Annotated in this window: 51 protein-coding genes and 2 tRNA genes (1 of these 53 cut by a window edge); 34 read left to right on the plus strand and 19 right to left on the minus strand. The window is 62.3% G+C overall.

Translation table 11 applies throughout. From position 1 onward, the window contains the following. Positions 1-486: BapA/Bap/LapF family prefix-like domain-containing protein (locus tag A9D60_RS25315; protein ID WP_175392855.1), on the minus strand; the 486-nt coding region annotated here is incomplete at its 3' end. Between the two features lie 735 nt (positions 487-1,221). Between A9D60_RS25315 and A9D60_RS00010 the strand changes: the two genes are divergently transcribed. Genes A9D60_RS00010 through A9D60_RS00020 form a run of 3 tightly spaced genes read left to right on the plus strand, consistent with a single transcriptional unit; the run spans position 1,222 to position 6,013 of the window. Further along, positions 1,222-3,156, plus strand: coding sequence for a PrkA family serine protein kinase (locus A9D60_RS00010; protein ID WP_065265698.1), 1,935 nt, complete (start codon positions 1,222-1,224; stop codon positions 3,154-3,156). Between the two features lie 18 nt (positions 3,157-3,174). Beyond that, the gene (locus tag A9D60_RS00015) at positions 3,175-4,512 is read left to right on the plus strand and encodes a YeaH/YhbH family protein (RefSeq protein WP_065265699.1); all 1,338 of its coding nucleotides are present in this window, start codon (positions 3,175-3,177) and stop codon (positions 4,510-4,512) included. Further along, the gene (locus A9D60_RS00020) at positions 4,499-6,013 is read left to right on the plus strand and encodes a SpoVR family protein (RefSeq protein ID WP_065265700.1); all 1,515 of its coding nucleotides are present in this window, start codon (positions 4,499-4,501) and stop codon (positions 6,011-6,013) included. Before A9D60_RS00015 ends, A9D60_RS00020 begins: the two co-directional genes overlap by 14 nt. A gap of 84 nt (positions 6,014-6,097) precedes the next feature. Here A9D60_RS00020 and A9D60_RS00025 read toward each other — a convergent pair whose 3' ends face one another. Next, a complete protein-coding gene (locus tag A9D60_RS00025) occupies positions 6,098-7,210 on the minus strand; it encodes an S-(hydroxymethyl)glutathione dehydrogenase/class III alcohol dehydrogenase (RefSeq protein WP_065266044.1) in 1,113 nt (370 codons plus the stop codon). Positions 7,211-7,567: 357 nt separating this feature from the next. Between A9D60_RS00025 and A9D60_RS00030 the strand changes: the two genes are divergently transcribed. Together A9D60_RS00030 and cueR are read left to right on the plus strand one after the other, a co-directional pair. Next, complete coding sequence (locus A9D60_RS00030; protein ID WP_065265701.1) at positions 7,568-10,075, plus strand: heavy metal translocating P-type ATPase; 2,508 nt, start codon at positions 7,568-7,570, stop codon at positions 10,073-10,075. Continuing rightward, positions 10,072-10,461 (plus strand): Cu(I)-responsive transcriptional regulator, encoded by a 390-nt coding sequence (gene cueR, locus A9D60_RS00035; protein ID WP_065265702.1) that lies wholly within the window; start codon positions 10,072-10,074, stop codon positions 10,459-10,461. Before A9D60_RS00030 ends, cueR begins: the two co-directional genes overlap by 4 nt. A 99-nt stretch (positions 10,462-10,560) precedes the next feature. Here the strand turns inward: cueR and A9D60_RS00040 are convergent, their stop codons facing one another. From A9D60_RS00040 to pcaC, 4 genes are read right to left on the minus strand one after another with little or no spacing between them, the layout of a single operon-like run. Further along, positions 10,561-11,391 (minus strand): 3-keto-5-aminohexanoate cleavage protein, encoded by an 831-nt coding sequence (locus A9D60_RS00040; protein ID WP_065265703.1) that lies wholly within the window; start codon positions 11,389-11,391, stop codon positions 10,561-10,563. Between the two features lie 11 nt (positions 11,392-11,402). Then, a complete protein-coding gene (gene pcaG / locus A9D60_RS00045; RefSeq protein WP_065265704.1) occupies positions 11,403-12,023 on the minus strand; it encodes a protocatechuate 3,4-dioxygenase subunit alpha in 621 nt (206 codons plus the stop codon). After that, positions 12,023-12,760, minus strand: coding sequence for a protocatechuate 3,4-dioxygenase subunit beta (gene pcaH / locus A9D60_RS00050; protein ID WP_065265705.1), 738 nt, complete (start codon positions 12,758-12,760; stop codon positions 12,023-12,025). Before pcaH ends, pcaG begins: the two co-directional genes overlap by 1 nt. Continuing rightward, positions 12,757-13,152, minus strand: coding sequence for a 4-carboxymuconolactone decarboxylase (gene pcaC, locus A9D60_RS00055; RefSeq protein ID WP_065265706.1), 396 nt, complete (start codon positions 13,150-13,152; stop codon positions 12,757-12,759). Before pcaC ends, pcaH begins: the two co-directional genes overlap by 4 nt. A gap of 87 nt (positions 13,153-13,239) precedes the next feature. On the opposite strand from pcaC, the gene pcaQ reads away from it, so the two are divergent. From pcaQ to A9D60_RS00070, 3 genes are all read left to right on the plus strand, one after another. Continuing rightward, positions 13,240-14,166 carry a pca operon transcription factor PcaQ gene (gene pcaQ / locus A9D60_RS00060; RefSeq protein ID WP_065265707.1) on the plus strand — a complete coding sequence of 309 codons (927 nt, stop codon included), beginning with the start codon at positions 13,240-13,242 and terminating at the stop codon, positions 14,164-14,166. A 299-nt stretch (positions 14,167-14,465) separates the two neighbouring features. Continuing rightward, positions 14,466-16,124 carry a transcriptional regulator gene (locus A9D60_RS00065; RefSeq protein ID WP_065265708.1) on the plus strand — a complete coding sequence of 553 codons (1,659 nt, stop codon included), beginning with the start codon at positions 14,466-14,468 and terminating at the stop codon, positions 16,122-16,124. Between the two features lie 252 nt (positions 16,125-16,376). After that, positions 16,377-19,031 carry a methyl-accepting chemotaxis protein gene (locus tag A9D60_RS00070; protein ID WP_065265709.1) on the plus strand — a complete coding sequence of 885 codons (2,655 nt, stop codon included), beginning with the start codon at positions 16,377-16,379 and terminating at the stop codon, positions 19,029-19,031. A 132-nt stretch (positions 19,032-19,163) separates the two neighbouring features. On the opposite strand, the gene A9D60_RS00075 is transcribed toward A9D60_RS00070, so the two are convergent. Further along, a tRNA-Ala gene (locus A9D60_RS00075) sits at positions 19,164-19,239 on the minus strand. A 185-nt stretch (positions 19,240-19,424) separates the two neighbouring features. After that, positions 19,425-19,751, minus strand: coding sequence for a TIGR02300 family protein (locus tag A9D60_RS00080; RefSeq protein ID WP_065265710.1), 327 nt, complete (start codon positions 19,749-19,751; stop codon positions 19,425-19,427). 100 nt (positions 19,752-19,851) lie between these two features. Here A9D60_RS00080 and A9D60_RS00085 point away from each other — a divergent pair, with 100 nt between their 5' ends. The 12 genes from A9D60_RS00085 to A9D60_RS00140 all read left to right on the plus strand — a co-directional run bounded on the left by A9D60_RS00085 (position 19,852) and on the right by A9D60_RS00140 (position 33,792). Then, positions 19,852-20,538, plus strand: coding sequence for a M48 family metallopeptidase (locus A9D60_RS00085; RefSeq protein ID WP_065265711.1), 687 nt, complete (start codon positions 19,852-19,854; stop codon positions 20,536-20,538). Between the two features lie 122 nt (positions 20,539-20,660). Beyond that, on the plus strand, positions 20,661-22,481 hold the full coding sequence (locus tag A9D60_RS00090; protein WP_254656596.1) for an adenylate/guanylate cyclase domain-containing protein: 1,821 nt from the start codon (positions 20,661-20,663) through the stop codon (positions 22,479-22,481). 54 nt (positions 22,482-22,535) lie between these two features. After that, complete coding sequence (locus tag A9D60_RS00095) at positions 22,536-23,192, plus strand: GntR family transcriptional regulator (RefSeq protein WP_065265713.1); 657 nt, start codon at positions 22,536-22,538, stop codon at positions 23,190-23,192. 54 nt (positions 23,193-23,246) lie between these two features. Continuing rightward, positions 23,247-25,481, plus strand: coding sequence for an adenylate/guanylate cyclase domain-containing protein (locus tag A9D60_RS00100; protein ID WP_065265714.1), 2,235 nt, complete (start codon positions 23,247-23,249; stop codon positions 25,479-25,481). A gap of 386 nt (positions 25,482-25,867) precedes the next feature. Further along, positions 25,868-27,427 (plus strand): ABC transporter substrate-binding protein, encoded by a 1,560-nt coding sequence (locus A9D60_RS00105; protein WP_065265715.1) that lies wholly within the window; start codon positions 25,868-25,870, stop codon positions 27,425-27,427. A 145-nt stretch (positions 27,428-27,572) separates the two neighbouring features. Then, entirely contained in the window at positions 27,573-28,553 is a 981-nt protein-coding gene (locus tag A9D60_RS00110) for an ABC transporter permease (RefSeq protein ID WP_065265716.1), read from the plus strand. After that, entirely contained in the window at positions 28,550-29,500 is a 951-nt protein-coding gene (locus A9D60_RS00115; RefSeq protein ID WP_065265717.1) for an ABC transporter permease, read from the plus strand. Before A9D60_RS00110 ends, A9D60_RS00115 begins: the two co-directional genes overlap by 4 nt. 4 nt (positions 29,501-29,504) lie before the next feature. After that, on the plus strand, positions 29,505-30,500 hold the full coding sequence (locus tag A9D60_RS00120; RefSeq protein WP_065265718.1) for an ABC transporter ATP-binding protein: 996 nt from the start codon (positions 29,505-29,507) through the stop codon (positions 30,498-30,500). Continuing rightward, a complete protein-coding gene (locus tag A9D60_RS00125) occupies positions 30,497-31,540 on the plus strand; it encodes an ABC transporter ATP-binding protein (protein ID WP_065265719.1) in 1,044 nt (347 codons plus the stop codon). Before A9D60_RS00120 ends, A9D60_RS00125 begins: the two co-directional genes overlap by 4 nt. Before the next feature lie 14 nt (positions 31,541-31,554). Then, on the plus strand, positions 31,555-32,475 hold the full coding sequence (locus tag A9D60_RS00130; RefSeq protein WP_065265720.1) for a LysR family transcriptional regulator: 921 nt from the start codon (positions 31,555-31,557) through the stop codon (positions 32,473-32,475). Between the two features lie 95 nt (positions 32,476-32,570). Further along, a complete protein-coding gene (locus A9D60_RS26420) occupies positions 32,571-33,257 on the plus strand; it encodes a PAS domain-containing protein (RefSeq protein WP_065265721.1) in 687 nt (228 codons plus the stop codon). Beyond that, on the plus strand, positions 33,250-33,792 hold the full coding sequence (locus A9D60_RS00140; RefSeq protein WP_065265722.1) for a sensor histidine kinase: 543 nt from the start codon (positions 33,250-33,252) through the stop codon (positions 33,790-33,792). Before A9D60_RS26420 ends, A9D60_RS00140 begins: the two co-directional genes overlap by 8 nt. Positions 33,793-33,888: 96 nt before the next feature. On the opposite strand, the gene A9D60_RS00145 is transcribed toward A9D60_RS00140, so the two are convergent. The 7 genes from A9D60_RS00145 to A9D60_RS00175 all read right to left on the minus strand — a co-directional run bounded on the left by A9D60_RS00145 (position 33,889) and on the right by A9D60_RS00175 (position 39,790). After that, positions 33,889-33,965, minus strand: a tRNA-Pro gene (locus tag A9D60_RS00145). Between the two features lie 173 nt (positions 33,966-34,138). Beyond that, positions 34,139-35,242 carry a 3-isopropylmalate dehydrogenase gene (leuB, locus tag A9D60_RS00150; protein WP_065265723.1) on the minus strand — a complete coding sequence of 368 codons (1,104 nt, stop codon included), beginning with the start codon at positions 35,240-35,242 and terminating at the stop codon, positions 34,139-34,141. A gap of 125 nt (positions 35,243-35,367) precedes the next feature. Beyond that, entirely contained in the window at positions 35,368-36,411 is a 1,044-nt protein-coding gene (locus A9D60_RS00155) for an endonuclease/exonuclease/phosphatase family protein (protein WP_065265724.1), read from the minus strand. Continuing rightward, on the minus strand, positions 36,408-37,244 hold the full coding sequence (locus A9D60_RS00160; protein ID WP_065266045.1) for a hypothetical protein: 837 nt from the start codon (positions 37,242-37,244) through the stop codon (positions 36,408-36,410). Before A9D60_RS00160 ends, A9D60_RS00155 begins: the two co-directional genes overlap by 4 nt. Positions 37,245-37,616: 372 nt before the next feature. Next, the gene (gene leuD, locus A9D60_RS00165; protein WP_065265725.1) at positions 37,617-38,222 is read right to left on the minus strand and encodes a 3-isopropylmalate dehydratase small subunit; all 606 of its coding nucleotides are present in this window, start codon (positions 38,220-38,222) and stop codon (positions 37,617-37,619) included. Positions 38,223-38,234: 12 nt separating this feature from the next. Then, a complete protein-coding gene (gene leuC / locus A9D60_RS00170; RefSeq protein WP_065265726.1) occupies positions 38,235-39,638 on the minus strand; it encodes a 3-isopropylmalate dehydratase large subunit in 1,404 nt (467 codons plus the stop codon). Between the two features lie 53 nt (positions 39,639-39,691). Further along, the gene (locus tag A9D60_RS00175; RefSeq protein ID WP_226429013.1) at positions 39,692-39,790 is read right to left on the minus strand and encodes an isopropylmalate isomerase; all 99 of its coding nucleotides are present in this window, start codon (positions 39,788-39,790) and stop codon (positions 39,692-39,694) included. Between the two features lie 224 nt (positions 39,791-40,014). On the opposite strand from A9D60_RS00175, the gene A9D60_RS00180 reads away from it, so the two are divergent. The 4 genes from A9D60_RS00180 to A9D60_RS26425 all read left to right on the plus strand — a co-directional run bounded on the left by A9D60_RS00180 (position 40,015) and on the right by A9D60_RS26425 (position 42,844). Further along, positions 40,015-41,391 (plus strand): mechanosensitive ion channel family protein, encoded by a 1,377-nt coding sequence (locus A9D60_RS00180; protein ID WP_065266046.1) that lies wholly within the window; start codon positions 40,015-40,017, stop codon positions 41,389-41,391. A 167-nt stretch (positions 41,392-41,558) separates the two neighbouring features. After that, positions 41,559-41,930 carry a ribosome silencing factor gene (gene rsfS, locus A9D60_RS00185; RefSeq protein ID WP_065265727.1) on the plus strand — a complete coding sequence of 124 codons (372 nt, stop codon included), beginning with the start codon at positions 41,559-41,561 and terminating at the stop codon, positions 41,928-41,930. A gap of 62 nt (positions 41,931-41,992) precedes the next feature. After that, the gene (gene rlmH, locus A9D60_RS00190; protein ID WP_065265728.1) at positions 41,993-42,463 is read left to right on the plus strand and encodes a 23S rRNA (pseudouridine(1915)-N(3))-methyltransferase RlmH; all 471 of its coding nucleotides are present in this window, start codon (positions 41,993-41,995) and stop codon (positions 42,461-42,463) included. A 213-nt stretch (positions 42,464-42,676) separates the two neighbouring features. Then, complete coding sequence (locus A9D60_RS26425; RefSeq protein WP_175392856.1) at positions 42,677-42,844, plus strand: hypothetical protein; 168 nt, start codon at positions 42,677-42,679, stop codon at positions 42,842-42,844. Positions 42,845-42,852: 8 nt separating this feature from the next. On the opposite strand, the gene A9D60_RS00195 is transcribed toward A9D60_RS26425, so the two are convergent. Together A9D60_RS00195 and A9D60_RS00200 are read right to left on the minus strand one after the other, a co-directional pair. Beyond that, positions 42,853-43,209: a hypothetical protein gene (locus tag A9D60_RS00195; protein WP_065265729.1), complete on the minus strand. Its 357-nt coding sequence runs from the start codon at positions 43,207-43,209 to the stop codon at positions 42,853-42,855. Positions 43,210-43,244: 35 nt separating this feature from the next. After that, positions 43,245-43,967: a DUF599 domain-containing protein gene (locus A9D60_RS00200; RefSeq protein ID WP_065265730.1), complete on the minus strand. Its 723-nt coding sequence runs from the start codon at positions 43,965-43,967 to the stop codon at positions 43,245-43,247. A gap of 80 nt (positions 43,968-44,047) precedes the next feature. Here A9D60_RS00200 and A9D60_RS00205 point away from each other — a divergent pair, with 80 nt between their 5' ends. From A9D60_RS00205 to A9D60_RS00235, 7 genes are all read left to right on the plus strand, one after another. Beyond that, positions 44,048-45,496, plus strand: a complete 1,449-nt coding sequence (locus tag A9D60_RS00205) for an FAD-linked oxidase C-terminal domain-containing protein (RefSeq protein WP_065265731.1) — start codon at positions 44,048-44,050, stop codon at positions 45,494-45,496. A 53-nt stretch (positions 45,497-45,549) separates the two neighbouring features. Beyond that, positions 45,550-46,647 carry an FAD-binding protein gene (locus A9D60_RS00210; protein ID WP_065266047.1) on the plus strand — a complete coding sequence of 366 codons (1,098 nt, stop codon included), beginning with the start codon at positions 45,550-45,552 and terminating at the stop codon, positions 46,645-46,647. A 3-nt stretch (positions 46,648-46,650) separates the two neighbouring features. Continuing rightward, a complete protein-coding gene (gene glcF / locus A9D60_RS00215; protein WP_065265732.1) occupies positions 46,651-47,973 on the plus strand; it encodes a glycolate oxidase subunit GlcF in 1,323 nt (440 codons plus the stop codon). Positions 47,974-48,126: 153 nt separating this feature from the next. Continuing rightward, the gene (locus tag A9D60_RS00220) at positions 48,127-48,885 is read left to right on the plus strand and encodes a trypsin-like serine peptidase (protein ID WP_065265733.1); all 759 of its coding nucleotides are present in this window, start codon (positions 48,127-48,129) and stop codon (positions 48,883-48,885) included. Next, positions 48,882-49,697, plus strand: a complete 816-nt coding sequence (locus A9D60_RS00225) for a trypsin-like serine peptidase (protein WP_065265734.1) — start codon at positions 48,882-48,884, stop codon at positions 49,695-49,697. Before A9D60_RS00220 ends, A9D60_RS00225 begins: the two co-directional genes overlap by 4 nt. Before the next feature lie 134 nt (positions 49,698-49,831). Beyond that, a complete protein-coding gene (locus tag A9D60_RS00230) occupies positions 49,832-50,296 on the plus strand; it encodes an Hsp20 family protein (protein ID WP_065265735.1) in 465 nt (154 codons plus the stop codon). A gap of 204 nt (positions 50,297-50,500) precedes the next feature. Further along, entirely contained in the window at positions 50,501-50,899 is a 399-nt protein-coding gene (locus A9D60_RS00235) for a globin domain-containing protein (RefSeq protein WP_065265736.1), read from the plus strand. A 29-nt stretch (positions 50,900-50,928) separates the two neighbouring features. Here the strand turns inward: A9D60_RS00235 and A9D60_RS00240 are convergent, their stop codons facing one another. Further along, on the minus strand, positions 50,929-52,401 hold the full coding sequence (locus A9D60_RS00240; protein WP_065265737.1) for an NAD-dependent succinate-semialdehyde dehydrogenase: 1,473 nt from the start codon (positions 52,399-52,401) through the stop codon (positions 50,929-50,931). Positions 52,402-52,582: 181 nt separating this feature from the next. Here A9D60_RS00240 and A9D60_RS00245 point away from each other — a divergent pair, with 181 nt between their 5' ends. Beyond that, entirely contained in the window at positions 52,583-53,368 is a 786-nt protein-coding gene (locus tag A9D60_RS00245) for an alpha/beta hydrolase (RefSeq protein ID WP_065265738.1), read from the plus strand. 190 nt (positions 53,369-53,558) lie between these two features. Beyond that, complete coding sequence (locus A9D60_RS00250) at positions 53,559-54,767, plus strand: aminopeptidase P family protein (protein ID WP_065265739.1); 1,209 nt, start codon at positions 53,559-53,561, stop codon at positions 54,765-54,767. Positions 54,768-54,847: 80 nt separating this feature from the next. Here A9D60_RS00250 and A9D60_RS00255 read toward each other — a convergent pair whose 3' ends face one another. Further along, a complete protein-coding gene (locus tag A9D60_RS00255; RefSeq protein WP_065265740.1) occupies positions 54,848-56,080 on the minus strand; it encodes a 50S ribosomal protein L11 methyltransferase in 1,233 nt (410 codons plus the stop codon). A gap of 304 nt (positions 56,081-56,384) precedes the next feature. Between A9D60_RS00255 and pssA the strand changes: the two genes are divergently transcribed. After that, positions 56,385-57,034: the 5' portion of a CDP-diacylglycerol--serine O-phosphatidyltransferase gene (pssA, locus tag A9D60_RS00260; RefSeq protein WP_065265741.1), read on the plus strand. It continues 97 nt past the right edge of the window; the window shows 650 of its 747 coding nt (coding positions 1-650); its start codon is at positions 56,385-56,387; its stop codon lies off the right edge, out of view.

The following is a 57,034-nucleotide window of genomic DNA, read 5'->3' on the forward strand; positions in this document are numbered from 1 at the left end:
GCCTCCAACAATGGCTGCGGCGCCAGCCACACCTGCTGCAGCGCCGGCCGCGCCCAGGCCGCCGAACAATGGAGCCGCCAGCGGCGCAACCACTGGTTCAATCCGGTCGACGTCCAGAAAGACCATGTCGTCATAGGCGCTCCACTTGCCGGCCAGATCGAGCGGCTCGTAGGTGGCAAACAGCATGCCGCCGGATTTGTCCTCCAGCACGACTTCTATGAACTCGCCTTCCTGGCTAAGGAACAGGTTTTTGCTGCCGGCGGCGCCGAAGGAGTAATAGTTCTCCAGCACCAGCTCCTGGCCGTTTGCCAGCATGATATGAAGGTTGTTTCCCTGCCGGGAGTAACTCTCAACATCAGCAGGCCTAAGGTTCAGCGAGATATCCTTGGAATGAGACGCATCAAGGCTTGCCGGCGTTCCCTCGGAAAAATTTCCATGCTGTGTAGTGCCCGCCATGTCGCGGGTGATATATGCGACCGTGCTCATAAACTTACTGCCCATCTATAAGCGCCGCGGCCCGGAGTCCGGCCGCCGGCGTGTGGTTTCGTTGCCTGTGTTTTTGCCCAGCTGCCGTCTTTTGCGGCTATTTTGAGGCCACAATGTGACAATTTTTTCAGGTCTGTCCAGTATTTGTGCTGCGCAGTTGAGGAGATTTGATCGCTGACCGTGTCCTGACTGCCGCAGATTTTCTAAGGTTTTTCACGCTTGTGTGGTGCCGCCTCGGTCGCTTTCACTTGCGGAAGCGGTGCTGTGGCAAGACGTGTACGCCTTGTCAGAATAGTCCGGGGGGGGGGAGCGGAGCGGGCTGGGGGCACCTTCTTTCTGAAGCGGGTTTCAGAAGGAGATACCGGTGTGAAAATCTTCGAATTGCCGCGCTGCAAAAAGGCTGTGTGCCAACAGTGATCGCTGGGATGTGAAGATAATTTCCCGCAAAACTTTCTGGCAATTAATTAAAAGTACACCACTTTCAGATAGTAAGAAGTTCGTAATTGGTGTAAGCTCGAGAGTAAGTAACACGACGCCGATAGCCCTGGTTTCCGGGCGCAGGCCGCCGCCAAGAGCGGCCAGCCGGACGTAACACCGCCAGAAGCGGCGCCGAGCAGAAATCAGAACTCAACACTGACGCGGACATCCATGCCCACGTGCTGGGCACTCTCTGTCCGTGCGCGATCTTAAACGCCAGGAGGAACGGCGCGAGTTAACCAGGAGGCTTGACCCAAGATGAAAGACATTGCCGAACTTTTTGCAGAGCAGTACGGCGAAACGCGCGAGCAGGAAATGCCGCTGCAGGAGTACTTGAACGCCTGCCGTGACGATCCAAGCCTGTACGCAAACGTCGCCGAGAGGATGCTGAAGGCAATTGGCGAAGAGGAGTTGGTGGACACGTCCAAGGACGCGCGGCTCGGGCCGATCTTTCAGAACCGGACAATCAAGCGTTACAGCGCCTTTCACGATTTCTTTGGGATGGAAGACACGATCGAACGGATCGTCGGCTACTTCCGTCACGCCGCGCAAGGCCTGGAGGAGCGAAAGCAGATCCTCTACCTGCTCGGTCCTGTCGGCGGCGGCAAATCCTCGCTGGCGGAACGCCTCAAGCGTCTGGTCGAGGATCAGCCGATCTATGTGCTGAAGGCCGGCGACCAGATTTCGCCGATTTTCGAAAGCCCGTTGGGCCTGTTCGACCCGGTCCGGATGGGCAAGGTGCTGGAGGAGGAATACGGCATCGCGCAGCATCGCCTGCCGGGTCTGATGTCGCCTTGGGCAGTGCAGCGGCTGGATGAATTTGATGGCGATATCAACAAATTCTCTGTTGTCCGACTGTATCCGTCGCGCCTGCGCCGGATCTGTGTGGCCAAGGTGGAGCCGGGCGATGAGAACAACCAGGATATCTCGACTCTTGTGGGCAAAGTGGACATCCGCCAGCTGGAGCATTTCAGCCAGGACAATCCGGACGCCTATAGCTTCTCCGGCGGGTTGAACCGGTCGACCCAGGGCATCCTGGAATTTGTCGAGATGTTCAAGGCGCCGATCAAGATGCTGCACCCGCTGCTGACGGCGACCCAGGAAGGCAACTATATGGGGACCGAAAGCTTCGGCGCGATCCCGTTCAACGGCCTGATCCTGGCGCATTCCAACGAAAGCGAATGGCAGTCCTTTAAGAACAACAAGAACAACGAGGCCTTCATCGACCGGGTGTCGATCGTCAAGGTACCGTATTGCCTGCGGGTTTCCGATGAAACCTCGATCTACGAAAAACTGATCGAAAACAGCGAGCTGCGCAGCGCTCCCTGCGCGCCGGAGACGCTGAAGATCCTCAGCCGCTTCTCGGTGCTGACGCGTCTGAAGCCGCATGAAAATTCCAACCTCTATTCCAAGATGCGAGTCTATGACGGCGAAAGCCTCAAGGATACCGATCCCAAGGCGAAGACGGTGCAGGAATACCAGGACCGTGCCGGCGTTGATGAAGGTATGAACGGCATCTCTACCCGTTTTGCCTTTAAGGTGCTGTCCACGACCTTCAATTTCGACACTAACGAGGTAGCTGCGGACCCGGTGCATCTGATGTATGTGCTGGAGCAGATGATCAAGCGCGAGCAGTTCCCGCAGGAGACGGAACAGAAGTACCTGGAGTTCATCAAGACCGAACTCGCCCCGCGCTATGAGGAGTTCATTGGCAACGAGATCCAAAAGGCGTACCTCGAAAGCTATACTGAATACGGCCAGAACGTCTTTGACCGCTACATCTCTTATGCCGATGCCTGGATCGAGGAGCAGGACTACAAGGATCCCGATACCGGCCAGCTCTATAACCGCGAGGTATTGGATGCGGAGCTGAGCAAGATCGAGAAGCCGGTGGGCATCGCCAATCCCAAGGACTTCCGCAACGAGGTTGTCAAATTCGCCCTGCGCCACCGTGCCAACACCGGCTCGAACCCGGCCTGGAACTCCTACGAGAAGCTGCGCGATGTGATTGAGAAGCACATGTTCAGCCAGGTCGAGGAACTGCTGCCGGTGATCTCCTTCGGGTCCAAGAAGGACAGCAAGACCGAAAGCAAGCATCAGGAGTTCGTCGAGCGGATGCGCGGCCACGGCTACACCGACCGCCAGGTGCGGCGCCTCGTCGAATGGTACATGCGGGTCAACAAGGCGGGCTGAAGAGGAGCGCTGTGCAACATGCATCATTTCATCGACAGGCGCGCCAATCCAAAGGGCAAGAGCCTCGGGAACCGCCAGCGGTTCCTGCGGCGGGCCCGGGAGAACATTAAGGAGCGCGTCGACCAGTCGGTCCGGGGGAAGTCAATCCAAAGCGGAAGCGGTGTCCCGGACGAAGGCGAAAAGGTCACCATCCCGACCCGGGGGCTGAAGGAGCCGCGGTTCTTCCATTCGTCCAAGGGCGGCATGCGCCGCCATGTGCTGCCCGGCAACAAGGATTTTGTTGTCGGCGACACCATCAAGCGGCCGCAGGGCGGCGCCGGGCAGGGCGGCCGTCAGGCATCAGAGGACGGGGATGGCGAGGACGAGTTTTCCTTCACCCTGACCCAAGAGGAATATCTGGAAATCCTGTTTGAAGGGCTGGAGCTGCCGGACCTGGTGGAAAAGGCCACAGTGGAAACCGAAACCATCGGTACCCGCCGAGCCGGTCTGACCACTGCGGGCACCCCCAATAACCTGAACCTGGTGCGCACCATGCGCAACTCATTGGGCCGCCGCATCGCCCTGCAGCGCCCCACTACCAAATCCCAGCGCGAACTGGAGGAGCAGATTGCCGAGCTGGAGGCGCTGGATGAGCGCACTCCGCCGCAGGAGGAGTTCCTGGAAGCGCTGAGAAAGCGGCTGGAGGGTATCATCCGCAAGCGCAAGGTGGTCGGCTATATCGACCCGCTGGATTTGCGCTATGACACCTTTGTACCGGAAAAGATCCGCAATTCCCGCGCCGTGGTGTTCTGCCTGATGGACGTCTCGGGCTCGATGCAGGAGCGTGAGAAGGATCTGGCCAAACGCTTCTTCCTGCTGCTGCACCTGTTCCTGGAACGCTGCTATGAACACACAGAACTGGTTTTCGTGCGCCATACCCATCACGCGCAGGAAGTGGATGAGGAAACATTCTTCTACGCTCGCGAAACCGGAGGCACCATCGTGTCCACAGCGCTGGAGAAGATGAAGGAAATCATCGAGGAGCGTTACCCGCCGGACGAGTGGAACATCTATGGCGCGCAGGCGTCAGACGGCGAAAACTTCGGCAATGACTCTGTGCGCTGCAAGAACCTGCTGCTGAATGATCTGCTGCCGGTCAGCCAGTTCTATGCTTATGTGGAAATCGTCGATGAGGCGGCGGAGATGCTGCTGAACAACCCCGAAGCAGGCGAAGACCTGTGGCAAAACTACCGGGAGGTGAAGGCGCAGGCGAAGCATTTCGAAATGCAGCGGGTCTCGCAGCCAGGCCACATCTATCCGATTTTCCGGGAATTCTTCCTCCCCAAGGTGAAAGGGATACAGCATGCAGGCAGCTGAAAAGGCGCGCGAGCCGCTGTTTGACGGGCCGGAATGGACCTTTGAACTGATGGAAAAGGCGCGCGACGCGATTGAAGAGATCGCGCTCGAAGACCTTGGGCTGGATGTCTATCCTAATCAGATCGAGATCATCTCGGCCGAGCAGATGCTGGACGCTTATTCTTGTGTCGGCCTGCCGTTGATGTACCAGCACTGGTCTTTTGGCAAGCATTTCGCCCGCGACGAGGCGCTGTACCGGACTGGCCGCCAAGGGCTGGCCTATGAGATCGTCATCAATTCCAACCCCTGCATCAGCTATAACATGGAAGAAAATACCATGGCGATGCAGACGCTGGTGATGGCGCATGCAGCTTTCGGGCATAACCATTTCTTCAAGAACAACTACCTGTTCCAGCAATGGACCGATGCGGCCGGCATCCATGACTACCTGGCGTTCGCCAAGAACTACATCGCCGCCTGCGAGGAGCGCTATGGCCCGATGGCCGTGGAAGAGGTTCTGGACGCCGCCCATGCGATGCAGTCGCAAGGGGTGTTCCGCTATGGACGCCCGCCCAAGCCCACCAATGAGGAACTGGTGGCAATGCAGAAGGTGCGCGAAGGCTATGAAAGTGGCCAGAGCGTGCTGGATATCTGGACCGACTCGACCTTGGGCCGGGACAAGCTGGAGTTGGTGGAGGACGCCGACTACAGCGCGCGCCGCAAGATGATGAACCTGCCGCAGGAGAACATCCTGTACTTTTTGGAGAAGCACAGTCCCGTTCTGGAACCCTGGCAATGCGAGATCCTGCGCATCGTTAGGATGCTGGCGCAGTATCTGTATCCGCAGAAACAGACCAAGGTGATGAACGAAGGCTGCGCGACCTTCGTGCATTATTACATCATCAACAAATTGCACGAGCAGGGCCAGATCACCCAGGGCGCCTATATGGAAATGCTGCACAGCCATACCAATGTGGTCATGCAGCCGGAATATGACGATCCGCGCTACTCCGGCATCAATCCCTATGCGCTGGGCTTTGCGATGATGCAGGACATCCGCCGCATTTGTCAGGACCCGACCGATGAGGACCGCGAGTGGTTCCCGGATTTTGCCGGTAACCCGGACTGGCGCGGGGTGCTGAGGGATGCCTGGGCGAATTACCGGGACGAAAGCTTTATCCAGCAGTTCCTGTCGCCGAACCTGATCCGCAAGTTCAAGCTGTTCACTCTGACAAATGATGCGGAGCTGCCCAATCTGGTGGTCAGTCAGATTCACAACCGGGCCGGTTACAAAGCGATCCGCCGCGACTTGGCGAAACAGTATGACCTCGCCTATCTGGAGCCGGACATCCAGGTCACCGATGCCGATCTACGCGGCGACCGGGAGCTGAAGCTGACCCACACCGTGCGCGATGGAATCCATCTGGATGAGGACGACCAGGAGGAGGTGCTGAAGCACCTGCGCAGGCTCTGGGGCTATGACGTCCGGCTTGACGCGGTCGAAGCCACCACCGAAAGCTGACGGCAAAGCCGAACCTGTCCATCGTTCAAAAGAAAACGCAGGCCTTAAGGCCTGCGTCTCCCGTGTTTCACATGAATCCTGGTATCAGAATTCCACAACGGCGCGGATGGATTTGCCTTCGTGCATCAGTTCGAAACCTTCATTGATCTGATCCAGCGTCAGCTTGTGGGTGATCATCGGATCAATCTCGATCTTGCCGTCCATGTACCAGTCAACGATCTTCGGCACGTCGGTGCGGCCCGATGCGCCGCCGAACGCAGTGCCGCGCCAGCTGCGGCCGGTGACCAGCTGGAACGGGCGGGTGGAGATTTCGGCCCCTGCAGGCGCCACGCCGATGATGATCGACTCGCCCCAGCCCTTGTGTGCGCATTCCAGAGCGGTGCGCATCACGTTCACGTTGCCGGTTGCGTCGAAGGTATAATCCGCACCGCCGCCGGTGAGTTCAACCAGATGCGCCACCAGATCGCCCTCAACCTCGGCCGGGTTGACAAAATCGGTCATGCCGAAATGCTTCGCCATCTCCACTTTGCCTGGGTTCAGGTCGACGCCGACGATTTGGTCGGCACCGGCCAGCCGCAGGCCCTGGATCACGTTCAGGCCGATGCCGCCAAGGCCGAAGACCACCGCGCGGGAGCCGATTTCCACCTTGGCGGTGTTGATCACCGCGCCGATGCCGGTGGTCACGCCGCATCCGATGTAGCAGACCTTGTCAAAGGGCGCGTCCTCACGGATTTTCGCCAGCGCGATCTCTGGAACAACAGTGTGATTGGCGAAGGTCGAGCAGCCCATGTAGTGGTGGATCGGGGTGCCATCCAGCATCGAGAAGCGTGTGCTGCCATCCGGCAGCAGGCCTTGGCCTTGGGTCGAGCGGATCGCTTGGCACAGGTTGGTCTTGGGGTTGAGGCAGTATTCGCACTCGCGGCACTCGGGGGTGTAAAGCGGGATCACGTGGTCGCCCGGCTTCAAGCTGGTCACGCCTTCGCCGACCTCGATCACAACGCCTGCGCCCTCATGGCCCAGGATCGCCGGGAAGATGCCTTCCGGGTCGTCGCCGGAGCGGGTGAATTCGTCGGTGTGGCACAGGCCGGTTGCCTTGATTTCCACCAGAACCTCGCCCGCTTTGGGGCCTTCAAGGTTCACTTCCATGATTTCCAGCGGTTTGCCGGGGGCAACCGCAACGGCAGCGCGGGTCTTGATCATGTGACTGGTCCTTCGTTCTATTCTTCGGGGCCGGGCCGCCATTTGGCGCGTCCGGGGTGAATGCGGTGCCGACGGCTGCGCCGCGGGCCGGAATGACCCAGCGTTACATTTGCACACCGGCACGCGCAAGCATTGCCTCGGCACCCTAACAGGTGAGGTCCGCCGGACTTTACTTCGAATGCGACAGCTGACCAGCGGTCAGCGCCATTCCGGCGCAATGGAAAACCTGCGGTTTCCAGCAGCCTGCCTGCAGGGTTCCAGTTTTGGGAAGGAATTTCGGCCTTGCCCCTTGACCTTCCCCTCGCTGGAACCCTCATATCCACTGTCAAAGGAACAAATTCCGGCGGACTTCCGATGTCAGACACGACCCAAATATCCTTGCATATCACCGGCCTCAGTTGTGCGGGCTGCGCAGGCCGGGCGGAGCGCGCGCTGGCGGCAGTGGAGGGGGTTCAGTCGGCCTCCGTAAACTTCGCCAATGCCACCGGCCAAGTGGAGGCCGCCCAGGATTTGGCGCTGACGGATTTGGCCAGCGCCCTGACCGATGCCGGCTATCCGGCCGCGGAATCGCAGGCTGCATTGGTGATCAGCGGCATGAGCTGTGCTTCCTGCGTGGGCCGGGTGGAAAAGGCGCTGCTGGCGGTGCCGGGGGTGCTGTCGGCCAGCGTCAACCTGGCAAACGAGACCGCGCAGATCCGCTATCTGACCGGTGCCGCCCGCGCTGCGGATCTGGCCCGCACGGTGACGGAGGCCGGCTATCCGGCCCGTCTCAGCGGCGCGGTGGAGGATGAGGCGGAACAGGCCAGCCAGCGCAAGGCGGATGAAATTTCCGCACTGGGGCGTCAGGTGCTGATCGCCGCGCTGCTGACCCTGCCGGTGTTCCTGATCGAGATGGGCGGCCACATGGTTCCGGCACTGCACCACTGGGTGGCGGCGAATATCGGAATGCAGAACAGCTACTTGCTGCAGTTTGCTCTGACCACAGCGGTGCTGGCGGGGCCGGGGCGGCAGTTCTATGCCAAGGGCTTCCCGGCGCTGTTCCGGGGCGCACCCGACATGAACGCGCTGGTGGCCCTGGGCACTGCCGCGGCCTACGGATTCTCGGTGATTTCCMCCTTCGCMCCCCGGCTGCTGCCCGCAGGCACCGCCAATGTCTATTATGAGGCCGCGGCGGTCATCGTGGTGCTGATCCTCACGGGCCGCTTCCTGGAGGCCCGTGCCAAGGGCCGCACCGGCGCCGCGATCCGCAAACTGGCGGGATTGCAGCCCAAGACTGCCATGGTGGTCTCCGGCGGTGAGACGATCGAAACCCCGGTGGAGGAGATCGGCACCGGCGACCTGATCCGGGTCCGTCCGGGCGAGCGGATCGCGGTGGATGGCGAGATCACCTCAGGCAGCTCCTACGTCGACGAAAGCATGATTTCAGGTGAGCCGGTTCCAGTCGCCAAATCCCGCGGCGATGAGGTGACGGCTGGCACCATCAACGGCAACGCGGCGATGGAATTCCGCGCAACCCGCGTCGGGCGCGACACCGTGCTGGCGCAGATCATCCGCATGGTGGAGCAGGCGCAGAGCGCCAAGCTGCCAGTGCAGGGGCTGGTCGACCGGATCACCCTGTGGTTCGTGCCTGCCGTCATTACGGTGGCTGCTTTGACCGTGCTGGCCTGGTCGCTGTTCGGCCCGGCGCCGTCGCTGCCGCTGGCGCTGGTGGCCGGGGTCTCGGTGCTGATCATAGCCTGCCCCTGTGCCATGGGGCTGGCAACGCCGACCTCGATCATGGTGGGCATCGGCCGCGCCGCCCAGATGGGGGTGCTGTTCCGCAAGGGCGACGCGCTGCAGCGGCTGCAGGAGGTCAAGGTGGTGGCGCTCGACAAGACAGGCACTCTGACCGAGGGCCGCCCGGCGCTGACTGAACTGATCTGCGCCGAGGGCTTCACCCGCGAGGCTGTGCTGCGCCTGACCGGCGCCGCAGAGGCGCAGTCCGAGCACCCCATCGCCCGCGCCATCACCGCGGCGGCAGGCAAGGGGCTGCCCAAGGCTGAAGCCTTTGAGGCGATCCCGGGCTACGGCCTGCGGGCAAAGGTCGAGGGTCGCGTGGTGCTGGCCGGTGCCGCCCGCCTGATGGCGCGCGGAGGCATTGCCCTTGGCGCATTGGAGGTGGAAGGCGCGCGGCTGGCCGAGCGCGGCGATACCCCGCTCTATGCTGCGATTGACGGCCAGGCGGCAGCGGTGATTGCGGTGGCCGACCCGATCAAACCGGGCACCCCTGCCGCGATCAAGGCGTTTCACGATCAGGGGCTGAAGGTGGCCATGATCACCGGCGATGCGGCCGCGACGGCGCAGGCAATTGCCGCGCGGCTGGGCATTGATGCGGTAAAGGCTGAATGCCTGCCTGCGGACAAGGTGACAGCGCTGCAGGATTTGCAGGCGGAGCATGGCGCGCTGGCTTTCGTGGGCGATGGCATCAATGACGCCCCGGCGCTGGCCGCGGCGGATGCGGGCATAGCCATCGGCACCGGCACCGACGTGGCGATCGAGGCGGCAGATGTGGTGCTGGTCTCCGGCGATCTGCGCGGGGTGGTCAATGCGCTGACCGTCAGCCGCGCCACCATGCGTAACATCCGCCAGAACCTGGGTTGGGCCTTCGGCTACAATGTGCTCTTGGTGCCGGTGGCGGCGGGCGTGCTGTACCCGTTTGGCGGGCCGCTGCTGTCGCCTGCGCTGGCGGCAGGCGCCATGGCGCTGTCGAGCGTCTTTGTGCTTTCGAATGCGCTGCGCTTGCGCCGTCTGAAACCTGTCATAGATGAGGATCAGGCCGCACCGGCACTCAAGGCGGACACCAAGCAGGAGGCGCGCGCATGAATATCGGGGACGTATCCAGCCGTTCGGGACTACCGGCCAAGACGATCCGTTATTACGAGGATATCGGCCTGATCAAGCCGCACCGCAGCGCCAACGGCTACCGCTGCTTTGCCGAAACCGACCTGCACAAGCTGGCCTTTCTGGGCCGCGCCCGGGCGCTGGGCTTTACCATCGAGGACTGCCGTACCCTGATGGCGCTTTACGAGGACGAAAGCCGCGCCAGCGCTGATGTGAAACAGCTGGCGCAGGAACATCTGGCCAAGATCGAGGAGAAAATCGCGGATTTGCAGGCGATGCATGAAACGCTGGGCGAGTTGGTCAACTGCTGTGCCGGTGACAGCCGCCCGGACTGCCCGATCCTCAAGGACCTGTCCGGCGAAGGATGACCCGCGGGGAGCAAAGGCTCCCGCGCCCGCGGCTGCCCTGACGGGCCGCCTGGCGGGCTTGGGCATGGCTTCGGGCCTTGTGGCCCGAAGCGGGCGGCCTCAAACAGGGCGCAGCTCCAGGATCTCGCGGGCCTGTTGCCAGCTGGCTACCGGGCGCTCGTATTTTTCACACAGCTCTGCCGCCCGTTTAACCAGCGCCGCGTTGGAGGGTGCCAGCGTTTCGCGGTCCAGCCGCATGTTGTCCTCCAGCCCGGTGCGGGTATGGCCGCCCGCGGCGATCGACCATTCGTTGACCAGGATCTGCCCTGGCCCGACGCCAGCGCCGCACCACTGGGCCTCCGGCGCCAGCCGCTGCATGGTCTTGACGTAGTAGTCGAACACATCCTTGTCGACTGGCATGGCGTTCTTCACCCCCATCACGAACTGCACATAAAGCGTGCCGGGGATACGCCCCTCGCGGTTCATCTTCACCGCCTGGTGGATATGCGACAGGTCAAAGGCCTCGATTTCCGGCTTCACCTCATGCGTGCGCATCTCCGAGGCCAGCCAATCCACCAGGTCAGGGGAGTTCTCATAGACCCTAGTGGGGAAATTGTTGGACCCTACCGACAGCGACGCCATATCGGGGCGCAGAGGCAGCATGCCACCGCGCTCGCGGCCCGCGCCGGAGCGGCCGCCGGTCGACAGCTGGATGATCATGCCGGGGCAGTGTTTCTGCAAGCCTTCCATCAGCCGTGCGAACCTTTCCGGGTCGGAGGTCGGCGTCTGGTCGTCGTTCCTCACATGGCAATGGACAATCGAGGCGCCGGCCTCGAACGCTTCTTGGGAGCTTTCGATCTGTTCCGCAATGGTGACGGGCACCGCAGGGTTGTTTTCCTTTGTCGGGACCGAGCCGGTGATGGCAACGCAGATGATGCAGGGTTTGCCCATGGAATTCCCCTTCAGATGTCGAAAAACACGGTCTCATCTTCGCCCTGCAGGCGGATGTCGAACCGGTAGACGGCCAGACCGTCCCGCAGCTCTCGCTTGGCGATCAGGGTGGCGCGGCGGCGCTCCCACTCTATCACATTCAGCACCGGGTCGGCGGCGTTGGCCGCGGCTTCGTCGTCGAAGTAGATCCGTGTGTTCAGCCCCACGTTGATGCCGCGCGCCACGATCCACAGGTTGACGTGGGGAGCCATCATCTGGCCGCCCCGGCCCATCACCGGCCCGGGCTTCACGGTGTCAAATCCCCATTCTCCGGTCTCGAAATTGGTAATCACCCGGCCCCAGCCGCGGAATCCCTCCTCCACCTCGTCCGGATGCTCCGGGTGGGCATAGATGCCGTCCGCATTGGCCTGCCAGGCCTCCAGCAGCACGTCCTTGACTGGTGAGCCGGTGCCGTCGGTCACCACACCCTCCACCCGGATGCGCTCACCCTTTGCGTTGGGTCCGACAATGTCCCAGCCAAGCTCCTGACCGTAGATCTCAAACCCCGCCGCGCCGGGGGCCAAGCCGATATGGACGTATGGCCCGGCGGTCTGCGACGGGGTTTCCTTGAGGTACTCTAGCTGTTGGCGCATCAGTTCCCCTCCAACCGGTTCTCAAACAGGGTGGACCGCCGCCCGCGCAGCACGATGTCAAAGCGGTAAGCGATAGTGTCCAGCGGAATGGCGGCGTTCATGTCGATCCGAGCCACTAGCATCTCCACCGCCGCTGGGTCCGGGATGGTGTTCACGATCGGGCAGCGGGCAATCAGCGGGTCGCCCTCGAAATAGAGCTGGGTGATCAGCCGCTGGGCAAAGCCGCTGCCAAAGACCGAGACGTGGATATGTGCGGGCCGCCAATCGTTCACCCAGTTGCGCCAGGGGTAGGCGCCGGGCTTCACGGTGCGGAAATGGTAGCAGCCGTTCTCATCCGTCAGGGTCCGGCCGCAGCCGCCAAAGTTCGGGTCCAGCGCGCCGAGGTAAGTGTCCTTCTTGTGCCGGTAGCGGCCGGAGGCATTGGCCTGCCAAATCTCCACCAGAGTGTTCGGGATCGGGCGGGCGTTTTCATCCAGCACCCGGCCATGCACGATGATCCGTTCGCCAATTGGGCTTTCGCCGGGCTGGGCAAAGTTGTTCAGCAGGTCATTGTCGGTGGCATTGATGTCGTTTTGGCCGAACACCGGGCCGGTGATCTCGCTGGCGGTGTTCTCCAGGCTGATCAGGGGGAACTTCGGCGAGCGGGCGACTGAGGTCTTGTAATCCTGCGACAGGGCAGGGGGGTGCCAGCGGCGGTCCCTCTGGTAGAAATCCCCGGGCTGCGGCGGCTTGGTCATGGGTTGTCCCCTCCCTCGCTCTCCATTTCGGCATAGGTCTGTTTGGCCAGTTTCAGCGCGCGGTTGGCCCGCGGCACCCCGGCATAGACCGCCACATGCTGGAAGGCCTCCAGCACGTCCTCCCGGCTGGCGCCGGTGCGGATGGTGGCGCGGATATGCATCGGGATCTCGTCAAAATTGCCGGTCGCCGCCAGCAGTGCCAGCGTCAGCATCGAGCGTTCGCGTAAGGAGATCCGGTCCGAGGCCCAGACTGTGCCCCAGGCGGCCTCGGTGATCAGTTCCTGAAACGGCTGGTCCAGCGCTGTCTTGACGGCCTCCGCGTTGTCCACATGTGAGTCGCCCAGCACCATGCGCCGTATCTGCATGCCACGGTCGAAACGGTCTTGCGTCATTCCAGTCTCCCAGTTCTGAAAGAGTATCGCATACCGTAAGTGGTCTGTATAATCCTCAATCAGGCATGAAATAATAACTGTATCGGTATGCGTCTTTCATCATCCCTGAAACTGCGGCATTTGGAAGTTTTTGTCGAAGTCGCCCGCAAAATGAGCGTCACCCAGGCTGCGGATGCGCTGGGCATGACCCAGCCTGCCGTCACCCGGGCGCTGCGCGAGCTGGAGGGGGTTTGCAGCAAGCCTCTGGTGGAGAAACACGGCCGCGGCATCCGGCTCAGCAGCTATGGCGAACTGTTCCGGGATCATGCAGGCCGCAGCCTTGCGCTGGCCCGTGACGGGGTGGCTCTCTTGCAAGGGCTGGATGAGGCGGAGGGGCCGCTAGTCGCCATTGGCGCCCTGCCGACGGTGGCGGCGGATCTGGTCCCGGACGCGCTGGCGCAGTTGCGCGCCAGCGGTGCGCCGGGACGGTTCATGGTTATGTCCGGCGATAACCACTACCTGATCGACCAGCTGCGCCGGGGGCGGCTGGACGTGGTGGCTGGACGGATGCCTTCGCCGGAAACCATGGCCGGGATAGGGTTCGATCCGCTCTACCGTGAACGGGTGGTGGCGGTCGCCGCATCGGATCACCCGCTGGCAGGCGCCAGCCGCCTGCCGCCCTCCGCCTTCGAGGATCACCCGGTGCTGATGCCGTCAGAGGGTTCGGTCATCCGGCCGCTGGTGGAGCGGATGTTTCTCGAGCAGGGACTGGCGCTTCCGCGCTATCCGGTTGAAACGGTGTCCTCGGCCTTCGGGCGGCGGTTTGTATTGGAGCATCAGGCGATCTGGATCATCAGTCAGGGCGTGGTGCGGCCGGATCTTACTGCGGGCACGATGGCGGCCCTGCCGGTGGACACTGATAGCACCCTTGGGTCGGTGGGATTATGTCTCCGGCTGGAACACCAGCTGTCCCCGGCAGCCGACCGGTTCTGCGACGCCCTGCGCAGCACTTGCACAAAGCTGGGGTTGGCCTGATCTGAGGCAGAATTGCAGCGATCAGCAAAAGCCGGAAAACACCCTTTGAGTGTTTTTTGCATTGAATATGAGCCCAGCCGGCAGTCCGGCGGTTTTCTCACTTGCTGCTCGAACTGAGAACTGCGTGCCATTATGGCGCTGAAAAATATGAATAAACTTAAGTTGGGAAAATGTCGCGTTCAGGTGCCGGACAATGAAATTACCCAAAGGGTGCAATCAGTAATTGCAAAACAACCTGAAGATGTGCACCATAACGATACTTTAATATTGATTGTATCACGCGTTGAGTGGGGGTGCGAATGACTGTCCTTCTGAAGATCCGCCGGTTCGGTGCATTTGGAGTATTCCATGCGGATGGTGCGGGCGTGCAGCTCGGCGCTAAACACCAAGCTCTCGTGGCCTTGCTGTCCACCGCCGAGGGAGGGATCCGGACCCGGGCTTTTCTCGAAAAGACATTGTGGTGCCTTGCGCAGCCGGAACAGGCCAAGGCCAGCCTGCGCACCGCCTTGTCGACGTTGCGGCGGCACTTAGGGCCGGAAGCTGCCAAGCTGCTATATGCCAATCGCGAGAGGGTTGTTCTGGATCTGACTTGCTTGGAGCTGGATACATGCACAGGCGGGGCGGAGTTTATGGAAGGGTTTGAATTGCCCCATGAATCCGTGTTCAACGCTTGGCTGCAAGAGGCACGGGCGGAACTTACCCGCAGGTCGGCAGGGCCTACAGGCCGGACAGGGGCGCCGCCGGGGCGGGTCATCCTGGACGGGCTGTTGCCCTCGATTGCCGTGCTGCCCTTTGCGCACCGGTATCCGGGCGAGGCGTCCGCGCCGTTGGGTTCGCTGGTTTCAGAAGAGCTTTCACGCTGCCTGTCGCGCAGCTGGGCGTTCTCAGTTACCTCGTATTTGGCGTCGCGCCAGTTTGATCCTGAAACCGTGCGCCCGGCTGAAGTTTCATCAGTGGCTGGTGCCGATTATTTGGTGTCAGGGGCTGTCACCTGCGGCGGCGGCCGGTTTCATGCCGAGATAGACCTGCACGATGCCTTGCGCGAAAAGGTGATTTGGTCGCGCAGTTTCGAAGGCTCGTTGGACAATCTGATGGAAGGGCGCAGTTCGGTCCTGAGGAACGCCACTTTGCAGATTGGTCAAACTGCTGCCGGAGAGGCTGTACGTCTAGCAGACTTCAAACCGCTGCAGGATCTGGAAAGTCATACTCTGCTGATGGCGTCCATTTCCTTGATGCAGGAAATGGACGTGCAGAAATTTCAGCAGGCGTACAGCATCCTGTCGCATTTGCAGGAGCGGGAACCTGGCCACGCGTTGCCCCTGACCTGGATGGGGTTCTGGCATGTGATGAGGGTCGAACGCGGATTGTCGAAGGATCGCCTGGAAGACAGCCGTTTGGCGAGCCAGCTGGCTGAATCCGCGATTGAAGCGGCGCCGGGCTTTTCCTTGGCTCATACACTGAAAGGGATAATCTCCAGCCATCTCACTTTCAGATTCGATCAAGCTCTGGACGCCTATGATTTAGCGCTGCGCGACAACCCAAACGAGGCTCTGGCGTTGCTCCTCAAGGGGGCCACGATGGCATATCAGGATATGGCCGACGAAGCTGTGCTGATGACCGATGCTGCCCGGCGGCTGACGCCGCTGGGGCCGCAATGCTACTACTTTGACGCATTGTCGGCCCTGGCGAATTTGTCAGCGCGAAAATATAGCCGCGCTATTGAACTGGCGGACCGCTCGCTGCAAGCCAAGGGCGCTTTTCCTGTGCCGCTGCGTTCCAAGGCGATTGCGCTGCAGTTGTCAGGCCAGGATCAGGAGGCCCGTAACACTGTCCAAAAGCTGCTTGAGGCGGCTCCGGAATTCAGCCTGTCGCAGTTCCTGCGCGACAACCCGGCTGCGATGAGTCCGGCCGGCCAGGAGTGGGCGTACGCGCTGCGGCAGGCCGGAGTGCCGGACTAAGCTCCCCTAAAACTGCTTGCGGCGATGTTCTCTGCAGTTTGATGCCGCTTCGCCCCCATGCATCGCGTGGGGGCTTCCTGTGCGGTCAGGGGGATTACTAAAATCTGCAGCAATTTCTGCGGCGTTCTCACCCTTTTTTTACGTCTTGCGGCGCTTCTGTAAGGGAGATGCGGGTCTCCTGCCAACCAGCGGGGCCCTTGCCGCATGAATTGCCCGGGGCGCGGAATACGGGCGGAAGACTTGGGTGATAGGATGAGTTCTAAGAAAGACCTCTTGGCGAAACGCGGGTTTCGGCCGTGTTCAAGCATCGGTGCGAAGATCACGCTTATCCTGATGGCGATGGGCGGGACTGCCGCCGCCGGAGGGATCCTTGTCACCCTGGTTTTTGCCCAGACAGGCCGCCAGATGGAGGTTCTGACTGGCGAGAAGGTGCCGCAACTGGAACTCAGCGGCCATATGGTCGATGCTGCAAGCCAGACCAAAAATGCAATGATTGGCGTTCTGCAGGCGGGTTCGGCTGAGGAGCTGTCCACAGCGGAGGCCGCTGCGGCAGCAGCGGTGTCAGCGCTTGAGGGAAGTGTCTCCGAACTTCCGTCCGCGGAACGGGCGCAATTTGCGCCTGAAGCGGCTGAAGCCTCGGACCGGCTGAACAATCTGATTGCCTCCCGCCAGGCAGCATTCCGGAACCAGGCTTGGATCGACACTCAAACCGCCGATTTGCAAACCCTCAGCCAGGCAGTTCAGGAGAAGCTTGTGCGGGTGGCGGCTGAGGCGCGTGACAGTCTGATGGATGGTGGTGAAGAGACCATCATACAGGTTGACGAGGTTCTGAATAACCTGGTGGATCAACAGTTCGGCAGCCTGCAGACACTGCTGGAGGCGCGCGCCGACATCAGTATTCTGTCCGGTGCCGCGCTGGCCTTGGGGCATGTCCGTGATGTGCCGACGAAGCGCGCGCTCAAGAAAATGGCTACTGACGCTCTGAAACGTCTAGAGCCGGTGCTTGGCCGTCTTGAGGAACTGGGACTGGATGCGTTCCGCGCCAAGAAGGTGAGCGAAGGCGTCGAGCTGTTCCGTTATACTCTGACTGCAAGCCGCAAAGAGCTGAAGGAGAGCCGCAAGCAGGTGATGAGCGCCCGCAACGCCAGTGTCCGTCCGCTGACCCAGGCGATGGAGCGTATGGTGTTTACCTTGTCAGTGGCTGCCACGCAGGCCAGTGCCGACAACAGAACTGCCATTCAGGGGCTGCTGGACAATCAGGTTGATGTGCTCTTGCGGCTCCTGGAAATCAATGGCTGGACCAGCGCTTTCCAGGTTGCTGCGCTGGATATGGCAGCGGCTCAGAGTATCGGGACGGCCAATTCGGCAGCAGCACCACTGCAGGAAGCGGCAGCCGCCCTGCAGGGCTACACCGGGTTTGGCGAAGGAGTTTTTGCAAAAGAGCTGGAGGGCATGATAGCGCTGGCCGATCCCGTTCAGGGTCTTCCGGCATTCAAGGTTGCCTCGCTCGAGGCGGCAACCGAAGCTGCCAGAGCGTCTGAGGCCACGGTGGAGGCGGTTCTGCAATTCGCCCGCCGTGCAACCGCGCTTGGAAACGGAAGCCAGTTGGAAATTGCCTCAATCGCAAACGGGCTGGCGGCCGATGTGAAGGGCGCCCAGCGGCAGCTTCAAATTCTGGCAGCAGTTTCAGCCGGGGTGTTTGTGGTGGCCTTGATACTCACCAGACTCCTGATTTTGCGCCCGTTGGCCGACATCAGTGGAACAACCGAACGCTTGGCCGCGGGCAATCTGCGCCCGGTAAAGGGTTACGAGCGCTCCAGCGATGAAATCCGCCGCATTGCGACGGCCCTTGCGGTGTTCCGAGATGGTTTGGTGGAAAAGGCTGAGGTTGAGGCCGCTGCAAATGAGGAGCGTAATGCCCGGCTCGCGGAACAGACCGCCGCTGTGACTGCCATCGGTGATGGACTCGAACGGTTGTCGCAGGGCGATTTGACCTTCCGAATCCGCGAGGAGATGGGGGAGGGGTATGCCAAGCTGCGCGACGACTTCAATGCTGCGCTTGAAAAGCTCGAAATCTCTGTCCGCAGTCTCAGTGCCAATGGTCAGTCCATCGCCGGCGTCAGCAGCGAAATCTCTGCTGCTTCTCATGACCTGTCGGAGCGTTCCGAGCGGACTGCGCAGACCTTGGCGGGCACCGCAGCTGCGGTGAACCAGCTCTCGGTGTCGATTACCGGAACCGCCCAGGCCTCAGGCGAGGCCTCTGCCTCGGTCGAAGCTGCGCGCCGCAACGCAACCGATAGCATCGACGTCGTGAAGCGCACATATGGTGCCATGGAGGCGATCAAGGAAAGTTCCGAGAAAATCTCCCGCATCATCGGCATGATTGAGGCGATTGCACAGCAAACCAACCTTCTGGCATTGAACGCCGGGGTCGAAGCTGCCCGGGCGGGAACCGTTGGCAAAGGCTTTGCAGTGGTGGCGTCCGAAGTTCGCACTTTGGCGCATCGTTCCAAGGAAGCTGCGACCGAGATCGCCGCCCTTGTCGATGAGGCGGGCCAGAATGTTGAACTGGGGGCCGACCTTGTCGAGCAGACACAGGCAGCCATCGGCGAAATCTCCGAATCCGTCGCCAGTGCCGCCGACCTGATGAAGACCATTTCCCAGGCATCGTCTGAGCAGTCCGGCAGCCTTCAGGAAATCAACTCAGCAATGGCGAACCTGGACGACGCCACCACCCGGAACGCGGGCCTGTTCGAGGAGGTGACCTCCTCCAGTCAAGGGCTGTCCAAGGAGGCCCAGGCTATGGCGAGCGCACTGGGCGCCTTTCGCACAAATGCAGCCGTGCCGGAGCAGGCTTTGGATGACGCAGAGCGGCCTGAAGAGGATGCTTGGCGGTTGCAGGCCTGACCAGAATTTTGAACCTGCGCGCGCGGCGGCTGGCGCCGTGGGGGAGGCGCAAATGGGCGCCGCGGCTGATCAAATGAAAGTGGTTTGGAAACGACGCTTCGGCGCAGTCGGCTTGGCGTGATTTTGAAGATTTGGTGGAGCCTAGCGGGATCGAACCGCTGACCTCCTGCATGCCATGCAGGCGCTCTCCCAGCTGAGCTAAGGCCCCAAACCTGTCCGCTTTCAGTGTCCGTTCCGTTTCCAGTGCGGTCCGTCTTGCGGTGTGAGCGTCGTTTACGGGACGGCGGCGCGGGCTGCAAGCGGAAAAATGCGCCGGGTCCGAAATTTTTTGCCGCCGGTCAAAGCGGACGGTCCGGGGACAGCAGGCCGCATCCCCGAACCGTTTGAAACGCCTTAGGAATCGTCGTCCGGCGACGACATGTCGGCGATGTCGTCCAGAGAGACGTTGTCATCATCATCGTCATCATCCAGGACATCATCGCCCAGATCGACATCGACGTCGTCGTCATCGTCCAGGACCACGTCATCCGCGTCCATGTTCTCTTTGGCCTTCAGGGTGGCCGCGTCTTCGGCATCGGCTTCGATCATCCGGGTCTTGCCGGTGTCCAGCTCGACGACCTCGCCCGTGTAGGGGCTGACGATCGGGTCCTTGTTCAGGTCATAAAAGCGCTTGCCAGTGGTGGGGCAGACGCGCTTTACACCCCATTCTTCCTTGGGCATGTGGATCCCCTTGATTTACTGGTGAGTCGTATCGACGATTCCGGTGCCTTGCCATATGAGGGGGGCACTGTCAAAGCCAAAGCCTGGAAAGGGCGCGTGCATGGCCGAATATCATCTGTCCGGGAATCCACCGGTGCCGCTTACCCTGCGCCGGTCCGCGCAGGCGCGGCGGATCAGCCTGCGGATATCTTCGCTGGACGGGCGGGTCACGCTGACCCTGCCCAAGGGACTGCCGGAGAAGACCGCCCTGGCCTTTGCCGAGGAAAAGGCCGACTGGATCCGGGCCAACCTGGAGAAGCACCCGGATGCCGTGGAGGCGGACTTTGGCGCGGTGCTGCCCATTGACGGCCAGGACCGGGTGATTGAGCCAGCACCAGGGCGGCGGATCCGGCTGGAGGCTGGCAGTGTTTCGGTGCCGGGGCCCAATCCAGGGCGGCCCTTGCAGCGATACTTGAGGGAGCTGGCGCGTAACCGGCTGGCTGAAGCATCGGATTTTTACGCGGCCCGGCTAGGCAGGAAGTACTGCCGTCTCACCCTGCGCGACACCCGCTCCCGCTGGGGATCCTGCTCTGCGGATGGCGGGCTGATGTATTCCTGGCGGCTGATCCTGGCACCGCCCGCGGTGCTGCGCTATGTTGCCGCCCACGAAGTAGCGCATCTGCAGGAAATGAACCACTCGCAGGCCTTCTGGGACACAGTGGAGCGTATTCATGGCCGCTGGCAGGACCAGCGAACCTGGCTGCGCGAAAATGGTGCAAGCCTGCACCGCTACCGTTTCGGCGAATGAAATCAGCGCTTTGACCCTGCGGGTGTGCGGGCTAAGCTGGCGCCAGTTGCAGTTGCCAGTTCCCGGTCCAAAGGCCCGTACCCGTGTCAGACAAGCCGCAAAGACGCCTTGCCGCCATTTTTATGCTGGATGTCTCCGGCTTCAGCCGCATGATGGCCGAGGATGAGGCCGGCACTCTGAACCAGGTGCTTGCTCAGCAGCAGACCCTGATTGCGCCGGCGATCCGCAGCCACGGCGGCCGCATCATCAAGCTGATGGGCGACGGTGTTCTGGCACTGTTCCCCAGCGTAATATCAGCAGTGGAGGCTGCAGCACAGATCCAGGCGGACGCAGCCCGCACCCGCCACCTGCAGCTGCGCATCGGTATCAATCTGGGGGAAGTGCTGATCGCGCAGGGCGACGTTTTCGGCGACGAGGTGAATATCGCAGCCCGGCTGGAAAGCCTGGCGCATCCGGGCGGGGTGGCGCTTTCAGCTTCAGCCTATGACCAGGTCCGCAACCGCATCCCCTATGACTTCGAAGACTTCGGCCTGCATGAGGTGAAGAACATCCCTGATCCGGTGCAGGTCTATTTCCTGGGTGATGAGCTCACGTCGCTGCCGTCCCTGCGCCGCAGCGCTCCGCCCCGGAAACAGAAGGAACCCGTGCCTCGCAAGGGAATACGGCCCGCGGTATTGCTTGCCGCGGGCTGCATCGGTGCCGTCACCGCAGTGGCCGGTATCTGGGGCTGGCACTCCGCAGACCGTCTGAATACCTCTGTAGCATCCGTGCCCGGTTCTCCAGCTGCTTCCGCTTTTGAAGGCAACCCAGCAGTCGCCATTCTGCCTTTCACTTCTGACACGCTTCAGCCGGAAACGGCGCGGATGCTGGCGCAGGAAGTAGCACGCAACCTCGCCGCAGCCAGTGGTGTCCGCATCATTGCACCGTCCAGCGCACGGGCTGCTGAAGGTTTGCTGCCAGGGGAGGCGGCTGTGCTGCTAGGCGCCGATTTCGTCGTGGCGGGCCATTTGCCTGGAACCCTGCAGGAGGGGGCCGGTCTGAAAATCCTTCAGGCGACAAGCGGCAGCGAAGGTAAGGCAGGGGCAGAACCGCTGAGTATTCTGCCGCCTCAGCCGCAACACTCTGTGTCGGCTCTTGCGCCGGAACTTGCGGCCAGCATCATTGGCTACTTCGGCAAGCCTTTGCCAGAAAGCAGCCGTCCTGATGTCGCCGATGGCGCTATGCTGCAGTTGTTCACCGCCCGTAGCCTGATGCAGCAGGGGGACCGCGGCGGTGCACATCTGGCCCTGCAACGGGCACAACAGATGGCGCCGGATTGGCCGGAAGCGCAGGCCTTGGCGGCGCTCTGGCATTTGGACATTCTCACTGGTCCAGCAGCGGGGTTGCCTGATCGCGCGTCAGAGGCGGCAGAGCTGGTCAAGGGGCTGCCGTCAGGGGCAACGGTGCTGCAGCTGCGGGCGCTGGCAGCGCAATTTTCAGGCCGCCACGGCGAGGCTTTGCAATTAGCCGGGATCTTGGCGGAGGATTATCCGAACGATGCGTCAGGACAGTTGCTGCGGGCCTGGCTACTGCATCTCGCAGGTCAGGGCAGCAGCGCCCAGAAAGTTCTCGGGAATGTCCGCCGCCTCGAACCCCTGCCTCAGCCGATGGTCCTGACCGTTGAAGCCGGTCTCCACCTCGCCGCCGGCAGGGAGGCCGAGGCCGCCGCCGCCGCGGCTGAAGCGCTGAGGATTGAACCTGCAGCGCAGCTGGCCTTGGTGCTGCATTGCGCCAGCCTGGCTGCGCTTGGCAGTTTTGAAGAGGCTGCCGATGCCTGCAGCCGGCTAAAGGGCGCTCCGCTGACGGTCGATCAGGCTGTGGCGGCTTTTCCCTTTTCCGCCGCAGCACCTCAGCGGGCTCTGCGCACAGGCCTCAGTCTGGCGGGGCTGCCGGGCCGCCCCTGAAGTTGCGCGTAATTGTCTGGTTGACCACGCCAGGTTTTGTGATCACATGAGCGGATGAGCCAGACTGCCCGCCCCGCCCAAGAAACTGCCTCCGCACCCGCCCATGACCGCGTCTACCGGACACTTCGGACGCGTATTATGCACGGTGAGATTACCCCGGGAGCTGCCTTGACCTTGCGCGGGATCGGCGGCGAATTCGGTGTCTCGATGACACCAGCGCGCGAGGCGGTGCGGCGACTGGCAGCGGAGGGCGCGCTGTTCCTGTCGTCCTCAGGCCGGGTAACCACGCCAGAACTCACCAATGAGCGGATCGAGGAACTGGCTGCTCTGCGGGCGCTGCTGGAGGTGGAACTGGCCAGCCGCGCGCTGCCGCGCGCCCATATGGCGTTGATCGACCGGCTGCAGACGATCAACTCCAACGTGGCGGAGATGGTCTCCAAACGCGATGCCGTTGGCTACATCCGCACCAACCTGGAGTTTCACCGCACCCTCTACCTGCGCGCCCAGGCGCCGGCCATGCTGGCCATGGCGGAAACTGTCTGGCTGCAGCTTGGCCCCACCATGCGGGCGCTCTATGGCCGTTTGCGCCGCACCGACCCGCCGCAGAACCATCGTCTGATTATCGCCGCGCTCAAGGCGGGGGATGAACCCGGCCTGCGGCTGGCAGTGCGCTCAGACGTGACACAAGGCCTGCGGCTGCTGGCAGGCTAGGGCGGTTTTGAAGCCGGTTTCCAGGCGCTGGCCAAACTGGTACACTCCAACCCTATGAAAAGCCCTTCAAATCGCCGCCTGGCTGCGATCCTGGCCGCGGATGTGGCGGGCTATTCCCGGCTGACCGCCTCGGATGAGGAAGGCACAGTGGCAGCGCTCCGCGCCATCCGCAGCGAAGTGGTGGAGCCGCTCACAGATCAGCACGGCGGCCGCATCGCCAATACCGCAGGCGACAGTTTCCTGATCGAATTCCGCAGCGCCGTCGATGCGTTGCGCGCCGCCCTCAGCATCCAGGACCGGTTGCAGGCCCGGAATGTGGTAGCGGGAGCCGACCGCGTCATCCTGCTGCGCATCGGCCTCAATGTGGGGGATGTTATCTCCAATGGCGACGACATTCTGGGCGACGGTGTCAACGTGGCCGCCAGGCTGGAGGCGCTGGCTGAGCCGGGCGGGATCACTGCTTCGGAGGCCGTCGTCGGCTATGCTCGCAAAAGCATTGCCGCGGACTTCATTCCAATGGGCCCGCAAAGGGTCAAGAATATCCCGGAGCCGGTGAAAGCCTTCCGGGTTCAAAAGAGCGGACATGCGCCGCAGAAGGCAGCGCGTGCCACGGTCCCGCGCGCCCGGCTGGCCGCCGGGGCTGGCATTCTGGCCGCGGCGGCGGGCGCGGTTTTGTGGCTCGCCCCCTCGCAGCCGAATCCGGATCAGGCTGTCGTGGCGCGTATGGCCTTTCCGCTGCCGGATCTTCCTTCTGTTGCGGTGATGCCGCTGGCCGATGCCACAGGCGAAACCGGTAACGCGACGCTGGCGGACGGGTTTTCCGAGGATCTGATCACCGACCTGTCACGGATTTCCGGCCTGTTCGTGATCTCCGGCAACAGTTCCTTTGCCTACCAGGACCGGCAGATCAGCACCGCACAATTCGCTGAGGAACTGGGCGTGCGCTATGTGGTCGACGGCAGCCTGCGCCGCACCGGGGCTGACTTCCGGGCCAATATCCGGCTAACCGACACATCCAGCGGCCAGCTGGTCTGGGCGGAGCGTTTCGACGGTCCGGTGGAGAACATCTTCTCGTTTCAGAACCGTATAGCACTGGATATCGCCAATGCGCTGGATCTGCCGCTGGATGACGAAGAGCGTACTGGGATCGAACAAGTGGATACCGCGACCATAGCGGCGCGCGAGGCGTTCCAGCAGGGATGGGAGCTTTTTGCGCGCTTCAACGAGCAAGACAACCTGGCCGCAATCCCGCATTTCGAACAGGCGGTGTTGCTGGACCCTGACTACGGCCGCGCTTGGGCCTTCCTGGCGATGGCGCATCTTCGTCCGCATATCTTGCACCATTGGCAGGGCTACACTCCGGCCACCGGCCAGACGCATATCGGCGAGTTCTACAAATACCTGCGCGAAGCCGCCAGGCACGACACACCGCTTAAGCATGTGATCCGGGCGATGGTGCTGCTGAACCTGCCGGATTGGGAGGGGGTTTACGGCGGCAGCCGCGGCACCAGCGAGGCCCGGCAGGAAGCGGCAAAGGCAATTGCTCTGCAGCCCAGCGACCCAGAGGCGCATTTGGCAATGGGCTGGGCACTGATCGCCGCAGGCGAGCCGCAGGAAGGTCTGGCTTTTGTCCATGCCGCTATGCGGCTCGATCCCAGGCATCCAAGCCACTATGCGCTGTTTGAGGCGGCGGCTTTGTTTGCGATGGAGGACTACGCCCAAGCTGCCGTAGTGTTGCAGGCTGAGGTGGACCGCAATCCCCAAGCGCGGGAACTGATGCCTGTGGCGGCCTCGGCGCTGGCGATGCAGGGGGAGCTGCGGGCTGCGCGTGCCATGGTTGAGCGCTGGCACGGCAGCAACAGCTCTGCTTCACTGCCGGCCGCGGTGCAAGACTATTTCTTCATCCTCCGCTGGACAGGCGCCAGTCGGCACCTGAACCAGCGGCTGACGGACGGGCTGCGGCTGGCGGCGCTGCCACCGGGGACCACTGTTGCCAGTCTCAGGGCGGAACTGTCGCTGCCAGACGCCATCACCCAGCGTCAGGCGGTCCAGGCACTTGGGCTTTTCGGCGCCGCAGCGGCGCCAGCAGTGCCTGAGTTGACCAAACTTTTGCAAAGCCCTTCTGCCTTTGTTCGCAAAGAGGCTGCCAACACCCTGGGAAACATCGGCGTTGCCGCCGCACCAGCCTTGGCCGCGCTGGACGCGCTGGCGGGCAAGGGACTCGCTGGCAAACGCGCGACCCTTGCTGCGGAGCGAATCCGCAGAAGCTTGGCTGAGGAGGAACTCTGACTGGAGGCGTATTCGCCGCCTGAGGCCTTCAGCCGGACGTGAGTATTGCGGTGCAGGTTTTCTGCCGGAGCACAGGCTCGAATCCTCCATCTTTCAGGGGGAGATTCTTCGGTTGCGCACTGATGAACGGGACCGGGGAAGCACCCCGGAGGTGGAGAACTGGCATTGGCAGGTGATTGTTTGCGCCGCTTTGAGTGGCGCAGGAAAGCTCTGGCTTCTGCAAGTGCTGCATGAAGCGGAGCTGGGTTAAGAGCTTAATCTAAATAGGGTATTCCAAAGGTGCATAGCACTGATGTGCGCGGCGCATACCCTATGCGATATCGGCATTTCACAGTTCGTGCTCCGCAGGCTAGCGTTTGCGGCATAATCACAGGGGAGTATGCCTAATGACGAAATTTGTCAGAAGCCTGGCGGCTGCTGCGGTGGTGGCGATGGCACCGGTTGCCTATGCCGAAACCACCGTGCGCGTTGCCTATGACGCTGACCCGGTCTCGCTGGATCCGCATGAACAACTGTCCGGCGGTACGCTGCAGCTGTCGCACATGGTCTTTGACCCGCTGGTGCGCTGGACCAAGGACCTGCAGTTCGAACCGCGCCTGGCCGAAAGCTGGGAACAGATCGACGACACCACCATGCGCTTCAAGCTGCGCAGCGGCGTTTCCTTCCACAGCGGCAATGCGCTGACCGCCAAGGACGTGGACTGGACCTTTGACCGCCTGAAGGCGAGCGACGACTTCAAGGCGATCTTCGCGCCCTTCACTGATGTCGAAGTCATCGACGACATGACCTTCGACCTCAAAACCGCGGAGCCCTATCCACTGGTGCTGCACACCGCGACCTATCTGTTCCCGATGGACAGCGCGTATTACTCCGGCACCACCGATGACGGCAAAGACAAGGGCGAAATCGTCAAGCACGGTGACAGCTTTGCTTCGCGCAACGTTTCCGGCACCGGCCCGTTTGTGGTGTCCGAGCGTGAGCAGGGCGTGCGCGTCGTGTTTGACCGCTTCGACGGCTACTGGGACGCTGATGCGGGTAATGTCGACAAGATCGTTCTGACCCCGATCAAAGAAGACCCGACCCGCGTGGCAGCCCTGCTGTCCGGCGACGTGGACTTCATCGCGCCGGTTCCCCCGACCGACCTGAAGCGTGTCGAAGAGGCTGAGGGCGTTGACCTGATCACCATGCCCGGCACCCGTATCATCACCTTTCAGATGAACCAGAACCGTGTCGAGGCCTTCAAGGACGCACGTGTCCGCCAGGCGATCGACTATGCGGTCAACAACGCAGGCATCGTTGACCGCATCATGCGCGGCTTCGGCACCGTTGGCGCACAGGCCAGCCCGGCGGGCTACCTGGGCTACAACGAAGCGCTGGCACCGCGTTTCGATCTGGAAAAAGCCAAGGCTCTGATGGCGGAAGCAGGCTACGCCGACGGCTTCTCGATCACCATGATGGCGCCGAACAACCGCTATGTGAACGACGACAAGATCGCCCAGGCGGTGGCTTCGATGCTGGCACAGATCAACATCAAGGTTGACCTGCAGACCATGCCCAAGGCGCAGTACTGGCCGACCTTTGACGAGCGCGCAGCTGACATGATGATGATCGGCTGGCATTCGGACACCGAGGATTCTGCCAACTTCCACCAGTTCCTGACTGCCTGCCCGAACCCGGATAACGGCAACGGCCAGTACAACTCGGGCAACTACTGCAACGAGGAAGCCGATGCGCTGATGGATGCCGCCAACGCGGAAACCGATCCGGCCAAACGCGCGGAAATGCTGCAGAAGCTGGAAGGCATCCTGTACGACGAAGCGGCCTTCATCCCGCTGCACTGGCAGAACCTGGCATGGGGTTCCAAGTCCGGCATGAACTCGGCGGACATCGTGAACGCGCTGAACTTCCCCTACTTCGGTGACCTGGTTGTCGAAACCGGCAGCTGATCACTGAATACTTCCGGGCCGGTCTCCCCCGGCCGGCCCGGACCTTTTCAATAACAAGCGGCTGTCAAGGCTGCGCTTGCAGGACCCGCGGATCCATCGGACACTGCGGCCTGCGCTGTAACCAAACTCTACAAAGGTCAGGACGATGTTTGCCTATCTCGCCAAGCGAGTGATCCAGGCGGTTGCCGTGATGTTCGTCATCTCGCTGATTGCCTTTGCCATCCAGGGCAACCTGGGCGACCCGCTGCGTGAGCTGGTCGGGCAGTCGGTTTCCGAAGAAGTGCGCCAGCAGCTGCGCGACGAAATGGGGCTGAACGACAGCTTCGTGACGCAATACCTGCGGTTTGCCGGCAATGCGCTGCAGGGCGACCTGGGCACCTCCTATTTCTTCAAGGAACCGGCGCTGGACGTGATCCTGAAGAAGCTGCCCGCGACGCTGGAGCTGGTATTCGGCGCCACGCTGATCATCGTCGGCTTCTCGGTGCCGCTGGGCGTCTATACCGCGATCAAGCCGGACAGCATCCTGAGCCGCATCATCATGGGCCTGTCGATTGTCGGCATCTCGATCCCGGTATTCCTGACCGCCATTCTGATGATCTTTGTGTTCTCCGTGGAATACGGCTGGTTCCCCTCCTACGGGCGCGGCGACACCGTGCATGTCTGGGGCTATTGGGAGACCAACTTTGCCACTGCAGACGGCTGGCTGCACATCATCCTGCCCTCGATTGCGCTGGCCTCCATCATGCTGCCGCTGTTTGTCCGGCTGATCCGGGCCGAGATGATGGAAGTGCTGCAGTCCGAATACGTGAAATATGCCAAGGCCAAGGGCATCAACCCGTGGCGCATCTACTTTGTGCACGCGCTCAAGAACACGCTGCTGCCGGTGATCACCGTGGGCGGGGTGCAGATCGGCACCATGGTCGCCTACACGATCCTGACTGAGACGGTGTTCCAGTGGCCGGGCATGGGCTTCATGTTCCTAGAGGCGGTGAACCGCGTCGATACCCCGCTGATCGTGGCCTATCTGATTGTTGTCGGCTTCATCTTTGTGGTCACCAACACCATCGTCGACCTGATCTATGGCCTGGTGAACCCGACCGTGAACATTGCGAGGATGGGCGCATGAGTACCGAAACGCTGAACCCGAAGTCCGAACCCTCGCGCTGGTCCAAGATCTGGAACTCCAACATGGGCTACAGCTTCCGCCGCAACCCGGTGGCGGTGGTCAGCATGATCGTCTTCCTGTTGATCGCACTCGCGTCCTTCCTGGCGCCGGTGATCGCGCCTTATGATCCCTATGATCCGGCGCAGATCGACATCATGAACTCGGAATACCCGCCTGCCTGGGTCCACGGGGCGCTGCCGGAGTTTGTGCTGGGCACCGACGATCAGGGCCGCGACCTGTGGTCCACCATCCTCTACGGCACCCGCCTGTCGCTGCTTATCGGCATCTGCGCTGTGGCACTGCAGGCGTTTCTCGGCATCTCCATCGGTTTGATCGCGGGTTATGTCGGCGGTCGTCTCGACAGTCTGCTGATGCGGCTTGCTGATATCCAGCTGTCGTTCTCCACCCTGATGGTGGCGATCATCTTCCTGGCTGTCACGCAGGCGATGTTCGGCACCGATACCTTCAATAAATATGCCGTGGTGTTCCTGATCGCGGTGATCGGGGTGGCAGAATGGCCGCAATACGCCCGCACCGTGCGCGCCACCGTGCTGGCAGAGAAGAAGAAGGAATACGTCGACAGTGCCCGCGTTCTGGGCTTTGGCCCGATGCGGATCATGGTGCGGCACATCCTGCCGAACTCGCTGTCGCCGATCTTTGTGATCTCCACCGTGCAGGTCGCCAATGCAATCATTTCCGAGGCCTCGCTCAGTTTCCTGGGCCTGGGCATGCCGCCAAGCCAGCCGTCGCTGGGCTCGCTGATCTCCTCCGGTTTCGACTACATCTTCTCCGGAAGCTGGTGGATCACCGCCATTCCCGGCGTGGTGCTGGTGGTTCTGGTCCTTGTCATCAACCTGCTGGGCGACTGGATGCGCGACGTCCTGAACCCGAAACTCTACAAGGGTTAACGCGATGAGCCTTCTTTCCGTTCGCGACCTCACCGTCAAATTCGCCATGCGTGACCAGACGGTTACTGCCCTCAACGGCATTTCCTTTGACCTGGCCAAAGGCGAGCGCCTGGGCATCGTCGGCGAAAGTGGTGCCGGCAAGTCGATCACCGGGTTCTCGCTGATGAACCTGCTCAGCCGCCCGGGCTATATCGACACCGGCAAGATCCTGTTCGAGGGCGAGGATGTCGTGCAGATGAACGACAAGCGCCTGCGAAATCTGCGCGGCAACCGGATGGCGATGATCTTCCAGGACCCGATGGTGACGCTCAATCCGGTGCTGACCATCGGCCAGCAGATGATCGAGACCCTGATGGCGCACCGCAAGCTGAGCCATGAGGAAGCCCGCCAGATCGCCATCGTCAAACTGCGCGAGGTCTATATTCCTTCGCCGGAGGAGCGGCTGGAGCAGTACCCGCACGAATTGTCTGGCGGTATGCGCCAGCGTATCATCATTGCGATTGCGCTATTGCTGGATCCGCAGCTGATCATCGCGGATGAACCCACGACGGCGCTGGATGTGACCATTCAGGCTGACATCATGGAGCTGATGCTGGAGTTGTGCCAGTCGAACCAGGTGGGGCTGATCCTGATCACCCACGACCTGGGCGTCGTCAGCCAGATGACGGAGCGGACGCTGGTAATGTACGCCGGCCGGATCATCGAGAGCGGGCGCACCCGCGAGATCATCAACGACCCGCAGCACCCTTATACCCAAGGTTTGATAAACGCGCTGCCGCAACAGACAGTGCCAGGCCAGCGGTTGAAGCAAATCCCGGGCAACATGCCTGGCCTGGCCAGCATTCCCGCAGGCTGCGCCTTCAACCCGCGCTGCAAATACGCAACCGACTTGTGCCGCAGCCGGGTGCCCGAAGCGGTGCACTACGGCGGCGTCGAGGTGGCTTGCCACGAGGTGCAGCGCCTGAACAGCGATGAAGACCGTCAGGAGGCACGGGCATGAGTGACGTGAATACAGACCGCCCGCTCTTGGAGATCAAGAACCTGGAGAAACGGTTCGATCTTGACCAGGGCTTTCTGGAAACCCTCAAGTTCAAGCAGGGCAAGATCGTGCGCGAGAGCCGCTCTGTCCATGCTGTGAACAACATCTCGCTGGAGGCCCGCAAAGGCGAGGCGCTCTGCGTGGTGGGTGAATCAGGTTGCGGCAAGTCCACCGTGGCGCGGCTGGTGGCCGGCCTGCTGACCCCGACCGCGGGTGAGATCCACTATGGCGGTCAGCGTATCGACAACCTGTCGCGCGCTGGAATGCAGCCTCTGCGCAAGAAGATCCAGATGATCTTCCAGAACCCCTATGCCTCGCTGAACCCGCGGATGACCATCCGGCAGGCGCTGGAAGAACCGGTGCGCCACCATTACCCCAACGCCTCGGCAGCGGAGGTGCGCGACAAGGTGACCGAGGTGATGCTGTCGGTGGGTGTCGACCCCAGCTGGGCCAAGCGTTACCCGCATGAGTTCTCCGGTGGTCAGCGCCAGCGGATCGCGATTGCCCGAGCGCTGACGGTGGACCCGGAGTTTATTATCGCCGATGAGCCGATCAGCGCGCTGGACGTGTCGATCCAGGCGCAGGTGCTGAACCTGATGCTGGAAGCCAAGGAAAGCCGCGGCCTTACCTATCTGTTCATTACTCACGATCTGAGCGTGGTGGAGCATTTTGGCACCCGCGTTGCGGTGCTTTACCTTGGGTCGGTTTGCGAGGTTGCGGACACCGCGACATTGTTCTCCAGCCCAAAACACCCCTATACTCGGGCCTTGCTGTCCGCGGTGCCGCAGCTGAAGGACGACCGGCCGAACCATATCCGCCTCAAGGGCGAGATTCCGACGCCGATCAACCTGCCCACAGGCTGCCCGTTCCAAAGCCGCTGCGCCTTTGCGGACGCACGATGCAAGAGTGAAAAGCCCAAGGCCATTCACCAGCCCGACGGCAGCATGGTTGCGTGCCATGCCGTCGAAGAAGACAGGCTGGATGCGGTGGCCGCCGGTTAAGACGGGACGCCCAGTTGGATATCATCTGGCTCAAGGACTTCGAGGCTTTGGTCGCGTGCAAGAATTTCTCGCGCGCGGCCGAAGAGCGTAATGTCAGCCAGCCGGCCTTTTCGCGCCGGATCCGGGCGCTGGAGAATGAGATCGGCGTGCGGCTGATCAACCGCGAGACGCTGCCGCTGACGCTGACCCCAGCCGGGGAGGTGTTTCTGTCGCAGTCCCGCATCATGCTGCGCACCTATGAGGAAACGATTGAGCGCTGCCAGACCATTGACGCGGCAAGTGAAAACGTGATCCGCTTCGCTGCCTCGCAGTCGCTCTACATGACCCATTACAAGACCCTGATTGCGCCGCTTGCCAGCGAGGGCGGGGTGGATACTGACCTCAACTCCACTTCCTGGGCGGCTGATCAATTTGTCAGCGCGCTGCAGCAGGGGTATTGCGATGTGATCCTGACCTACTGGCACCCGTCGATGGACTTCCTGGGACCGCTGGAGGTCGCCAATTTCGAGTACCTGACGCTGTCGACAGACCGATACGTGCCTGTCTCGCGCACAACCGCGGACGGCGCGGCAGAGTTTGCGTTTAAGCCTGGCAGCAAGGATGCGGTGCCGTTGCTGTCTTATGGTGCGGTCTCGGCGTTGCGTTCAGTGCAGGAATTTGCCCTGACTCAACTTTTGCCCGGACAGAAGGTGTTTGTGGTCAACCAGAACGCATTGGCCAATAGCGTCAAGGCGATGATCCAGGAAGGCTTCGGCATCGGCTGGCTGCCGCTGAGCCTGTGCCGTGAAGAAATCGCCTCCGGCCGGTTTGCAATTGTGGATGAACGGCTGGGCACCGACCTTGAGATTCGCCTTTACCGTGATCCGCGCAGCACCAAGCAGACGCTGGATGTGCTGTGGAAACAGCTCAAGCGTTCGGCGATGAAGGCGGCCTGACAGGCTTCCGGAGGGGAAGTCGCCCAATGAGTGCAATGGCCGTCGTGCAGTAAATCTGACATTGCTGGATGCGGGCTGGATACGAGCAGGGGCAGATGGACATGCATTATCTCAAGCGCGAGCTGTACGATCTTGTTAAAAGCGACGATGCCATCTTTGACTTCCTGCAGATCGGGTCGCTGGACGGGATCTGGTACTGGGATCTGGAAAATCCCGAGCACGAATGGATGAGCCCGGAGCTTTGGCGCCTGTTTGGCGTCGATCCTCAAACCAAAGGCCATTTTGCATCCGAATGGCAGGACCTTATTCACCCCGACGATCTGGCGCTGGCGCTTGAGAACTTCCACAAACACCTGGAGGACCCGGAACACCCCTATGATCAGATCGTCCGCTACCGCCATGCTGACGGTCATATGGTCACGGTGCGCTGCCGCGGCCTAGCGATCAGGGATGAAAACGGAAGACCGGTACGGATGCTCGGGGCGCACAACGATTTGACAGAGCTGAAGGCGCGGGAAGCCGAACTGGCTGCGGCCATTGCCGGCTTGGCTGCGGAGGTGACACGCGCCAATTCTGCCGTCGAGGCCCGTACTGCCTTTCTGGCTACGATGAGCCACGAAATCCGCACGCCTCTGAATGTGATCCTAGGGCTTTTTCACCTGATCAAGAGCGATGAGACGGCTTCGGACAAGACCCGGGAAAGGGCGGATGTGGGGCATCGGGCCGCTGAAATGCTGATGACCCAGCTTGTCAATGTGCTGGAGACCGCGCGGATTGATTGATTCGGATGCGGTGGAATATACTCCCAAGGCAGTAGAAACCGAGTCTCTGCTGGGGCTTTGGCGGGAGGCACTGCGGGCCTGTGCCACCCGCTATGGCAAGCCGTTGCGCACCTGGGTGTCTGCGGCGGATGATCTGCCGGAGCAGCTTATGATTGATCTCCCGAAAGTCACCCAGGTGATCAACAATCTGATCGACAAGGCGATGAAGTTCACGTCCGCGTGTGAGGCCGGTGGGAGTGTGTGCATTTTGCTGGAAAATGACGCTTCGGCTGCATGTCCGGTCAGTATCACCGTTCTGGATACCGGACCGGGTATTGCAGAAGAAGACCGCGTCCGGGCTTTCGAACGGTTCACCCAGCTCGACAACGCCATATCTTCGCACAAGGGCGGGGCTGGCCTGGGGTTGTCGATTTGCCACGAGCTGGCGGCGCTGATGGGTGGCAAGATCAGCATTCTGGACCATCCGCCGGAGGGGTTCAGCCTGGGCATCCGCCTGCAGCTTCCGGAGGGTGACAGCGCTCCTGCAGCCGGGTAATTGCGGTACCCTTGATCCCGGGCTGCGCGGCCAGGGCACAGGGTCGCAAATCAGATAAAGGCCACAAAAAAGGCGCCCGAAGGCGCCTTGTTTTATTGGTCGGAGTGAGAGGATTCGAACCTCCGACCCCTGCCTCCCGAAGACAGTGCTCTACCAGGCTGAGCTACACTCCGACCGTGGAGGGCGAAATAGCTCAGGGCGCGGGGTTTGACAAGGGCGATTCCACAGAAAGATGCGGATTTCGGGAAATCTTTTCTGCAATGAGGGACGGTGGGAAATACCACGGAAAAGCCCCGCGCCGGAGGCCGGGCGGGGCTTGTGCTCATTTGCGATTAGCGGCTGAAAATCAGAGGCTTGCGTCCAGCGCAGCGATGACTGCATCCCCCATCTGGCTGGTGGAGACCGGCTCCACGCCTTCGCTTGCCAGAAGATCCGCGGTGCGCACGCCGTCGGCCAGAACCTTCTCGACCGCAGTTTCCAGGCGGTCGGCCTCGGCGCCCTGATCGAAGCTGTAGCGCAGCGCCATGGCAAAACTCAGAATGCAGGCGATCGGGTTCGCCTTGCCCTGGCCCGCGATGTCGGGCGCAGAGCCGTGCACGGGCTCATAAAGCGCCTTGGGGCGGCCGTTTTCCATCGGCGCACCAAGCGAGGCGGAAGGCAGCATGCCAAGCGAGCCGGTCAGCATCGCGGCGCAGTCGGACAGGATGTCGCCGAACAGGTTGTCGGTCAGGATGACGTCGAACTGCTTGGGCGCGCGCACCAGCTGCATGGCGCCGTTGTCGGCGTACATGTGGGAGAGCTCCACCTCCGGGTAATCCTTGGCAACGCGGGTCACCACCTCGCGCCACAGGATGCCGGATTCCATCACATTGGCCTTCTCCATCGAGCAGACCTTCTTGTTCCGGCGCATCGCCAGCTCGAACGCGGAGCGGGCGGCACGTTCGATCTCGCTCTCGGTGTAGCGCTGGGTATTGATGCCGACGCGCTCGTTGCCTTCCTCGAAGATGCCGCGCGGCTCGCCGAAATAGACGCCGGAGGTCAGCTCGCGCACGATCATGATGTCGAGACCGGCGACGATGTCCTTTTTCAGCGAAGAGAAATCCGCCAGCGCATCAAAGCACTGCGCAGGGCGCAGGTTGGAGTAGAGGTCCATCTCCTTGCGCAGGCGCAACAGGCCGCGCTCGGGCTTTACCGAGAAGTCCAGATCGTCATAGGCCGGACCGCCGACGGCGCCGAGCAGCACCGCGTCAACGTCCTGGGCCTTGGCCATGGTCTCATCCGCCAGTGGCTTGCCATGCTTGTCATAGGCGGCGCCGCCAACCAGATCCTCGCTCACATCGAACTGCAGGCCGCGCTTGTCTCCGAACCAGGAGATGATCTTGCGCACCTCGGCCATGACCTCGGGGCCGATGCCGTCGCCGGGCAGAATCAGAATCGATGGGTTGGGCATGGGGATCCTCCAAAAAAACAGCTGGCAAGGGCGTAGCGGGACAGCAGGGCAGGGTCAATAACAGCCCCGGGAAATAAAAGCGATTGATGGGGAAACGCCTGCGCAAGGGCGTTGCTGCGGGCGGCTCAGTCCAGCAGCAAATCCACCCAGACCAGCCGGTGGCGGCTTGCGGCTGTCGCAGGGGCGTCCGGGTGAACCGGCCAAAAGACGCCGCTGCCTGTAACGGGAAGCCCGTCCGATGGAAGCACATAGTCCACCCTCATAGGACCTGCGCTTTGCCACTCCACAGTGGCGGTGCCGCCCTGGGGACTCTGCGGGCGGGGATCCTGAATGCGAGGATCGGCCGGAAGGCCTCGGATCGCGTCCTTGCGGCCCTCGCCGTGTTCCGGGTCGAGATTGGCATCGCCTGCAATGACAAAGGGAGGTTCGGGTGCAGATCCAAACGTTTCGTCCAGCAGCAGTTGCCACAGCCGGATTTCATCGTGGTTGCGTTTCCCATTGCGGTCTTCCGGCCCGTCAAACAGCGGCGGAGTCGCGTGGAAGGTCATCACATTGAGGCGGGAGCCATCCGGCAGCACCAGCGGCACCAGCCAGTGGCCCGTGGCGGACAGGCGTTGCACCGCTTGCGCGCCGACCGAAGGGAAGGGGCTGCCATCCGGGTATTGCGGAAGCAGGGCACCCGGTATGTCCTTCCACAGGAGAGAGGAAAAGTCCCGGATGCCGTCATGATCCACTGGAAGCCGGGACAGCAGCGCAATGCCGCCCTGGCCACGGAACTTTCCGAACCCTTGATTGTCGCGCGGTTCGCCGGTTTTACCATTGCCGTCCAGGTCCAGCAGGGCAGGCGGGGGCAGGCCGGAATTGGGTTGCAGCGCAACACGGTAAGGGTAGTCCAGGCCCCTGTCCGCCAGCAGCGCGGCCAATGCTGCCAGCGCCCGGCCTTCGTAGTCCCAGTCGATCCCCTGCAGTGCCAGCACATCCGGCTGCACGGTGGTGATCACCTCCACCACCGCAGCGACCTGCGGATCGCTGCCGCCGGTGATGTCCCGCAGCAGCAAGCCTGGACCGTCACGCGACAATTCGGTGTTGAAAGTTGCAATGCGGAGGGTATCTGTCCAGCCGGCCCCGGCAGCAAGGATCAGGAGAAGGCCTGCCGCCAGTTGCCTCATGCGGTTTGCAAGGCCTCATCCGCGCCGAGACTGGCTGCTCGCCGTTTCAGAGCGATCAGCCCGGCAATGCGCAGCATCGCCATGCCCCGCATGATCATTGAAGCAGGCACCAGCGCCCAAGCGCCAATCACCCAGATCAGCATATGCGGTGACGCCAGAATGCCCGGATCCACGAAGCCGGAGGCAAGTTTGACCGCGGCAGGCAGAGCAAAGGGCAATAGCGCGCCGCCGGCAATATTGACGCGGCCGTCCCTTTGCAGGCGCTGCACCACATCGCCACCAGTGGTGGGATCGAACAGGGGCAGGTTGACCCAGACGTTGAAGGCGCCGTTGCCCACCGGCCAGTGGCCGACCCGGATAACCAGCGCAAAGAGGGCGATGGCGGCCGCAGCGATCGCACTGGCCAGTCCAGCCGCGTCACGCACCATCAGAACAACCGGTTCCGGCACCTGCGGCGGCATCATCAGAACCGTCATCTGCACCGGTGAATAGGCAAAGCCGAGACCGCCGCCCAGCCAGCTGCCCAGCTGCTGCACCAAGGCGGTCAGCCCTGTCGGCGCAACCGGGTGAGCCGCCAGCAGGCTGAGCGCACCAATGGTGGCGGCAGCCGCGGCAAACCGCATGCGGTTGATGGGCGGGGCGTTGCGGAATTCTATGAAACTGGGGAAATGGGAAGCGTATTCGCTGAAGGCCAAGGCGCAGCCCAAGAGCGCGATGAACAGGATGATCTCCGGCGAAACGGTAGCGGATGCCGGCAGAATCAGCGTCGGCATCGAAAACAGCATGGCCACCAGTAAGCCGCGGAACGCCGCGCCCGTGATACGTGCAAACACGTCTTTCATTCCCTTCAAACCAGCGCGGGCTTTTTGCCTCTTGCGTCCGGATTTGAAGCCCCCCGGTAGAACGGGCCGGGGCGCTCTGCCTCATTTTTGCCCCATTGTGCCCGGCTGGCGGCTTTCCGCTCAAGAGGGCTCGGCTGATGCATGGACACTTTCCCTGCCGCACTGGTGCGGGATTGCATCATGCTTTCAGTTCTATTTGATGGTGTTGGCGGTCTTGCCACCAGATGCTGTGTGTCTGCTCATCCGGTGCACAAGCAAGGTGCCGCCAGGCAAATGCGGCAGAAATGCGGCGCAAATCTGGCGCGCAAAAAAATACCGCCCCGAGCCGGGGCGGTTTTCAGTGTTTCATCAGTCAGCCCGGTATCAGACCCAGGGGCGCTCCTGCGCGGCTTTGTCCTCGAAAGATTTGATCGAGTCGGCCTTTTCCATGGTCAGGCCGATGTCATCCAGACCGTTCAGCAGGCAGTGCTTCTTGAAGGCGTCGACCTCGAAGCTGATCACTTCGCCGTCGGAAGTGGTGATCTCTTGCGCTTCCAGGTCCACGGTCATCCGGGCGTTAGCACCCTTCTCCGCGTCCTTCATCAGCACATCGACCTGCTCCTGCGGCAGCACAATCGGCAGGATGCCGTTCTTGAAGCTGTTGTTGAAGAAGATGTCCGCGAACGAGGTCGACACGATGCACTTGATACCGAAATCGGCAATCGCCCAGGGCGCGTGCTCACGCGAGGAGCCGCAGCCGAAGTTGTCGCCCGCAATCAGGATCTCGGCGCTGCGGTACTGCGGCTTGTTCAGCACGAAATCCTCGATCTCGGTGCCGTCGCGGTTATAGCGCATCTCGTCGAACAGGTTCTTGCCGAAACCGGTGCGCTGAATCGACTTCAGGAACACCTTGGGGATGATCATGTCGGTGTCGATGTTGACCAGCGGCATGGGGGCCGCAATGCCTTGGATCTTGGTGAATTTTTCCATGCTTCTGGCTCCTTACATCAGCTCGCGCACGTCGGTCAGCTTGCCGGTCAGGGCAGCGGCGGCAGCCATCGCGGGGGACACCAGATGGGTGCGGCCCTTGTAGCCCTGGCGGCCTTCGAAGTTCCGGTTGGAGGTTGCGGCGCAACGTTCTTCCGGGGCCAACTGGTCGGGGTTCATCGCCAGGCACATGGAGCAGCCCGCAAGGCGCCACTCGAAACCGGCGGCCTCAAAGATCTCGGCCAGGCCTTCTTCCTCGGCCTGGGCGCGGACCAGGCCGGAGCCCGGAACGATCATGGCGCGCATGCCGTCTTTGATCTTCTTTCCTTTCACCACCTCGGCCACGGCGCGCAGGTCCTCGATGCGGCCGTTGGTGCAGGAGCCGATGAACACGGTGTCGATCTCGATGTCAGTGAGTTTCTGGCCGGGGGTCAGGCCCATGTACTCGATCGAGCGGCGGGCCGCTTCGACCTTGCCGCCGGAGAAGTCTTCGGGGTTCGGTACCACACCGGTGATCGGCAGCACGTCCTCAGGGCTGGTGCCCCAGGTGACAACCGGCTCGATGTCCTCGCCCTTCAGGGTGACAACCTTGTCGAAATGGGCGCCTTCGTCGGTGTAGAGGGTCTTCCACCAGTTCAGCGCGGCTTCCCACTGGGCACCCTTCGGGGCGTGCGGGCGGCCTTTGACATACTCAAAGGTGGTTTCGTCCGGGGCGATCAGGCCTGCACGGGCGCCGCCTTCGATCGCCATGTTGCAGACGGTCATGCGGCCTTCCATTGTGAGGTCCCGGATCGCTTCGCCGCAGTACTCGATGACATAGCCGGTGCCGCCGGCGGTGCCGGTCTCGCCGATCACGGCCAGGGTGATGTCCTTAGCGGTGACGCCCGGCTTCAGCTTGCCGGTGATCTCCACCTTCATGTTCTTGGACTTCTTCTGGATCAGCGTCTGGGTGGCCAGCACGTGCTCCACCTCGGAGGTGCCGATGCCATGCGCCAGCGCGCCAAAGGCGCCGTGGGTGGCGGTGTGGCTGTCGCCGCAGACCACGGTCATGCCGGGCAGGGTCCAGCCCTGTTCGGGGCCGACGATGTGCACGATGCCCTGGCGGACGTCATCCACCGGGTAGTAATGCACGCCGAATTCCTTGGCGTTCTTGTCGAGCGCTTCCACCTGGATGCGGCTTTCTTCGTTCTCGATGCCTTTGGCGCGGTCGAGTGTGGTCGGCACGTTGTGGTCCGGCACCGCGATGGTCTTTTCAGGCGCGTGCACCTTGCGACCGGCCATGCGCAGGCCTTCAAACGCCTGCGGGCTTGTCACTTCGTGGACCAGGTGGCGGTCGATATAGAGCAGGCTGGTGCCGTCCTCTGCTTCATGCGCAACATGCGCATCCCAGATCTTGTCATAGAGTGTCTTGGGGGACATGGGTCCTCTCCCGTGATGTATTGGGTGTGCTGGCTTTGGGCTGGGCAACCGCCTTATAGGCGCGCCAGGACCGTGCGGGCGGCGCCAAAGAACCGTTCGCGCAGCCGTGCGCGGTCTTGCAGTTCGATCTTTTGCGCCAATACGAGGGTCATGGCTGTCAGATACATCCCGGCGGGCCGGCAATCAAGATTCGTTCTAAGGGAGGAAAAGAAAGCCTGCCCCGCTCAGACTACGTGGCACAGGACGTGCACCCCCTGTGCGCTCCCTGTGCACCGGCCGGTGCCTTTTCCCGCCGATTGGAGAGCCGGGCAGGACGGCTCCTGCCTTGATCCGGGCGCATCGCGGCGGCACACTGGCAGAAAAATGGGGGCGCGCGATGGAGCCGGAAGAGCAGACACCACCCAGAGACGCGATTGCTGAAAGCACCGCCGAAGCACTGGAGCTTGGCCAGCAATTGTGGAACCTGGCAGCTGAGGGCATAGAGCTGCTGCTGAGGCCCTGGAACGCCTATCAGGCAGGGATCGTGCTGGCAGTGTTTGTGCTTGCCACCCTGATCGCGCGGCCGCTGAAAAGCGCTTTTCATGACTGGCTGCGCGCGCGGGAAGGCTGGCCGCGCTGGCGGATACGGGCCGGGCTGGTGGTTCACAAGCGGATCCGGGGTATCCTGTTTGTGCTGCTGATCTGGATGGTTGTCCTGATCATGCAGGAGATGACCTGGCCCAGCCGTTCGCGGCTGCTGACGGTCATCGCCAACCTGTCGCTGGCCTGGCTGATCGTCGCCTTTGCCACCCGGCTGGTGGGCAACCCGCTGCTGCGCAACCTGGTGAAATACGGTGCCTGGGCCTGGATCACCCTGCGTATTCTCGGCATCACCGAAGATGCGGTGCATCTGCTGGACGGGGTTGCCATCAGTTTCGGGGATCTCAGGATCTCGCTGTTCCTGGTGGTGCAGGCAGTGGTGATCCTGGGCGTGATGCTGACGTTGGCGCGGGTCATATCCTCGGTGGCAGCCAACCGGATCCGCGCGAATTCCGACATCTCCCCCTCGATGCAGGTGCTGGCGGCCAAGCTGGCGCAGATCCTGCTGTTCGGCGGTGCCTTCTTTATCGGCCTCAAGGCCATCGGCATCGACCTGACCGGTCTGGCGGTGCTGTCGGGGGCCATCGGCGTCGGCCTGGGCTTTGGCCTGCAGAAGGTGGTGTCGAACCTGGTTTCGGGGCTGATCATCCTCTTGGACAAGTCGATCAAGCCGGGCGACGTGATCAGCCTTGGCGACACCTTCGGCTGGATCAATGCGCTGGGGGCGCGCTACGTCTCCGTGGTGACCCGGGACGGCCGGGAATACCTGATCCCCAACGAGGATCTGATCACCACCCAGGTGGTGAACTGGTCGCATTCCGACAAATACGTGCGTCTCGACCTGCATTTTGGCACCGGCTATGGCGACGACCCCCACTTGGTCCGCAAGATCGCGATTGAGGCTGCGTCCAGCGTCGCGCGGGTGCTGCAGTACGGCAGCAAGAAGCCGGTCTGCCACATCACCGGCTTCGGCGACAGCAGCGTTGATTATGTGCTGCGGTTCTGGATCGACGACCCCACCGGCGGGCTCACCAACATCCGCGGCAACGTCTATCTGGCGCTGTGGGATGCGTTCCAGGAACAGGGCATTTCCATCCCGTTCCCGCAGCGCGAGGTGCGTATGCTGAACGACCCGTTGCCGGTGAGGGTTGCACCTTCGGGCAATGACGGATAAAGCACAGGGCTTGCATCGCCGGGGCGTGGTTTTATTGAAAAGTTACCCTCCGGTTGCTACATTATTATTAGGCCCGGCGCCGGGGCTTGGCGGCGCGTTGCAAGGAGGACTATGTCCTGTCACCCGTACCTCAAGCGGCGGATGCCGCTGTTAATGGGGCAGCCGTGATGGCCGCCCAGTCCCAGCCCACCAGCGAACAGCTGCTGGAGCGGGTTCTCTCCTCACTCAGCGATGACAAAGCCGAAGATGTTGTGCAGATCGACCTGCGCGGCAAAACGTCGATCGGCGATTACATGGTGCTGGCTTCGGGCCGCTCCACCCGTCAGGTCGCTGCGATGGCTGAAAAGCTGACCGACCGGCTCAAGCAGGAGTACCGGATCACCTGCAAGGTCGAAGGTAAGGATGCCGGCGACTGGGTGCTGATCGATTCAGGTGATGTGATCGTCCATATCTTCCGCCCGGAAGTGCGCGAGTTCTACCAGCTTGAGAAGATGTGGATGCCCGCAGGCACCGCGGCAGCACCGGCAGCCGAGGGCTGATCCAAGGCTGATTTGATGCAGGCCCGCGCGATGGGTGCGGGCCGGATTGCTTCAGGAATTTCATGCGTCTGCATATCTGTGCGGCCGGACGCCTCCGCTCTGGCCCGGAAAAATCCCTCATCGACGATTACCTGACCCGGTTCGACCGGACCGGCCGCGCGCTGGGCCTGGGGCCTGCGCGGGTGGTGGAGATTGAGGACAAGAAGAATGCAGGCATGGCAGCCGAGGCTGCGCTGTTGCGCAAGGCGCTGCCCAAGGGGGCGGTGATCTGCACCCTGGATGAGCGCGGCAAGGTGCTGTCCTCTCCCGATTTTGCGGACAGGCTGGCTGGCTGGCGCGACAGCGGCCGTCAGGATCTGGCGCTGATCATCGGCGGCGCAGACGGGATCGACCCCTCGCTGCGGGCCGAAGCGGATTTCTCACTCTCCTTCGGCAAGATGGTCTGGCCGCATATGCTGGTACGGGTGATGCTGGCCGAGCAGATCTACCGCGCCGCCACCATTCTGGCAGGCAGCCCCTATCACCGGGTCTGACCCGGGCGGCACATCTGCTGCCGTGAAAAAGCCGCAAACCCGCCCCGCTCCCGCCGCAGCCAGTCTCCAGCATCTTCTGGTGCGTTAACCAGAAGCCGGAACAGTTGCGCGGCGTCAGGCAAAGGGCTGTACCCCGCACGGGGCAGCGGTTCAGGTGCCATCAGGCCGGTTCCGGAATGCTGCAGCAGAGCAGCAGGAAGCGGAGAGCCTGAGATGGAGATGAGCAAGGAAGAACTGTCGTTGCGCCGGAAATTGCTGTTCAGGCTGCTGGGGAGGCGGGACAGGCCGTCTGCCATCAGGCAGGAGGCTGCGGTCCAAGTCCATTATCCGGTACCCCAGTTCGACGCCAGTTCCGATACGTTTCAGTTCCGTCAGCAGTAAATGGCGCTTCAGGGCAGCTTCAGCGGGTACCGCTGCTGCCCCCATCCGTCTGTCAGGCAGCGCGCCTGAATCTGCACCTGAGTGGTGCCCTCCGGGAGTCGCACGCCGCCCAAGGACCGGGTGAAGGGCTGCTCGTGCTCATGCGGATGCGCCAGAACCCGCAGGCCCAATTCGTTCCCGTCCATATCCAGGACCCGCCATCCGTCGGCGTAGTGCTCCCATCCGGTATCCGGGTGGGACAGGGTGACGCTGAAGGTCCAGCTGCCGCCGGATTGGCGGGCGGTGGCGTTCTCTATCACCGGTTCATCCGCAAGGGCGGGCAGAGCGGCAGTGCTGAGTGCGCAGGTCAGAAGCAGGTGTTTCATGCCTGCACCATAGCTTTGCAGAGGCCGCAGTGCGGTCACGAAACCGTGTCCCCGGTGCTTTCGGGCGGGATGCGCTGGAGAATCCGGCGGGAGGTGGACGCAAACTCGCGCCGGTACAGCACTGCAATGGTGATCAGTGCCGCCGCGCCCAACGGCAGGGCACCCGCCAGCCAGGCCACGGCGGCCAGAGCAAAGTAGGTTGACCGCATGCCGCGGTTGAAGCTGCGCGCGGCGGTGATGCTGATTTCCGCCGCCTGCGCGGCACGGGGATAGGCGAGGTCATGGGCGGGATCATTCGGGACCGCTGCCATCAGCACTGCGCAATAGCCGAACAGCCGGTGCGACCAGACAAATTTCAGAAACGCATTGGACAGAAGCAGCAGCACGGTCAGGATCTTCACCTCCCAGACAAAGGCGGGGGCGCTGTCCTGGATCAGGTCTTCGGCGACGCCCGCCAGCTGTTCGGTATTGCCGATCAGCGCAAGCCCGCCGCCGATCGCAATCATCGCGGCAGACGCAAAAAAGGCGGTGGCCTGGCGCAGGTTGCCGGCCAGCTGGGCGTCAAAAATCCGCGGGTCGCGCTCCACCATCCGCTTCATCCAGTCGCGCCGGAAATCCTCCATCAGCAAGGACACCGAAGGCCGCCCTGAAGGCGGGTTTTCGATCCGCCAGCCGATCCACAGCCAGCCTGCGATCAGCAGGGTCAATGCGGCGAGGTCAAAGAGGGTGAATTGCGCAAGGCGGGTGGTCCAGATCATGGGCCGACCCTATCGCGGCGATACGCCACTTGCCAGACTGCAAGAATTGGTAATATCATTTTACCAAATAGGAGAGCCCGATGGAGATGCCATCCCCGAACCCCGCCATTCTGGCCCGCAAGGCGCGGCTTGCCGAGCGTCTGCTTTCTGTGCTGCCCGCGGATGCGGTGATCCAGGACGAGGCGGAGACCCGTGCCTATGAATGCGATGCGCTGACCGCCTACAGATGCCCGCCCTTGCTGGCGGTGCTGCCGCGGAGCACGCAGGAGGTCTCAGCCGTGCTGCGGATCTGCCACGAAGAAAGCGTGCCGGTGGTGCCGCGCGGCGCGGGCACCTCGCTGGCGGGCGGGGCGCTGCCGACAGCGGATTGCGTGATCCTGGGTGTGGCGCGGATGAATGAGGTGCTGGAGACGGATTTTGAAAACCGCGTCATCCGGGTGCAGACCGGGCGCACCAACCTGAGTGTTTCCGGCGCGGTGGAGGACGAGGATTTCTTCTATGCACCGGATCCGTCCTCGCAGCTGGCTTGTGCCATTGCCGGCAATATCGCGATGAACTCAGGCGGGGCGCACTGCCTGAAATACGGGGTGACGACCAACAACCTGCTGGGCGTGACCATGGTGATGATGGACGGCACCGTGGTGGAGATCGGCGGCGCGCATCTGGATTCGGGCGGGTTGGACCTGCTGGGTGTCATCTGCGGCAGCGAGGGGCAGCTGGGGGTGGTGACAGAAGCCACCCTGCGTATCCTGCGCAAGCCGGAGGGCGCGCGGCCTGTTCTGATCGGCTTTGACAGCAACGAGGTGGCCGGCGCCTGTGTTTCGGACATCATCAAGGCGGGGATTCTGCCGGTGGCGATCGAGTTCATGGACCGCCCCTGCATCAAGGCCTGCGAGGCCTTTGCCAAGGCGGGCTACCCGATGTGCGAGGCGCTGCTGATCATCGAAGTCGAGGGCAGCGAGGCGGAAATCGGTCACCAGCTTGGGCTGATCACGGAGATCGCCCGCTCCCACAACCCAGTGGAGCTGCGCGAGGCGGGGAATGCGGATGAGGCCGCCCGGATCTGGCTGGGCCGCAAGTCGGCCTTTGGCGCCATGGGGCAGATCAACGATTACATGTGCTTGGACGGGACCATTCCGGTCTCCTCGCTTCCCTTTGTCCTGCGCCGGATCGGCGAAATGAGCAAGGAATTCGGGCTGGACGTGGCCAATGTCTTCCACGCGGGTGACGGCAATATGCACCCCTTGATCCTGTTCGATGCCAATAAACCCGGTGACTTGGAGACCTGTGAAGCTTTCGGCGCGGAGATCCTGAAGCTCTGCGTCGAGGCGGGCGGCTGTCTGACTGGGGAGCACGGGGTGGGGATCGAGAAACGCGATCTGATGCTGCATCAGTACAGCGAGACGGATCTGGAGGCGCAGCTGAAGGTCAAGGACGTGTTCGATCCCAAGTGGCTTTTGAATCCGGCCAAGGTGTTCCCGCTGCCGGTGACCGAAGGCCGCCGTGCCGCCGTGGTTGCTGCCGAGTAACCCTTGGGGGCTAGCCCCCAAACCCCCAGAGTATTTTTGGCAAGATGAAAATGATGACACCTCAGAGCGAGGCCGAACTGGCCGAAATCATTGCAGGCGCAAACGGGCCGCTGTGCATTCAGGGCGGCGGCAGCCGAGGGCTGGCGGTGGAGGGCGAGGTCTTGAGCACGCGCGGGCTGTCCGGTGTGGAGCTGTACGAACCGGGCGCTTTGACGCTGGTGGTCAAGGCTGGCACGCCGGTGGCGGAGGTGGAGGCGCTGCTTGCAGCGGAAAACCAGCGGCTGGCGTTTGAGCCGATGGACCACCGCGGGCTGCTGGGCACAGACGGCGAGCCGACCATCGGCGGCGTGATTGCGGCCAATGTCTCCGGCCCCCGGCGCATCCAGGCGGGCGCAGCGCGGGACCACCTTCTGGGGGTGCGGTTCGTGGACGGTTCCGGCCAAGTGGTCAAGAACGGCGGCCGGGTGATGAAGAATGTGACCGGCTATGACCTGGTCAAGCTGATGTGCGGCGCCCATGGCACGTTGGGGGTGCTGACGGAAGTGTCACTGAAGGTGCTGCCGCGGGCCGAAACCGCCGCCACAGTGACCCTGACCGGCCTCGACCTGCCGGGTGCGGTCAGAGCGATGTTTGCGGCTTTGGGCTCCCCTTTTGACGTGACCGGCGCAGCCTATGTTGCGGATACCTATCAGGCGCATATCCGGGTAGAAGGATTCCGGGCGTCTGCCGCTTACCGCAGCGCGGAGCTGGTCAAATTGCTGTCTTCCTTTGCCATGGCGGAGGTGCGGGAAGATGCAGAGAGCTTGTGGCAGGGCATCCGTGATGTTGCGGCCTTCCAAGGACGGGAGGGCGATGTCTGGCGGATTTCGGTGAAACCCTCCGATGCGGTGGAGCTTGTGCCGCAATTGCAGGCAGACGCATTGCAATTCGACTGGGGCGGCGGGCTGATCTGGGTGTTGGTGCCGGAGGGCACGGATATGCGTGCCCGTGTCAACGTGCCTGGCCATGCCACGCTGGTGCGGGCCAGTGCAGAAACCCGTGCGCGGTTCGGCGTGTTCCAGCCGCAGCCGGGTCCCCTTGCAGCAATCTCTGAGGGGCTGCGACGCCAGTTCGATCCGAGCGGCATCCTAAATCCGGGACTGATGGGGTAGCACATGCAGACCACATTCACCGAAAAACAGCTGCAGGACCCCGGCACCAAACGCGCCAACGAGATCCTGCGCTCGTGCGTGCATTGCGGCTTTTGCACCGCCACATGCCCGACTTATCAGGTGCTGGGGGATGAACTCGACAGCCCCCGCGGCCGGATCTACCTGATCAAGGACATGCTGGAGAACGAGCGGGTGCCGGACGAAAAGACCGTCAAGCACATCGACCGCTGCCTGAGCTGCCTGGCCTGCATGACCACCTGCCCCTCGGGCGTGCACTACATGCATCTGGTGGATCACGCCCGCGCCTATATCGAGAAGCACTATGACCGTCCCTGGAGCGACCGCGTGCAGCGCTGGCTGCTGGCACGAATATTGCCGTATCCAGCCCGGTTCCGGCTGGCGCTGATCGGGGCGAAGCTGGCAAGACCGTTCAAGGGCTTGCTGCCGGACGCGCGGCTGCGTGCGATGCTGGAGATGGCGCCAAGGACCATTCCGCCCGTCAGCCGAAACGACGACCCGCAAAGTTTTGTGCCGGAGACGCCGCGCAGGAAACGCGTGGCGCTGATGACCGGCTGTGCCCAGAAGGCGCTGAACACGGATATCAACGATGCGACTATCCGCCTGCTGACCCGGCTGGGCTGCGAGGTGGTGGTGGCCAGGGGGGCAGGCTGCTGTGGCGCGCTGACCCACCACCTGGGGCGCGAGGAGGAGAGCCACGCAACGGCTGCCAAAAACATCCGCGCCTGGGCGGCAGAGCTGGACGGGCAGGGGCTGGATGCCATTGTCATCAACACTTCCGGCTGCGGCACCACGGTCAAGGATTACGGGTATATGTTCCGCAATGATCCGCTGGCGGACGATGCGGTGCGGATCTCCGGAATTGCCATGGATATCTCGGAACTTCTGATGCAGCTGGACCTGCCGGAGGGCGCAGACAAAGGACTGACGGTGGCCTATCACGCCGCCTGCTCGCTGCAGCACGGCCAGCAGATCAAAACCCATCCCAAGACGCTGCTGAAACGGGCCGGCTTCAAGGTGGTGGAGCCTGCCGACAGCCATTTGTGCTGCGGCTCGGCCGGAACCTACAACCTGATGCAGCCGGAAATCTCAGCCCGGCTGAAGGCGCGCAAGGTGAAGACGCTGGAGGCGAAACAGCCTGATCTGATCGCTGCTGGCAACATCGGCTGCATGATGCAGATCGGCTCCGGCACCGAAGTGCCGGTTGTGCATACTGTGGAACTGCTGGACTGGGCCACCGGCGGCCCGCAGCCGCCTGCGCTGACAGCCGCGGGCAAACATGCGCCGGAGGTGCCGCTGCTGCGCTGAGACCGGCGGCAGAAAGAATCCGGCTGCATTCATCGCAGGCTTGCCGTAATTTTGCCGGAACAGACAATTAATCTCCCAGCCGGTGGATAAGAGGAGACGCATGTGAGGCAGTGGATTCTTGCGGTTGCAGCATTGTTGCTGCCAGCCGCGGCAATGGCGCAGGACAGCCGGCTGAAGCGGATGGACACGCTGGATGCAGGACGCAAGTGGGAAGCTGTCGGGCGGCTCGATGTGAATGGTGAGGGGTTCTGCACCGGCGCGCTGATTGCGCCCGATCTGGTGCTGACCGCCGCGCATTGCCTCTATGACAGCCGCACCAAGGCGCCGATCGACCCCACCAGGATCGAATTCCTGGCGGGCTGGCGCAATGGCCGCGCCTCGGCCTACCGCTCAGTGCGCCGTGCGGTGCAGCATCCGTCCTATGTCTATGACGGCGATCTGTCGACGGACCGGGTGCGAAATGACATTGCCCTGCTGCAATTGCAGCGCCCGATCCGCAATACCAAGGTCACACCTTTTGAAACCGACGAGCGCCCGCGCAAGGGGGCTAAGATCGGTGTGGTCTCTTACGCTCATGACCGCTCGGAGGCACCGTCTTTGCAGGAAGTCTGTGCTGTCATGGCGCGCCAGCAGGGGGTGCTGGTGATGTCCTGCGACGTCGACTTCGGCTCTTCCGGAGCGCCGGTGTTCTCTTTTGAGAACGGCATTCCGCGGATTGTTTCGGTGATCTCTGCCAAGGCGGAAGTCAGCGGTGAGCAGGTGTCGCTGGGGTCGGCCCTGGCGGAGGAACTGACGCTGCTGCAGGCGCAGCTGACCGGCGTGAACACCGGCGGCCAGCTGCCGCCAGGTGTCGGCCGGGTGAAAGCGGGGGAGCGGGCCGGCTCCTTTGGCGCGAAGTTCGTCAAGCAATGAGCTGGCGGGCGCTGATACTGGGCGGGGCCATGCTGGCCTATGCCGGGAGTGCGCTGGCACAGGGGACCGGCCTGCGCCGTCTGACCGACCGGGATGACCTGTTCGGCTGGGAAGCTGTCGGGCGGCTGGAGCTGAACGGGCAGGGCTACTGCACCGGCACGCTGATTGCGCCGGAGCTGGTGCTGACGGCAGCGCATTGTGTTTACGGCAAGGACGATAAGCTGCGCCCGGCAGAGCAGATCAGGTTCCGCGCCGGGCTGCGCGACGGGGTCGCGGTTGCCGACCGCCAGGCGCTGCAGATCGCAGCCCACCCCGGCTATGATCCGCGCCGCCGCCTGAATATGGAAAACATCCGCCATGATGTAGCGCTGATCCGTCTGGCGGAGCCAATTCTCAGCAGCCAGGCAAATGCGTTTGCGCTGCATTCGGGCGAGGAATACGGCAGCGGTATTTCTGTGACCTCCTATGGCAAGGGCCGGGACGAGGCGCTGTCGCGCCAGCGCCAGTGCAACCTGATGGGGGAGCACAGGGATGTTCTGATGATTGACTGCAATGTCACCTTCGGCTCCTCCGGGGCGCCGGTGTTTTCGCAGGTGGGCGGGCGCGGGCGAATATTGTCGCTGGTGTCCGGCGGCGGCAGTTTCCGGGGCAAACAGGTGGCTTTCGGCATGAAACTGCCGCAGCGGGTGGCGGAGCTGAAGGCACAGCTGCGCCGCAATCCGGCGGCAGCGCCGGACCGTCGGATCAAGCGGATACGGGTCGGCGGAGGTGCTTCCGCAGGCGGTGCAAAATTTGTCAGCGTTGGCGACTGACAGACCTCTTGAAGGCACGATTTTCCCTTCCTATCTCAGGATTGTCCGGGCAGCCGCTGATTGGGGCCCGGCGCAAAACCGGCCTGTCCCTGCGGGGAAGGCACTCTGAAATCGCTCATGAATGAGGATGGAAAATGCGTACTTTTGACTTTGCACCGCTGCACCGTGCCACCATCGGCTTTGACCAGATCGCCAGCCTGATGGACCGCGCCCTGAGCGCCGACGCGGCCCAGTCCAGCTACCCGCCCTACAACATCGAGAAGACCGACGCCGACAGCTACCGCATCTCAATCGCTGTTGCCGGTTTTTCTGACGAAGATCTGAATGTCGAAGTGAAGGAAAACGCGCTGGTTGTGTCCGCGAAGAAAGCAGAGGACGGCGACGGCCGCACCTTCCTGCACCGCGGTATTGCCACCCGCGCATTCGAGCGCCGTTTCACCCTGGCCGATCATGTCCATGTGACCGGGGCCAGCCATGAAAACGGCATGCTGCATATCGATCTGCACCGCGAGGTGCCGGAGGCGCTGAAACCGCGCCGGATCGAAATCTCCTCCTCCCGCCCGAGCCGCCCGGAGATCGAGGCCAAAGCGGTCAACTGATCCCCTGGACAACGGTTCGTGCGTACGAAGCCCCCTGGTTCTGCCAGGGGGCTTTTTGTTTTTGGGCTGTCCTTGCGGACACAGTCAGGAGTTGCAAGGCAACTGCTTGTTAGGAAATTGGCGGCACACTGAGGCGGTGAATGGTTGTTTCGCCGGTGTCCGACCGCCCGCCGGTGCTGTCAATGCGCGGTCCGGGTGAACTGCATGGGACCACAGCAGATACAGCATGTTCAGCAGAGCTTTGCAGGCACACTCGCCCGCAAGGCGGATCTGGCGGAGCGGTTCTATGTGCATCTCTTCACCCGAATGCCGGAAGCACGGGGGATGTTCCGCGGCAATTTCGTGAAGCAGAAAACGGTGCTGACGGCGATGATCACGTCCTGTGTCCGCAATCTGGATGACCCCCGCACGCTGGAGGAAATCGGCACCCAGCTGGCGCAGGAACACGCCCATCTGACCCTTGGCCCGCGGGAGGCGGAGGCGGCAAAGCGGGCGCTGATCGCCGCTTTGCGCGATGTTCTGGGGGCGGAGCTGGACCCGGAGACAGAGTTCGCCTGGGCCAGTGCCATCAGCCGGGTGGCCGGGACGATGACCCGGCACTGATCATCCGGCTGCCCTGATCCGCGGGCGGATCAGACCGCCATGCAGATGTACTTCATCTCCAGGTAATCCTCGATGCCGTGGTGGCTGCCTTCACGGCCCAGGCCTGACTGTTTGACGCCGCCGAACGGGGCCACCTCGGTGGAAATGATGCCGGTGTTCACCCCGACGATCCCGTATTCCAGCGCCTCGGCCACCTTGTACACACGGGAGAGGTCCTTGGCGTAGAAATAGGATGCCAGCCCGAAGATGGTGTCATTGGCCATCGCGATCACCTCATCCTCGTCCTCGAATTTGAACAGCGGGGCGAGAGGGCCGAAGGTCTCGTCGGTGGCAAAGGCCATGTCCTGGGTTGCGCCCTTGACGATGGTCGGCTGGAAGAAGCTGCCGCCCAGTTCCGACGGGTTGCCGCCCAGGATCACTTCGCCGCCTTTCGAGGTGGCATCCGCGATATGCTCCTGCACCTTCTCGACCGCTTCCATGTTGATCAGCGGGCCGAAGTGGATACCGTCCTTGAGGCCGTCGCCGACGTTCATTGCTGCAACTGCGGCTTTCAGTTTCTCCGCGAAGGCATCGTAAACGCCGGCCTGTACATAGATCCGGTTGGCGCAGACGCAGGTCTGGCCGTTGTTGCGGAACTTGCACATGATGGCGCCTTCGACGGCGGCATCCAGATCAGCGTCGTCAAACACGATGAAGGGCGCGTTGCCGCCCAGTTCCATCGAGCATTTCATCACCGTGTCGGCCGCCTGGCGCAGCAGGATGCGGCCCACCTCGGTGGAGCCGGTGAAGGTCAGCTTGCGCACCGCGTCGTTCTCGCAGAACTCCTTGCCGATGTCGGAGGCGCGTGAGGACGGCACCACGTTGAACACGCCCGCCGGAATGCCGGCCCGATCGGCCAGCACTGCCAGCACGATCGCCGACAGCGGGGTTTCCGCGGCGGGGCGGGCGACAAAGGCGCAGCCTGCGGCCAGCGCCGGACCGGCCTTGCGGGTGATCATCGCGTTGGGGAAGTTCCAGGGGGTGATCGAGGCGGCAACACCAATCGGCTGCTTCAGCACGGTGATGCGCTTGTCGCGCTGGTGGCCGGGGATCGTCTCGCCGTAGATGCGCTTGGCCTCTTCCGCGAAGAATTCGATGAACGACGCGCCATAGGCGATCTCACCGCGGGATTCCGCCAGCGGCTTGCCCATCTCGGCGGTCAGGATCACCGCCAGGTCCTCCTGGTTTTCCATCATCAGGTCGAACCACTTGCGCATCGCATTGGCACGCTCCTTACCGGTCCATTTGGCCCATTCCTTTTGCGCGGCATCAGCTTGGGCGATGGCACCCGCAACCTGCGCGCGGCTGGTGTCAGCGACCTGGGCGATCACGTCGCCGCGGGCCGGGTTGGTCACGTCAAAGGTGCCTTCGCCATCGGCAAACTGGCCGCCGATATAGGCGCGGGTTTCCAGCAGGCTGGGGTCTTTGAGCAGGGATTTCAGGTCAGTGGTTGCGTCAAGCATGGCGGGCCTCCCGGGTGTTCTGTTGCGGAATGCAAAGCAGTTGTGCCTTGATATGTCCAGAAGGATTGATGAGTCCAGAATTTGATCAAATTCCGGGCAAAGATTTTGAGCCAAGCAATTTGACATGTGCTGTGCCAGACTGTCTGGTAGCGGCCAACAATAAGAACAGGGGAGACTGGGCATGGAATTGGATGATGCCTATGCCAACGGGGCCTATATCGAAAACGCAGATAAGTATCCGCCGCGCTGGGCGGCCTCGGCGGAAGATTTCCGTAACAGCCTGCATGAGCGTGCCCGGCTGAACGTGCCTTATGGCGAGGGAGAGCGGCAGACCTTTGACCTGTTCCTGCCTGAAGGCACCGCCAAGGGACTGTTTGTCTTTGTCCACGGCGGCTATTGGCTGGCTTTCGATAAAAGTTCCTGGTCGCATCTGGCGCGCGGCGCGCTGGCACATGGTTGGGCGGTGGCGATGCCGTCCTACGATCTGTGTCCGGAGGTGCGAATTGCCGATATCACCCGGCAGGTCACGGCTGCCGTCAAGAAAGCTGCGGCCGAAGTTGATGGACCAATTGCACTGGCGGGCCATTCCGCGGGTGGCCATCTGGTGGCGCGGATGCTGGACAAGGCGCTGCTGCCGGCGGACGTGGGCGCACGGATCAAAACAGTGATCCCGATCTCGCCGCTGTCGGACCTGCTGCCCTTGCTGCGCACCTCGATGAACCAGAAGTTCAAGATGGATTCGGCTGCTGCGGTGGCAGAAAGCCCGGTGGAGATGCAGGACCGCTATGAGGCGGAGGTCACCGTTTGGGTCGGCGGCGAGGAGCGCCCGGCATTTCTGGATCAGGCGGTCTGGCTGGTGGAGGCCTGGGGCGCGGATCATGTGATCGCCTTCGGCAAGCATCATTTCAACGTGATTGACCCGCTGGCCGACCCGGACAGCGATCTGGTGGCGCTGATCGTGAATTGACCACAAGCAGCGGTGGGCGGAAACGCCCACCCTGCGGGGCGTAAATACTTCTTGCCAGAATCTCTCTTCCGAAGCATCTTCCGGCTTAGGGGCCAGGCGATGGCGTCGCCGCATGGAATACATGCCCGCCCCCACATTCCAAAACTGTCCTGAACGCCGGGACCTTTCTTGTAAGAAGGAAGGGTCTGATATGACTGCACGTCCTGAAATGTACCGTTTTCACAATGGTGAGAAGGCGCCGCTGCAATTTGCTGTCTCCGAGTACGAGGCGCGGATTGCGGGCCTGCGCAAGATCATGGCCGACAAAGGGGTGAGCGCCGCGGTCTTCACCTCGATGCACAACATCTCCTACTACTCGGGCTTCACCTACTGCGCCTTTGGCCGCCCTTACGGCCTGGTGGTGACCGCTTCTGAGGCCGTGACCATCTCGGCCGGGATCGACGCGGGCCAGCCCTGGCGCCGCTCGTTCTGCGACAACATCACCTACACCGACTGGCAGCGCGACAATTTCTGGCGTGCAATCAAGTCGGTATCGGGAGAGGGCGCGGTGGTCGGCTATGAAAGCGATCACCTGACGCTGCTGCAGAAGGCCAAGCTGGAAGGGTTCCTGAAACCGTCCGAACTGGTTGACCTTTATGAGCCGACCATGCGCCAGCGGATGGGCAAATCCGCGGCTGAGCTGGACATGATCCGGGCAGGCGCCGCGGTGGCCGACGTCGGCGGCTTTGCGATCCGCGATGCGGTCAAGGAAGGCGCGCGGGAGATAGACGTGGCGATGGCCGGCCGTGATGCGATGGAGCTGGAGATTGCCAAGCGTTTCCCGGATGCGGAGTACCGCGATTCCTGGGTGTGGTTCCAGTCCGGCATCAACACCGACGGTGCCCACAACCCGGTGACGGGGCGCACCCTGCGGCGCGGCGACATCCTGTCCCTGAACACCTTCCCGATGATCTCCGGTTACTACACGGCTCTGGAGCGGACCATGTTCGTGAAGGAAGTGGATGCCGACTCCCTGCGCATCTGGGAGGCCAATGTGGCGGCCCATGAGCTGGGCATCTCGCTCTTGAAGCCGGGTGCGAGCTGTGCGGAAATCACCCATAAGATCAACGCCTTCTTCGAAGAGCAGGACCTGCTGCAGTACCGCACCTTCGGCTATGGCCACTCGTTCGGCGTCTTGTCGCACTACTATGGCCGCGAGGCGGGGCTGGAGCTGCGCGAGGACATCGACACGGTGCTGGAGCCGGGCATGGTGATCTCGATGGAGCCGATGCTGACAATCGCCGATGGCCAGTCAGGTGCCGGCGGCTACCGCGAGCATGACATCCTGATCATCCACGAGGACGGCAACGAGAACATCACCAAGTACCCCTATGGGCCGGAGTTCAACGTCGTCGGCTGAGGCTTCCGGTTTTTGAAAAGAAGCAGGGGGTGACATCCGTGCACCCCCTGTGCACCGGGCAGGTGCACAGGGGGTTTAGTCTAGTGATAGGCTTGGTCCAAAGGGCGGGTTTGCGCGGGTTGGGACCGCGGGCAAACCGGGGCCTGCGGAACCGCCGCTTCGTGGTCGGCTTGCAGCGGGTGGTTCGCTTTCCACGCCCGTGTCATCCACAGAGCGGCAGCAGCAGGTTCTTGTGCAGCCTGCAGCAGTTCGTGCACCGACAGGCTCAGCTGCGCGGCGTCGTGCTGGGCAATCACCCTGAGAAGGTCCCCGGCCTTGGCCGTTTCCGGGTGATCCAGCAGAAACGCGGTGCGCCCCCAATGCCCCCCGGACGTCAACCCGTTCGCCACTTGCACCCCAGGTGCCAGGTTCATTTCGAAGCTGATCAGCACCGCGTGGATGCTGCCCGGTGCGGTGCAGGCCAGATCCTTTACAACCCGCGCCGGATTGATGTTCGGCCGGGTGAAGTCGAACTCGAACAGCTCTGCCGCTGGGCCCAAGGGGCGGAGCTTGCAGGCTTCGAAATCGTTCGGGGTAAGCTGTGCCACGCGGGCGAAGTGGTGAAAGGCGCTGAGGTCAAAGCCTTCTGCCTCCTGCGGGCGCCAGAGGTCCAGGAGGCCGGAGCTTTCCACCGGCTGGGCCAACAATGTCCCGCGTTCCGGGATGGCGCGTGCGCCGGGTTTGGCCAGCGCCGACATGGCGTGGGTAAGGGTCGCAAGGGCGCCTTCGCCCAGCAGAACGGTATCGACGATTTCCGAGATCACCACATCTGCCTGCTCTGGAATGTCCGCGCCGACGACGATCTCATGCGACCATTTCGGGATGACGGTGATGCGGTCGCTCAGCCCGTTTGCCGCGATGACTCTGGTCGCGGCCTGGGCGATCAGCGGCTGCTGTTCGCAGGTGTAGACATGTTTCGCGCCCGACCGCGCCGCCAGCATGGCGGTCAAGCCAGCGCCGCAGCCAATGTCGAGCACCACATCGCCAGGTTTCACCTTGGCTGCGATGGCCTTGGCATAGGCCTTGTTGCGGGCGGTGTCCGACAGCATCGGAAAATGCCAGCGGGGCACAAATGTCTGGTGCAGCCGCTCCTGCAGGATCTGTGCCTCGTGGTGGCTGGGATCCAGGCTGAGAGCCTCGGAGAGGAGTTGTGCGGTCTGGAGGCCGCCATCGGTCAGCGGGGCGGACTTTGCGGTTTGGACGAGACTGTTGGCGTCTTGGGCGTTGAGAATGGGATTTTCCGGGAAACGGGCAGGGGGTAGTCTTTCAGGCAACTTTTTTCCTCATTTGAAGCAAATGCCACTGACCTGCATATTCCACGGGCGTGTCTAACAATTGGTGAAGGGACGCTGGTGGCCGCAAAAAAGGCGCGGGTGATCCGCTGCGGCTGCACAGGACAGGGGGCTGAATTGGCCTGTGTCCAGCTGGAACTTAGAACAGCGGCTGCGGCAGGGCCGTTGCGCCGGGGCGGGTCTTGGGGCATATGTGCGCCACGGCATAGCCTGCCCCGTTGTTACCCTCTTGCTGAGGACGCCCGCATGTCCGCGCGCGCCCCGCGAGGAAGAAAGAGCCACCGCCATGTATGACGCCCCGGAAAAGAAGAAATCGGAATTTGCGCTGATCCAGCTGATGCCGAACCTGATGACCATCGGCGCCATCTGCGCCGGGCTGTCGGCGATCCGCTTTGCCATCTCCGGCAACTTCAAGCTGGCGGTGATGCTGATCCTGCTGGCGGCGGTGCTGGATGGGCTGGACGGGCGGTTGGCGCGGGCGCTGCGCAGTGTCAGCAAAATGGGGGCGGAGCTGGATTCACTGGCCGATTTCCTGAACTTCGGGGTGGCGACGCCGCTGGTCATCTACCTGTGGGCACTGCAGGACATGCGGGGCATCGGCTGGATTTCGGTGCTGGTGTTCTCAGTCTGCTGCGTGGTCCGGCTGGCACGGTTCAATGTTTCTGCCAAGTCGGAGGAAGACGCGCCGAAGCTGCGCAAAGGGTATTTCGAGGGCATCCCCTCACCCGCGGGCGCGCTGCTGGCGCTGCTGCCGATGTTTGCTTCCTTTGCCTATGGCGGCCGCGAACCGGTGCTGCATGACCTGGTGATCTGTCTCACCATGGTGCTGGTGGGGCTGGCAATGATCAGCCACATTCCGACCTGGTCGCCGAAAGCGGTTAAAATTTCACGAGAGAATGTTAAGTACCTGCTTGTGGGCTTTGCCTTCATGGCTGC

It is taken from the genome of Leisingera sp. JC1 (genome assembly GCF_001679925.1).
Taxonomy (GTDB): Bacteria; Pseudomonadota; Alphaproteobacteria; order Rhodobacterales; family Rhodobacteraceae; genus Leisingera.

Excerpts from the sequence above, each read along its gene's own strand:
- A9D60_RS00010 (WP_065265698.1), top strand. The coding sequence starts at position 1,222 with ATGAAAGACATTGCCGAACTTTTTGCAGAGCAGTACGGCGAAACGCGC.
- A9D60_RS00015 (WP_065265699.1), top strand. The coding sequence starts at position 3,175 with ATGCATCATTTCATCGACAGGCGCGCCAATCCAAAGGGCAAGAGCCTC.
- A9D60_RS00020 (WP_065265700.1), top strand. The coding sequence starts at position 4,499 with ATGCAGGCAGCTGAAAAGGCGCGCGAGCCGCTGTTTGACGGGCCGGAA.
- cueR (WP_065265702.1), top strand. The coding sequence starts at position 10,072 with ATGAATATCGGGGACGTATCCAGCCGTTCGGGACTACCGGCCAAGACG.
- A9D60_RS00040 (WP_065265703.1), bottom strand. The coding sequence starts at position 11,391 with ATGGGCAAACCCTGCATCATCTGCGTTGCCATCACCGGCTCGGTCCCG.
- pcaG (WP_065265704.1), bottom strand. The coding sequence starts at position 12,023 with ATGCGCCAACAGCTAGAGTACCTCAAGGAAACCCCGTCGCAGACCGCC.
- pcaH (WP_065265705.1), bottom strand. The coding sequence starts at position 12,760 with ATGACCAAGCCGCCGCAGCCCGGGGATTTCTACCAGAGGGACCGCCGC.
- pcaC (WP_065265706.1), bottom strand. The coding sequence starts at position 13,152 with ATGACGCAAGACCGTTTCGACCGTGGCATGCAGATACGGCGCATGGTG.
- pcaQ (WP_065265707.1), top strand. The coding sequence starts at position 13,240 with ATGCGTCTTTCATCATCCCTGAAACTGCGGCATTTGGAAGTTTTTGTC.
- A9D60_RS00065 (WP_065265708.1), top strand. The coding sequence starts at position 14,466 with ATGACTGTCCTTCTGAAGATCCGCCGGTTCGGTGCATTTGGAGTATTC.
- A9D60_RS00070 (WP_065265709.1), top strand. The coding sequence starts at position 16,377 with ATGAGTTCTAAGAAAGACCTCTTGGCGAAACGCGGGTTTCGGCCGTGT.
- A9D60_RS00080 (WP_065265710.1), bottom strand. The coding sequence starts at position 19,751 with ATGCCCAAGGAAGAATGGGGTGTAAAGCGCGTCTGCCCCACCACTGGC.
- A9D60_RS00085 (WP_065265711.1), top strand. The coding sequence starts at position 19,852 with ATGGCCGAATATCATCTGTCCGGGAATCCACCGGTGCCGCTTACCCTG.
- A9D60_RS00090 (WP_254656596.1), top strand. The coding sequence starts at position 20,661 with ATGCTGGATGTCTCCGGCTTCAGCCGCATGATGGCCGAGGATGAGGCC.
- A9D60_RS00095 (WP_065265713.1), top strand. The coding sequence starts at position 22,536 with ATGAGCCAGACTGCCCGCCCCGCCCAAGAAACTGCCTCCGCACCCGCC.
- A9D60_RS00100 (WP_065265714.1), top strand. The coding sequence starts at position 23,247 with ATGAAAAGCCCTTCAAATCGCCGCCTGGCTGCGATCCTGGCCGCGGAT.
- A9D60_RS00105 (WP_065265715.1), top strand. The coding sequence starts at position 25,868 with ATGACGAAATTTGTCAGAAGCCTGGCGGCTGCTGCGGTGGTGGCGATG.
- A9D60_RS00110 (WP_065265716.1), top strand. The coding sequence starts at position 27,573 with ATGTTTGCCTATCTCGCCAAGCGAGTGATCCAGGCGGTTGCCGTGATG.
- A9D60_RS00115 (WP_065265717.1), top strand. The coding sequence starts at position 28,550 with ATGAGTACCGAAACGCTGAACCCGAAGTCCGAACCCTCGCGCTGGTCC.
- A9D60_RS00120 (WP_065265718.1), top strand. The coding sequence starts at position 29,505 with ATGAGCCTTCTTTCCGTTCGCGACCTCACCGTCAAATTCGCCATGCGT.
- A9D60_RS00125 (WP_065265719.1), top strand. The coding sequence starts at position 30,497 with ATGAGTGACGTGAATACAGACCGCCCGCTCTTGGAGATCAAGAACCTG.
- A9D60_RS26420 (WP_065265721.1), top strand. The coding sequence starts at position 32,571 with ATGGACATGCATTATCTCAAGCGCGAGCTGTACGATCTTGTTAAAAGC.
- leuB (WP_065265723.1), bottom strand. The coding sequence starts at position 35,242 with ATGCCCAACCCATCGATTCTGATTCTGCCCGGCGACGGCATCGGCCCC.
- A9D60_RS00155 (WP_065265724.1), bottom strand. The coding sequence starts at position 36,411 with ATGAGGCAACTGGCGGCAGGCCTTCTCCTGATCCTTGCTGCCGGGGCC.
- leuD (WP_065265725.1), bottom strand. The coding sequence starts at position 38,222 with ATGGAAAAATTCACCAAGATCCAAGGCATTGCGGCCCCCATGCCGCTG.
- leuC (WP_065265726.1), bottom strand. The coding sequence starts at position 39,638 with ATGTCCCCCAAGACACTCTATGACAAGATCTGGGATGCGCATGTTGCG.
- A9D60_RS00175 (WP_226429013.1), bottom strand. The coding sequence starts at position 39,790 with ATGACCCTCGTATTGGCGCAAAAGATCGAACTGCAAGACCGCGCACGG.
- A9D60_RS00180 (WP_065266046.1), top strand. The coding sequence starts at position 40,015 with ATGGAGCCGGAAGAGCAGACACCACCCAGAGACGCGATTGCTGAAAGC.
- rsfS (WP_065265727.1), top strand. The coding sequence starts at position 41,559 with ATGGCCGCCCAGTCCCAGCCCACCAGCGAACAGCTGCTGGAGCGGGTT.
- rlmH (WP_065265728.1), top strand. The coding sequence starts at position 41,993 with ATGCGTCTGCATATCTGTGCGGCCGGACGCCTCCGCTCTGGCCCGGAA.
- A9D60_RS26425 (WP_175392856.1), top strand. The coding sequence starts at position 42,677 with ATGGAGATGAGCAAGGAAGAACTGTCGTTGCGCCGGAAATTGCTGTTC.
- A9D60_RS00195 (WP_065265729.1), bottom strand. The coding sequence starts at position 43,209 with ATGAAACACCTGCTTCTGACCTGCGCACTCAGCACTGCCGCTCTGCCC.
- A9D60_RS00200 (WP_065265730.1), bottom strand. The coding sequence starts at position 43,967 with ATGATCTGGACCACCCGCCTTGCGCAATTCACCCTCTTTGACCTCGCC.
- A9D60_RS00205 (WP_065265731.1), top strand. The coding sequence starts at position 44,048 with ATGGAGATGCCATCCCCGAACCCCGCCATTCTGGCCCGCAAGGCGCGG.
- A9D60_RS00210 (WP_065266047.1), top strand. The coding sequence starts at position 45,550 with ATGACACCTCAGAGCGAGGCCGAACTGGCCGAAATCATTGCAGGCGCA.
- glcF (WP_065265732.1), top strand. The coding sequence starts at position 46,651 with ATGCAGACCACATTCACCGAAAAACAGCTGCAGGACCCCGGCACCAAA.
- A9D60_RS00220 (WP_065265733.1), top strand. The coding sequence starts at position 48,127 with ATGGCGCAGGACAGCCGGCTGAAGCGGATGGACACGCTGGATGCAGGA.
- A9D60_RS00225 (WP_065265734.1), top strand. The coding sequence starts at position 48,882 with ATGAGCTGGCGGGCGCTGATACTGGGCGGGGCCATGCTGGCCTATGCC.
- A9D60_RS00230 (WP_065265735.1), top strand. The coding sequence starts at position 49,832 with ATGCGTACTTTTGACTTTGCACCGCTGCACCGTGCCACCATCGGCTTT.
- A9D60_RS00235 (WP_065265736.1), top strand. The coding sequence starts at position 50,501 with ATGGGACCACAGCAGATACAGCATGTTCAGCAGAGCTTTGCAGGCACA.
- A9D60_RS00240 (WP_065265737.1), bottom strand. The coding sequence starts at position 52,401 with ATGCTTGACGCAACCACTGACCTGAAATCCCTGCTCAAAGACCCCAGC.
- A9D60_RS00245 (WP_065265738.1), top strand. The coding sequence starts at position 52,583 with ATGGAATTGGATGATGCCTATGCCAACGGGGCCTATATCGAAAACGCA.
- A9D60_RS00250 (WP_065265739.1), top strand. The coding sequence starts at position 53,559 with ATGACTGCACGTCCTGAAATGTACCGTTTTCACAATGGTGAGAAGGCG.